This is a genomic window from Streptomyces sp. NPDC102279 (genome assembly GCF_044766365.1).
In the GTDB taxonomy this organism is placed as follows: domain Bacteria; phylum Actinomycetota; class Actinomycetes; order Streptomycetales; family Streptomycetaceae; genus Streptomyces.
In genome coordinates, this window is the sequence record NZ_JBIWLU010000004.1 from 113,215 (window position 1) to 168,780 (window position 55,566).

Annotated in this window: 56 protein-coding genes and 1 pseudogene (1 of these 57 only partly in view); 30 read left to right on the forward strand and 27 right to left on the reverse strand. The window is 71.6% G+C overall.

The window, feature by feature from the left end; genetic code table 11:
• Positions 1-10: 10 nt before the first annotated feature.
• The 3 genes from ACIRQH_RS10305 to ACIRQH_RS10315 all read right to left on the reverse strand — a co-directional run bounded on the left by ACIRQH_RS10305 (position 11) and on the right by ACIRQH_RS10315 (position 2,655).
• Entirely contained in the window at positions 11-1,489 is a 1,479-nt protein-coding gene (locus ACIRQH_RS10305) for a glutamate--cysteine ligase (RefSeq protein WP_388871979.1), read from the reverse strand.
• 236 nt (positions 1,490-1,725) lie between these two features.
• On the reverse strand, positions 1,726-2,043 hold the full coding sequence (locus ACIRQH_RS10310) for a DUF3040 domain-containing protein (RefSeq protein WP_388933133.1): 318 nt from the start codon (positions 2,041-2,043) through the stop codon (positions 1,726-1,728).
• A 135-nt stretch (positions 2,044-2,178) separates the two neighbouring features.
• Positions 2,179-2,655 (reverse strand): Asp23/Gls24 family envelope stress response protein, encoded by a 477-nt coding sequence (locus tag ACIRQH_RS10315; protein WP_404225139.1) that lies wholly within the window; start codon positions 2,653-2,655, stop codon positions 2,179-2,181.
• A gap of 288 nt (positions 2,656-2,943) precedes the next feature.
• Between ACIRQH_RS10315 and ACIRQH_RS10320 the strand changes: the two genes are divergently transcribed.
• Positions 2,944-3,132 (forward strand): hypothetical protein, encoded by a 189-nt coding sequence (locus ACIRQH_RS10320; protein WP_388871971.1) that lies wholly within the window; start codon positions 2,944-2,946, stop codon positions 3,130-3,132.
• Positions 3,133-3,183: 51 nt separating this feature from the next.
• The gene (locus ACIRQH_RS10325; protein ID WP_388871968.1) at positions 3,184-3,513 is read left to right on the forward strand and encodes an antibiotic biosynthesis monooxygenase family protein; all 330 of its coding nucleotides are present in this window, start codon (positions 3,184-3,186) and stop codon (positions 3,511-3,513) included.
• 74 nt (positions 3,514-3,587) lie between these two features.
• On the opposite strand, the gene ACIRQH_RS10330 is transcribed toward ACIRQH_RS10325, so the two are convergent.
• The 6 genes from ACIRQH_RS10330 to ACIRQH_RS10355 form a co-directional block, all read right to left on the reverse strand.
• Positions 3,588-5,033 (reverse strand): hypothetical protein, encoded by a 1,446-nt coding sequence (locus ACIRQH_RS10330; protein WP_404225140.1) that lies wholly within the window; start codon positions 5,031-5,033, stop codon positions 3,588-3,590.
• Complete coding sequence (locus ACIRQH_RS10335; protein WP_388871962.1) at positions 5,030-6,301, reverse strand: glycosyltransferase; 1,272 nt, start codon at positions 6,299-6,301, stop codon at positions 5,030-5,032. Before ACIRQH_RS10335 ends, ACIRQH_RS10330 begins: the two co-directional genes overlap by 4 nt.
• Before the next feature lie 201 nt (positions 6,302-6,502).
• Positions 6,503-7,021 carry a hypothetical protein gene (locus tag ACIRQH_RS10340; RefSeq protein WP_388871960.1) on the reverse strand — a complete coding sequence of 173 codons (519 nt, stop codon included), beginning with the start codon at positions 7,019-7,021 and terminating at the stop codon, positions 6,503-6,505.
• 8 nt (positions 7,022-7,029) lie between these two features.
• Positions 7,030-7,545 carry a SigE family RNA polymerase sigma factor gene (locus ACIRQH_RS10345; protein WP_388871958.1) on the reverse strand — a complete coding sequence of 172 codons (516 nt, stop codon included), beginning with the start codon at positions 7,543-7,545 and terminating at the stop codon, positions 7,030-7,032.
• A gap of 127 nt (positions 7,546-7,672) precedes the next feature.
• Positions 7,673-8,125 carry a hypothetical protein gene (locus tag ACIRQH_RS10350; RefSeq protein ID WP_388871956.1) on the reverse strand — a complete coding sequence of 151 codons (453 nt, stop codon included), beginning with the start codon at positions 8,123-8,125 and terminating at the stop codon, positions 7,673-7,675.
• Between the two features lie 188 nt (positions 8,126-8,313).
• On the reverse strand, positions 8,314-9,744 hold the full coding sequence (locus ACIRQH_RS10355; protein WP_404225144.1) for a cellulose binding domain-containing protein: 1,431 nt from the start codon (positions 9,742-9,744) through the stop codon (positions 8,314-8,316).
• 317 nt (positions 9,745-10,061) lie between these two features.
• Here ACIRQH_RS10355 and ACIRQH_RS10360 point away from each other — a divergent pair, with 317 nt between their 5' ends.
• A complete protein-coding gene (locus ACIRQH_RS10360; protein ID WP_388871950.1) occupies positions 10,062-10,949 on the forward strand; it encodes a GntR family transcriptional regulator in 888 nt (295 codons plus the stop codon).
• Between the two features lie 99 nt (positions 10,950-11,048).
• On the opposite strand, the gene ACIRQH_RS10365 is transcribed toward ACIRQH_RS10360, so the two are convergent.
• Positions 11,049-11,657, reverse strand: coding sequence for an ankyrin repeat domain-containing protein (locus ACIRQH_RS10365; RefSeq protein ID WP_388933145.1), 609 nt, complete (start codon positions 11,655-11,657; stop codon positions 11,049-11,051).
• Positions 11,658-11,841: 184 nt separating this feature from the next.
• On the reverse strand, positions 11,842-12,396 hold the full coding sequence (locus ACIRQH_RS10370; RefSeq protein WP_404225148.1) for a heme-binding protein: 555 nt from the start codon (positions 12,394-12,396) through the stop codon (positions 11,842-11,844).
• A 352-nt stretch (positions 12,397-12,748) separates the two neighbouring features.
• On the opposite strand from ACIRQH_RS10370, the gene ACIRQH_RS10375 reads away from it, so the two are divergent.
• Complete coding sequence (locus ACIRQH_RS10375) at positions 12,749-13,945, forward strand: sensor histidine kinase (protein ID WP_404225709.1); 1,197 nt, start codon at positions 12,749-12,751, stop codon at positions 13,943-13,945.
• Positions 13,942-14,604 (forward strand): response regulator, encoded by a 663-nt coding sequence (locus ACIRQH_RS10380; RefSeq protein WP_388871943.1) that lies wholly within the window; start codon positions 13,942-13,944, stop codon positions 14,602-14,604. The genes ACIRQH_RS10375 and ACIRQH_RS10380 overlap by 4 nt, the downstream gene beginning before the upstream one ends.
• Positions 14,605-14,654: 50 nt before the next feature.
• Here ACIRQH_RS10380 and ACIRQH_RS10385 read toward each other — a convergent pair whose 3' ends face one another.
• Both ACIRQH_RS10385 and ACIRQH_RS10390 read right to left on the reverse strand, forming a co-directional pair.
• Positions 14,655-15,071 (reverse strand): carboxymuconolactone decarboxylase family protein, encoded by a 417-nt coding sequence (locus ACIRQH_RS10385; RefSeq protein ID WP_388871940.1) that lies wholly within the window; start codon positions 15,069-15,071, stop codon positions 14,655-14,657.
• 28 nt (positions 15,072-15,099) lie between these two features.
• Positions 15,100-15,618: a DUF1348 family protein gene (locus tag ACIRQH_RS10390; RefSeq protein ID WP_404225152.1), complete on the reverse strand. Its 519-nt coding sequence runs from the start codon at positions 15,616-15,618 to the stop codon at positions 15,100-15,102.
• Between the two features lie 32 nt (positions 15,619-15,650).
• Between ACIRQH_RS10390 and ACIRQH_RS10395 the strand changes: the two genes are divergently transcribed.
• The 15 genes from ACIRQH_RS10395 (at position 15,651) to ACIRQH_RS10465 (ending at position 32,104) form a co-directional block, all read left to right on the forward strand.
• Entirely contained in the window at positions 15,651-16,535 is an 885-nt protein-coding gene (locus ACIRQH_RS10395; protein ID WP_404225154.1) for an alpha/beta fold hydrolase, read from the forward strand.
• Positions 16,532-17,014 (forward strand): hypothetical protein, encoded by a 483-nt coding sequence (locus tag ACIRQH_RS10400; RefSeq protein WP_404225157.1) that lies wholly within the window; start codon positions 16,532-16,534, stop codon positions 17,012-17,014. The genes ACIRQH_RS10395 and ACIRQH_RS10400 overlap by 4 nt, the downstream gene beginning before the upstream one ends.
• Before the next feature lie 351 nt (positions 17,015-17,365).
• A complete protein-coding gene (locus ACIRQH_RS10405; RefSeq protein WP_388871929.1) occupies positions 17,366-18,193 on the forward strand; it encodes an alpha/beta fold hydrolase in 828 nt (275 codons plus the stop codon).
• Between the two features lie 237 nt (positions 18,194-18,430).
• Positions 18,431-20,593, forward strand: coding sequence for a glycoside hydrolase family 27 protein (locus ACIRQH_RS10410; RefSeq protein WP_404225160.1), 2,163 nt, complete (start codon positions 18,431-18,433; stop codon positions 20,591-20,593).
• A gap of 115 nt (positions 20,594-20,708) precedes the next feature.
• Positions 20,709-21,995: an ABC transporter substrate-binding protein gene (locus ACIRQH_RS10415; protein ID WP_404225163.1), complete on the forward strand. Its 1,287-nt coding sequence runs from the start codon at positions 20,709-20,711 to the stop codon at positions 21,993-21,995.
• A gap of 1 nt (position 21,996) precedes the next feature.
• The gene (locus tag ACIRQH_RS10420; RefSeq protein WP_388933156.1) at positions 21,997-22,932 is read left to right on the forward strand and encodes a carbohydrate ABC transporter permease; all 936 of its coding nucleotides are present in this window, start codon (positions 21,997-21,999) and stop codon (positions 22,930-22,932) included.
• Entirely contained in the window at positions 22,932-23,795 is an 864-nt protein-coding gene (locus ACIRQH_RS10425; RefSeq protein ID WP_388871918.1) for a carbohydrate ABC transporter permease, read from the forward strand. Before ACIRQH_RS10420 ends, ACIRQH_RS10425 begins: the two co-directional genes overlap by 1 nt.
• Entirely contained in the window at positions 23,792-25,876 is a 2,085-nt protein-coding gene (locus ACIRQH_RS10430; RefSeq protein WP_404225168.1) for an alpha-galactosidase, read from the forward strand. Before ACIRQH_RS10425 ends, ACIRQH_RS10430 begins: the two co-directional genes overlap by 4 nt.
• 71 nt (positions 25,877-25,947) lie before the next feature.
• The gene (locus ACIRQH_RS10435) at positions 25,948-26,721 is read left to right on the forward strand and encodes an SDR family NAD(P)-dependent oxidoreductase (RefSeq protein ID WP_404225171.1); all 774 of its coding nucleotides are present in this window, start codon (positions 25,948-25,950) and stop codon (positions 26,719-26,721) included.
• Positions 26,722-26,764: 43 nt separating this feature from the next.
• Positions 26,765-27,502: an FCD domain-containing protein gene (locus ACIRQH_RS10440; protein WP_358818773.1), complete on the forward strand. Its 738-nt coding sequence runs from the start codon at positions 26,765-26,767 to the stop codon at positions 27,500-27,502.
• Complete coding sequence (dgoD, locus tag ACIRQH_RS10445) at positions 27,499-28,644, forward strand: galactonate dehydratase (RefSeq protein ID WP_404225173.1); 1,146 nt, start codon at positions 27,499-27,501, stop codon at positions 28,642-28,644. The genes ACIRQH_RS10440 and dgoD overlap by 4 nt, the downstream gene beginning before the upstream one ends.
• Positions 28,645-28,646: 2 nt before the next feature.
• Entirely contained in the window at positions 28,647-29,459 is an 813-nt protein-coding gene (locus tag ACIRQH_RS10450; protein WP_388933163.1) for a hypothetical protein, read from the forward strand.
• 85 nt (positions 29,460-29,544) lie between these two features.
• Positions 29,545-30,177 (forward strand): bifunctional 4-hydroxy-2-oxoglutarate aldolase/2-dehydro-3-deoxy-phosphogluconate aldolase, encoded by a 633-nt coding sequence (locus ACIRQH_RS10455; RefSeq protein WP_404225176.1) that lies wholly within the window; start codon positions 29,545-29,547, stop codon positions 30,175-30,177.
• Positions 30,174-31,085, forward strand: a complete 912-nt coding sequence (locus ACIRQH_RS10460) for an SMP-30/gluconolactonase/LRE family protein (RefSeq protein ID WP_404225178.1) — start codon at positions 30,174-30,176, stop codon at positions 31,083-31,085. The genes ACIRQH_RS10455 and ACIRQH_RS10460 overlap by 4 nt, the downstream gene beginning before the upstream one ends.
• Before the next feature lie 11 nt (positions 31,086-31,096).
• A complete protein-coding gene (locus ACIRQH_RS10465; protein ID WP_404225711.1) occupies positions 31,097-32,104 on the forward strand; it encodes a sugar kinase in 1,008 nt (335 codons plus the stop codon).
• Between the two features lie 63 nt (positions 32,105-32,167).
• Here the strand turns inward: ACIRQH_RS10465 and ACIRQH_RS10470 are convergent, their stop codons facing one another.
• Positions 32,168-32,698, reverse strand: a complete 531-nt coding sequence (locus ACIRQH_RS10470; protein WP_388933170.1) for a winged helix-turn-helix transcriptional regulator — start codon at positions 32,696-32,698, stop codon at positions 32,168-32,170.
• Between the two features lie 108 nt (positions 32,699-32,806).
• On the opposite strand from ACIRQH_RS10470, the pseudogene ACIRQH_RS10475 reads away from it, so the two are divergent.
• Positions 32,807-33,596: pseudogene (locus tag ACIRQH_RS10475) on the forward strand (SDR family oxidoreductase).
• A 28-nt stretch (positions 33,597-33,624) separates the two neighbouring features.
• Positions 33,625-33,984 (forward strand): nuclear transport factor 2 family protein, encoded by a 360-nt coding sequence (locus tag ACIRQH_RS10480; protein ID WP_404225182.1) that lies wholly within the window; start codon positions 33,625-33,627, stop codon positions 33,982-33,984.
• A gap of 41 nt (positions 33,985-34,025) precedes the next feature.
• Here ACIRQH_RS10480 and ACIRQH_RS10485 read toward each other — a convergent pair whose 3' ends face one another.
• A complete protein-coding gene (locus ACIRQH_RS10485; RefSeq protein ID WP_404225184.1) occupies positions 34,026-34,931 on the reverse strand; it encodes a S41 family peptidase in 906 nt (301 codons plus the stop codon).
• Between the two features lie 58 nt (positions 34,932-34,989).
• On the opposite strand from ACIRQH_RS10485, the gene ACIRQH_RS10490 reads away from it, so the two are divergent.
• Entirely contained in the window at positions 34,990-35,547 is a 558-nt protein-coding gene (locus ACIRQH_RS10490) for an ArsR/SmtB family transcription factor (protein WP_388871893.1), read from the forward strand.
• A 30-nt stretch (positions 35,548-35,577) separates the two neighbouring features.
• Here ACIRQH_RS10490 and ACIRQH_RS10495 read toward each other — a convergent pair whose 3' ends face one another.
• Positions 35,578-38,424 carry a SpoIIE family protein phosphatase gene (locus ACIRQH_RS10495; RefSeq protein ID WP_388871890.1) on the reverse strand — a complete coding sequence of 949 codons (2,847 nt, stop codon included), beginning with the start codon at positions 38,422-38,424 and terminating at the stop codon, positions 35,578-35,580.
• Between the two features lie 225 nt (positions 38,425-38,649).
• Here ACIRQH_RS10495 and ACIRQH_RS10500 point away from each other — a divergent pair, with 225 nt between their 5' ends.
• Entirely contained in the window at positions 38,650-38,889 is a 240-nt protein-coding gene (locus ACIRQH_RS10500; protein WP_404225186.1) for a hypothetical protein, read from the forward strand.
• A gap of 621 nt (positions 38,890-39,510) precedes the next feature.
• On the forward strand, positions 39,511-40,578 hold the full coding sequence (locus ACIRQH_RS10505; RefSeq protein WP_388871884.1) for an AI-2E family transporter: 1,068 nt from the start codon (positions 39,511-39,513) through the stop codon (positions 40,576-40,578).
• A gap of 44 nt (positions 40,579-40,622) precedes the next feature.
• Here ACIRQH_RS10505 and ACIRQH_RS10510 read toward each other — a convergent pair whose 3' ends face one another.
• From ACIRQH_RS10510 to ACIRQH_RS10525, 4 genes are all read right to left on the reverse strand, one after another.
• Entirely contained in the window at positions 40,623-41,576 is a 954-nt protein-coding gene (locus ACIRQH_RS10510; RefSeq protein WP_404225188.1) for an NUDIX domain-containing protein, read from the reverse strand.
• A 73-nt stretch (positions 41,577-41,649) separates the two neighbouring features.
• Positions 41,650-43,539, reverse strand: a complete 1,890-nt coding sequence (locus tag ACIRQH_RS10515; protein WP_404225190.1) for an ATP-binding cassette domain-containing protein — start codon at positions 43,537-43,539, stop codon at positions 41,650-41,652.
• 760 nt (positions 43,540-44,299) lie between these two features.
• Positions 44,300-44,746: an SRPBCC family protein gene (locus tag ACIRQH_RS10520; protein WP_388871874.1), complete on the reverse strand. Its 447-nt coding sequence runs from the start codon at positions 44,744-44,746 to the stop codon at positions 44,300-44,302.
• Between the two features lie 157 nt (positions 44,747-44,903).
• Entirely contained in the window at positions 44,904-45,473 is a 570-nt protein-coding gene (locus ACIRQH_RS10525) for a hypothetical protein (protein ID WP_404225194.1), read from the reverse strand.
• Positions 45,474-45,617: 144 nt separating this feature from the next.
• Here ACIRQH_RS10525 and ACIRQH_RS10530 point away from each other — a divergent pair, with 144 nt between their 5' ends.
• Entirely contained in the window at positions 45,618-46,127 is a 510-nt protein-coding gene (locus ACIRQH_RS10530) for a molybdenum cofactor biosysynthesis protein (RefSeq protein WP_388871868.1), read from the forward strand.
• Between the two features lie 114 nt (positions 46,128-46,241).
• On the opposite strand, the gene ACIRQH_RS10535 is transcribed toward ACIRQH_RS10530, so the two are convergent.
• Positions 46,242-47,396: a DUF3103 family protein gene (locus ACIRQH_RS10535; RefSeq protein WP_404225196.1), complete on the reverse strand. Its 1,155-nt coding sequence runs from the start codon at positions 47,394-47,396 to the stop codon at positions 46,242-46,244.
• A gap of 275 nt (positions 47,397-47,671) precedes the next feature.
• Here ACIRQH_RS10535 and ACIRQH_RS10540 point away from each other — a divergent pair, with 275 nt between their 5' ends.
• The 3 genes from ACIRQH_RS10540 to ACIRQH_RS10550 are packed head-to-tail and all read left to right on the forward strand — an operon-like array spanning position 47,672 to position 49,148.
• On the forward strand, positions 47,672-48,034 hold the full coding sequence (locus ACIRQH_RS10540; RefSeq protein ID WP_388871862.1) for an ArsR/SmtB family transcription factor: 363 nt from the start codon (positions 47,672-47,674) through the stop codon (positions 48,032-48,034).
• A complete protein-coding gene (locus ACIRQH_RS10545) occupies positions 48,031-48,597 on the forward strand; it encodes an SRPBCC family protein (protein WP_388871859.1) in 567 nt (188 codons plus the stop codon). Before ACIRQH_RS10540 ends, ACIRQH_RS10545 begins: the two co-directional genes overlap by 4 nt.
• On the forward strand, positions 48,594-49,148 hold the full coding sequence (locus ACIRQH_RS10550; protein WP_358818794.1) for a TIGR03086 family metal-binding protein: 555 nt from the start codon (positions 48,594-48,596) through the stop codon (positions 49,146-49,148). The genes ACIRQH_RS10545 and ACIRQH_RS10550 overlap by 4 nt, the downstream gene beginning before the upstream one ends.
• Positions 49,149-49,240: 92 nt before the next feature.
• On the opposite strand, the gene snpA is transcribed toward ACIRQH_RS10550, so the two are convergent.
• Positions 49,241-49,936 (reverse strand): snapalysin, encoded by a 696-nt coding sequence (gene snpA / locus ACIRQH_RS10555; protein WP_388871856.1) that lies wholly within the window; start codon positions 49,934-49,936, stop codon positions 49,241-49,243.
• Positions 49,937-50,120: 184 nt separating this feature from the next.
• Here snpA and ACIRQH_RS10560 point away from each other — a divergent pair, with 184 nt between their 5' ends.
• Complete coding sequence (locus tag ACIRQH_RS10560) at positions 50,121-51,146, forward strand: LysR family transcriptional regulator (protein ID WP_358818796.1); 1,026 nt, start codon at positions 50,121-50,123, stop codon at positions 51,144-51,146.
• A gap of 153 nt (positions 51,147-51,299) precedes the next feature.
• Here the strand turns inward: ACIRQH_RS10560 and ACIRQH_RS10565 are convergent, their stop codons facing one another.
• The 5 genes from ACIRQH_RS10565 to ACIRQH_RS10585 form a co-directional block, all read right to left on the reverse strand.
• A complete protein-coding gene (locus ACIRQH_RS10565; RefSeq protein WP_358822573.1) occupies positions 51,300-51,872 on the reverse strand; it encodes a dihydrofolate reductase family protein in 573 nt (190 codons plus the stop codon).
• Between the two features lie 396 nt (positions 51,873-52,268).
• Entirely contained in the window at positions 52,269-52,754 is a 486-nt protein-coding gene (locus tag ACIRQH_RS10570; protein WP_358822572.1) for a DUF6896 domain-containing protein, read from the reverse strand.
• A 106-nt stretch (positions 52,755-52,860) separates the two neighbouring features.
• Complete coding sequence (locus tag ACIRQH_RS10575; RefSeq protein ID WP_388871849.1) at positions 52,861-53,520, reverse strand: CatB-related O-acetyltransferase; 660 nt, start codon at positions 53,518-53,520, stop codon at positions 52,861-52,863.
• 188 nt (positions 53,521-53,708) lie between these two features.
• Positions 53,709-54,137 carry a DUF6892 domain-containing protein gene (locus ACIRQH_RS10580; protein WP_404225203.1) on the reverse strand — a complete coding sequence of 143 codons (429 nt, stop codon included), beginning with the start codon at positions 54,135-54,137 and terminating at the stop codon, positions 53,709-53,711.
• A gap of 125 nt (positions 54,138-54,262) precedes the next feature.
• Positions 54,263-55,566 carry the 3' portion of an FUSC family protein gene (locus ACIRQH_RS10585; RefSeq protein ID WP_404225205.1) on the reverse strand. It continues 880 nt past the right edge of the window, so the window shows 1,304 of its 2,184 coding nt (coding positions 881-2,184); the start codon falls outside the window, past its right edge; it ends in the stop codon at positions 54,263-54,265.

Consider the following 55,566-nt stretch of genomic DNA (forward strand, 5'->3'; position numbering starts at 1 on the left):
GGCGCCTTCGTCAGTCCACCGGCCAGGTGTGGACGGGGGCGTTGAGGTGCATGTAGTCGATGTACTGCCGTGTCATGAGCCGTAGGGCCTCGTGACGGTCGTGGTGGCCCGAGGCTTCGAGGTGGTGCAGCATCTCCTTCTGCCAGACGGCGCCGTTGCGCGCGGTGACGCACCGCTGCTCGATGATGCCGAGCAGCGGTTCACGCCACGCCGCGTCCATGCCCGAGCGCTCCAGGCCCTGGTGGGCCAACGGCAGCAGCCGGCGCAGGACGAGTTCGGGCACCGGGACCTCGCCTGTTCCGGGCCAGTACAGACGGGCGTCGATGCCGTGCCGTGCCGCGGCGTGCAGGTTGTCCTCGGCGGCGGAGAAGGACATGCGTGACCACACCGGCCGGTCCTCGTCGACGAGCGCGCGGGTGAGGCCGTAGTAGAAGGCGCCGTTGGCGAGGGTGTCGGCGACGGTCGGACCCGCGGGCAGGACGCGGTTCTCCACCCGCAGGTGCGGTCTGCCCTGGGCGACCGCGTAGACGGGACGGTTCCATCGGTAGATCGTGCCGTTGTGCAGGGTGAGTTCGGCCAGGTCGGGAATGTCGCCGCGGTGCAGCATCTGCGTGGGGTCCTGGTCCTCGCACAGGGGCAGCAGGGCCGGGAAGTAGCGGAGGTTCTCCTCGAAGAGGTCGAAGACGCTGGTGATCCACCGCTCTCCGAACCAGACCCGGGGCCGTACGCCCTGTGCCTTGATCTCCTGCGGGCGGGTGTCCGTCGCCTGCTCGAAGAGCGGGATGCGTGTCTCGTGCGCCAGTTCCTTGCCGAACAGGAAGGGCGAGTTCGCGGCGAGCGCGACCTGTACTCCGGCGATCGCCTGCGCCGCGTTCCAGTAGTCGGCGAACTCCTCGGGTGACACCTGGAGGTGGAACTGCGTGCTCGTGCAGGCGGCCTCCGGCGTGATGGTCTCCGCGTAGGTCCGCAACCTGTCGACGCCGTCCACCTCGATGAGCAGGTCCTCGCCGCGTGCCGCGAAGACCTGCTCGTTGATCAGCTGGTAGCGGGCGTTCTCCGACAGGGCCTTGGGGCCCACGTCCTTCTCGCGCAGGGTGGGGAGGATGCCGACCATGATCAGGTGGACGCCGACGGTCCTGGCGCGTTCGTCGGCGTGGTTCAGCGCGGCGCGGATCTCCTGTTCCCAGGCGTCGGGGCCGCCCGCGGTCAGCCGCCGGGGCGGAACGTTGATCTCCAGGTTGAACCGGCCCAGCTCGGTGTCCCAGGCGGGATCCGCGATGGCGTCGAGCACGTCGCTGTTCCGCATGGCCGGATCGGCCTCGGCGTCGGTCAGGTTCAGCTCTATCTCCAGGCCCACCTGGGGCCGCTCCGCGTCGAACCGTGACTCGCGCAGCATCTGGGCGAAGGCGTCGAGACATTCCTGCATCTTGATCCGATACTGGCGTCGGTCCTCGCGGGTGAAGACCAGCGCCGGAACATCTCGTCCCATCGGGCCCTCCCGGGTCACTCACCCCACGGATACCTCTCCCCTCCAGCGTCGCACCGCCGGGCGGGTCTGACCATGCGAGAGGGGTCGTGGTCGCCGTCGGCCGGCCGGCGGGGCGGATGACCGGAGATCGGTGTCGGCCGGCCCGGCCCCGTCACGGCGCCCTGTCGCCCCCGGTCGGTCCGACCGCACCGGGCGAGGAGGCGTGCTCCTCGAATTCGGCCCGGCTGTGGGGTCGTTCAGAACCAGGAGGTGACGCGGCCGCCGGCCTTCATCCAGCGCCGTACCAGCCGGAACGCCTGGATGACGGTGAGTGGCCACAGGATGGCGAAGCACCAGAGGATGGCGGGTTCGGACGTGCGGTACCCGATGACCGCGACGAACACCGAGCAGATCAGCATCAGCACGACCGAGAGCGGGAGCCAGGGTCGTCGGGCCGTGGTGGGGGGCGGGCCCGGTTCGACGTGATCGTGCCGCAGCCCTTCCTCGATCTCCGCGAGCGCGGCGCGTTCGAGCGGAGACAGCCGGACATCGTCCCGGTGGTCCTTCTCGTCCACGGCGACACACCTCCTGAGGATTCTTCGTTCGAAGCGGGCTCTCGGGGTGCCCGGCGAGGGCTGGGCCGGTCTCGGTGAGCGCGAGGCGGGTTCCTCAGCCGCGCCCGTCGTGGCGACCGGCCGAGGGTTGGCGGGTCATGCCACGCGGCTCTCCGACGGCGGTGTCTCGTCCTCCTCGTCGGGCAGGTGGACGTCGTCGACGGCGAGGTTGACCTCCACGACCTCCAGGCCGGTCATCCGCTCCACGGCCGAGATCACGTCGGTGCGTACGCCCGTGGCCACATCCGCGATGGGGTATCCGTAGTCGACGACGAGGTCGAGGTCCACCGCCGCCTGACGCTCTCCCACCTCGACGCTCACTCCACGGCTGCCTCCGGGACGTCCGACGGGCACCCGGTCGCGCACGGATCCGAGCTTTCGTGCCATGCCGCTTCCGAGGCTGTGAACGCCGATGGAATCCCGCGCGGCTGCCGCGGCGATCTTCTCCACCACGCTGTCGGCAATGGTGGTCCGCCCCCTGCCGGCCGGATCACCCCTGCCCTGGCTGCCGGACCCCTTGGACTTGTCCGTCTCGTTCTTGCTGGTCGTGGGGCTGCTGGTCAGGTCCGTCATCGAGACCTCCTCCATGCGGAGATGTGCGAAGTGCCCAACGGGACGGCGGGCACGCCCTAGTCGCTATCGTCACACAAACGGAGTAATTCGTGCGATGGGAGGGAAAAGGTGCGAAATCCCCGTCGGTCTGTAAGGCGTGCCGACAGCCCGGCCCTTCCGTGGCTTGCCCTACCTGAAGTAACAAGATCAAAATGCCGGTGGGCGCCCCGGGCAACTATGCGGCGCGCCCTTCCACCTCCCTCGTGCGCCGCGTGAGATCGGCGTATCCCCCCGCGTCAGGAGCCCAGGATGCAGACCCCCGACGACGCCCTCGAACAGGCGCGCATGTCGTACGAAGGGCACCTGAACACCTGCCGTCAGTGCGCCGCGGATCGGGCGCCCTGCGCCGTCGCCAAGCACCTCCGGCGCGTCTACAACAGCCTCGACCTGGCCGCCCGGCGTGGCGTCGCGGGAGGTCCCGCCACACGGATGCGATGAGCGGGGCAGCCCTTTCGCGGCGGCCCCGTCGCCGTGCGGCAGGATGGGGGCATGAGCGTAGTCAAGATCAACGTACTGACCGTCCCCGACGAGCAGCGGGAGACGCTGGAGAAGCGCTTCGCCTCGCGGGCCCACGCGGTGGAGGGCTCCGACGGGTTCGAGTGGTTCGAACTGCTGCGGCCCCTCGAAGGCACCGACAGCTACCTCGTCTACACCCGCTGGCGTGACGAGGAGTCCTTCCAGGCCTGGATGGAGGGCCCGATGAAGGCCGCCCACCAGGGCGGGGCCGCGCCGAGCGGTGAGCGTCCCAAGCCCGCGGCGAGCGGGTCCACACTGTGGTCCTTCGAGGTCGTGCAGCAGGCCGCTCCGGCCAAGCCGTAACCGCGTCGGCGTCGCCGGGGTGATGCTCCCCGCGTGAAGGTCAACTGCTGCGCGTGTGGAAGCGGTTGGCCTTCCTACGGCACTCCCAGTTCGAACAGGGCGTATCCGGCGTAGGAACCGGAGGCGAGTGCGGCGATGCCGAGGACCGTGCACAGCACCGGTGTGCCGAGGCGGCGCATCGCGGTGGCGCAGGGGATCAACAGCGGGAAGGCGGGGAGCAGATAGCGGGAGATGTTGCCGAAGATCTGCTGGCTCCCCAGCACGAGGGCCATGGTCAGCACGGTGTGGACGATCAGGACCGGCGGCGGGCGCAACCGCACCAGCAGGGGCAGGGCCAGCAGCCCCAGCAGGACCGTGGCCGCGCCGATGACGTCTTCGTAGGGGTACGCGAAGAGGTAGTCGAAGTGCCCCACCGGGAGTGACGTGAAGACGTCGAAGGTCTGCCGGCCGTAGTCGAACGTGTGGGCCCAGGCGCCCTTCTGGAGTGCGAAGTATCCGCCGTAGTCGCCCATCCGGTGTCCCACCCAGCCGAGATGGCCGGCCAGGCCGAGCGGAGCGATCGCGACGGCCGCCAGCGGCCGCAGGACCGGGCCACGGCGTCGCCTCCCGTCCGGGGCCGGAAGGCTGCCCCGGCGGCGTACTTCGCGGTGGTGGAGGCGCAGTTCGAGCAGTACGGCGAGTGCCAGCGCCGCGATGAGCGCGGTGGCGGTCGGTCGCGTCAGGCCGGCCAGACAGGTCAGGAAGCCCGCGATGAGCCAGTTGCGGCGCATGACGGCGTGGCAGGCCCAGGCGGCGAGGGCGATGTAGAGGGACTCCGAATAGCCGGACCATTCCATGCCGGATCCGGGCCACACGGCGAAGAGTCCGGCGGCGGCCAGTCCGGCGCGCCTGCCGCTGACGCGCGAGGTCACGGCGTGGATGCCCAGCGCCGCGACGAACGAGGCGGCGATCGAGACCGTCAGCCCCGCGCCGAACAGGCCGAGCCCGGTGCCCGAGCAGACCACGCGCATGAGCGCGGGATACAGGGGGAAGAACGCGGCGGAGTTGCCCTCCAGGGTGATCAGGCCCGTGGCGCCGGGTACCGGGACGAGCGCCGGATGGTAGCCGTGCGCGGCGATCTGCTGGTACCACCAGCCGTCCCAGGTGGCGAGTACGTCCCAGGCGTGGGCGCCGCCCCCGAAGCGGGGGTGCTTCCGTCGGAAGTCCCCGGTGGAGTCCAGCAGGAACATGAAGACGCAGAAGCCGGTCAGCTTCAGCGCGCCGTACAGGGCGAGGACCGGGACGTGTGGCCGCACGGACCGGCACAGCCTCTCCCACGCCTCCTGGGCGCCGAACCGGAGCGGGGCGACGCCCTCGCGCGGTCCGCCGGCGGTCGGTGCTCCACGGGGGCGCACGGCCGTGCCGTCCAGCGGAGTCGTCCCGTCCGGTCGGAGGCCGGCGAGGGGCCGATGTCTCCTGTCGAGGGGGGACATGCCGTCCTCGTGCGGTGAAGTCACCGGGTGCGTCGGGTGGTTGCTCATCGCGGACCACCCTCCGCGCCGACGCCGTGGGCGGTCGCGGGGAACACCCACGTACGCAGGAGGGCGAACCGCAGCAGCGTCGCCACCAGGTTGGCGCCGACGAGAACCGCGATCTCGGCGGCCCGTCCGGGAGCCTGTGCCCAGCGGTGCAGAGCCGCCAGTGAGCCACTGGTCAGCGCGAGACCCAGGCCGAGGACGGCCAGTCCCTTCAACTGGTGGCGCACCACGCCGCCGCTGCCGCGCAGGCCGAAGGTGAGCCGGCGGTTCGCGGCGGTGTTGGCGAGGGCGCACACCAGCAACGCCCACGCGTTGGCGGCCTGCGGCCCCGTCACCGGACGCAGCGCCGCGTAGAGGAGCACGTACCCGAGGGTGCTCACCACGCCGACGGCCCCGAACCGCACCAACTGCGCCGTGAGGGAGTCCGGGGACCCGCCGCAGGCCGAACCCCCGAAGCGGACCGTCGGCAGTCTGCCGCGGGCCAGCGCGCGGCTGATCCTGGCGATGCCCCGCAGGTCGGCCATGGCCGTGGAGACCAGATCGACCCGGCTGTCGGGGTCGTCCACCCAGTCGACCGGCACCTCGTGGATACGGAGCCCGGCGCGTTCGGCGATCACCAGCAGTTCGGTGTCGAAGAACCAGGCGGAGTCCTCGACCAGGGGCAGCAGCCGTTCGGCGACATCGCGGCGCACGGCCTTGAAGCCGCACTGCGCGTCGGAGAAGCCGACCGCGAGGGTGGAACGCAGAAGGGCGTTGTAGCAGCGGGAGATGATCTCGCGCCGGGGGCCGCGGACGACGCGCGAACCCGGGGCGAGACGGGTCCCGATGGCGATGTCGGAGTGACCCGAGATCAACGGGGCGACCAGTGGAAGGAGCGCGTTCAGTTCGGTGGACAGATCCACGTCCAGGTACGCGAGCACCGGCGCCCGCGAGGCCGACCACGCGGTGCGCAGGGCCCGGCCGCGCCCCTTCTCCTCGAGGCGTATCCACCGGGCCTCGGGCAGTTCGGCGGCCAGCCGGGCGGCGATCAGCGGTGTGGTGTCGGTACTGGCGTTGTCGGCGACGGTGATGCGGAAGGGGTAGGGGAACGTCTCGCGCAGGTGGGCGTGGAGCCGCCGCACACTGGGCTCCAGATCCGTCTCCTCGTTGAACACGGGGACGACCACGTCGAGGACGGGCTCCGTGTGGTCGGCGGGCAGGGCACGGTGGACGGGGCGGCGGTCCACGGACGGCCGCTCCCCGTACGGTCGCTCGTCGTGAGGTCGGTTCATGGGCGGGCGCTCCTGAGAGGGTCCGTGCGCGATCACCTGCGTGGGGAGGCCCACGGGAACGGGAGCCAGCGCCTTCGTCATGATTCGTCCTGTTCTGTGCGCTGCCGCTGGGCAGGCGGAGGCGGCTCGTGGCCCGACGGCGATCACGACGTCCGGGCCCGAGTGCGGTGGCTACGGGAGATGGGGCGTGGGGTGCGGGAGCTACTCGGTGCCGTCCGTTACAGCGACGTACGACGACGTGACGGTGGAGGTGGTGCTCGACCGTGTCCCGCTGGGTGGCACCGGGGTGGTGGCCGGTGGGCTGGTGGTCACCCCTCCGGCCGGACCGGTGGCGACCGAGGTCGAACTCTCGGGCGCGGTGGGGCTGTCGGGCGTGACGGAGGTTCCCGCGCTGTCCTCGGCCGTGGACGTGGCGGACCCGCTGGGACTCTCGCTGGGAGACAGGGTCGGTGTCGGGGTGACGGTCGGGGACGTGGGGGTGGTGGCGGGGCGCGGGAGGGGTGCCTGCGGCCGCTCCTGGTCCCGGGCGTGCGGCATCAGGAACAGGCCGACGCTGATTCCGGCGACCGCCAGCACGGATCCGGCCGCCTTCTGCGCTGCGCGGATCCGGCGCCGTGCGCGGACGCCGGATCGGAGGCCGTCCTGCTGCGCGGGCCCGAAGGGGGTGTGTTCATGGGTGTCGCGCATCATCCGCGCCAACTCCCGCTCGAAGTGGTCCATGGATTCCTTCACCCCACCGGCTCGATGACGTCCGTCAGGATCTGACGCAGGCGCGCCACTCCGCGTGACGCGTGGGAACGTGCGGTGCCCAGCGGGCACCCGAGGACCTCCGCCACCTGCTTCTCGGGCAGGTCCTGGTAGTAGCGCAGCACGACCGCCGCCCGCTGCCGGGGCGGCAGTTGGGCGAGGGCCGCCTCCAGCCGCGACCGTTCCACGACGGCGGCGGTCTCGTCCCTGGTCTGCGCCAGGTCCGGCAGCTGCTCGACGGGGCGTTCACCCCACCAGCGGCGCCGCGCGGAGCGGGCGGCGGCGCGGGCCAGGATCTTGCGCACGTAAGCCTCGGGCGCCTCGTCCGCGACCTTCGGCCAGACGAACCAGAGTTTGACCAGTGCCTCCTGGAGCAGGTCCTCGGCGCGGTGCCGGTCACCCGCGCAGAGCAGGCGCGCGAGGTGGAACAGCGTCGACCAACGGGCCGCGACGAATCCGTCGAACCCGTCGGTCCCCTCGCTCTTTGCCTGTCGCATCCGCACCGTCCCCGCACTTGCCGCCTTCGTACACCTGGAGAAAGACGCCGGAAGGCGCTTCGCTATGCACTCCGGGCGCGTGATCTGGGTCACGGCGTGCGGGGGGTAGCGGTGCGGTGCTCGCTGGTCAGAGAGTGCCGCGCATGTGCTGGGTGAGGCGGTCGCGTTGTTCGTTGAAGGCGACGCGGGCGCGCTGCAGCTCCTCCGCGTCGAAGGGGAGCCCCTGCGCCACGGTGTCGCGGTAGGTGCGCAGCAGGGCGACCGTGTGGGTGGCCTGCCGGACGACCTGGTCGTCGGCCACCAGGGACAGCTCCAGTCGGCGCGGCAGGACGTTGCTGTCGCGCAGGACGGTCGCGGCGCGGGCGAGCGCCGTCTCGTCGCGGTCGTGGCCCCGGGCGATGTTGACCAGGATCTCGCTGGCCTCCGCGGTGGCGTTCAGGAAGGCGACGTAGGAGGCGCGGCGGTCGTCCCGGGTGCGCTGCTCACTCTCCCGCAGCCAGCGGCGCCGTTCCGCGAGCGCGGACGCGGAAAGGGCGATGAGCGCACCCATGGTGGTGCTGAGAAGGCTGGTCCATTCCACACCCCTACTGTGCTCAGCCAGTGACCCGCCCAACCCGCGTGCGGCGTTGTCTCCTCCCCAACTCGGCGTACGTGAAGTCTCGTTGGGGCAAGTCCAGCGGCATGTGAACGGGCCCGTCCCGGTGTCCAGGACGGGCCCGTTCACCGCCGGAAGCCTCGGGCTCGCGGCGTGTGCGGGGGAGGGGCGGGTCAGGAGGCCGGGACCTCGTCCACGAACGCGGTTCCGGCCGTGCGGTACGCGGCCACCTTCGCGGACACCTGGGCCGGGGAGAGGACCTGGTCCTTGACGTGCAGGACGTAGTCGACCTGCTCGTTGTAGGCGCGCGACGTCGTCGACGTCTGTCCGGCGAGGTCGATCAGCCACTGGTTGAAGTTGATCGACATGGGCCGTTCGGGCAGGTACTGGGCGTCATGGGTGCCGAAGAGCTGCCCGTCGATGTAGTACTTGATGCTGCTGTTGTCGATCGTGAGCACCAGGTCGTGCCAGCCCGCGTAGCTCTGCCGCGACTCCGTGTGCTGGTTGACCGCCTGCCAGGGATCCGGGTTGTACGTCTCCCAGGACGTCGTGTACAAGATGTTGCCCGACTCGCCCCAGCCGCCGTTGGGCAGGTACTCGAAGTCGTACTCGGCGTAGTCGTCGGCCATCGGCGCCTTGAGGTCGTTGATGGTGAAGAACGTCTGCACCAGGTGGTCCCCGTCGGGGCCCGACTGCGGGGCGTCGGCGAACTTCACCCGTGCCGCGTAGGTGCCGTTCTTGAACTTCGTGCTCTTGGAGACGACCTCGGTCTGCTTGGTCGACTCCGCGGTGCCCGCGGTCGACGTCTCCAGGTTCATCACCTTGTTCCCGGACACCGTGGGGAAGGTGACCTTCGAAGGGTCCCAGTTGGCGCCGGGGACCCCGGGACCACCGGAGTTGGAGCGGACGTTCCAGCCGTGGGCGGAGATCGCCGGGTCGCTGTACGACGCGTAGCTGAAGTCGTCGAACAGGGACTGGCCGCCGCCGGGCGGGTCGGTGGGATCCGTCGGGTCGGTCGGATCCGTCGGGTCGTTGCCGGCCGGAGCGGTGCCCCAGACGGTGGCACCCGCGAGCTGCGCGGTGACCTTGCTCCAGTCCGCGTACGAGGTCTGCGCGCCGCTGAAGGAGTAGTCGTCCGCCTGGTTCAGGGTCTGCCAGTTGGCCTGGTAGAAACGCAGCTGCATGTCACCGGTGTCCGCGCCGGACGCCAGCGTGCCCGCGGAAGAGGTGAAGCCGATCTCCAGATAGCGGTCCGCGGTCGCGGTGGGGTTGGCCAGCGTGCCGAACGTGCCCGTGATGTTCGCGCACCCCTTGACCGCCCACGAGCACGCGAAGCGGTAGGTGGTGCTCGCCGAGTCGGCCTTGAAGTAGTAGCGGATCTTCACCTGGCTCAACTGGACCGATGCCGAGCCGGTGTTGCGCACCTTGAGCCACGGTTCGCTCTGATCGGCGGTGGCTCCGCTCGCGCTGGTGCGGTACTGGACGGCCACGCCACCGTCGGCGGCACCGGCGGTCGTCGGGAGGGCGATCAGGGCACTGCCGCCGAGGAGGGCGGACAGGGCGAGTGCCAGGCGGCGGCGGCCGGTCGGCGGACGGTTTCTCATGTGAGTTCCTTTCGAGGGCTCCCGTTCGGCGCGGGAGGGTGGGGGGGCGCAGGAACACGGTGGGGAGAACGGCACTGCACGCTTGACCAGTTGGCCCATCGGCTTTACCAGTTGACGTCGCATGAAGGTGGCATAGACCATTGCAGGCGTCAACCCCCCAGGAACTAAGGGGGACTTGGTGGAATGGGGGGTGGCCGCGGTCGAGCGGAGGGGCATGTTTGGGCGGCACGATCTCAAGTGCCGCCCTTGACCACTGGACCAGTTATGGTCAGGGGCCATACCAGTTGGCCGGTACCGACGACGAACGAGAGCACCGCATGGAGATCGATCCCGCCGCCTCCCGCGCGGTACTCAAACGCGAGAGAGTCCGCGACACGATCCTCGAACTCATCGAGGAGCGCCGTCCCGGAGACGCCATCCCCTCCGAGCGCGTGCTCTGCGCCGAACTCGGCGTGTCCCGACCGACGCTGCGGGCCGCGGTCGACCAACTCGTCGTCGCCGGACTGCTCGTGCGCGAGCACGGCCGGGGCATGTTCGTGGCCGCCGAGAAGATCACCCAGGAACTGGTCTCGGGCCGGGAGACCTTCAGCCTGCCGCAGGCCGCGGGTACGTGGACCAGCAGACTCCTGGAGTTCAGCACGCTTCCCGCGGGCGCCCGGGTCGGCCGCAGACTGCGCATCTCGCCCGCGGCCAGAATCCGCTATGTGGCGCGCCTCCGCCTGGTCGACGACTCGCCGATGGCCATCGAGTACCTGCACGTCCCCGCCGACCTGGTGCCCGACCTGACCAGTGACGAGCTGGAGAACGGCGACCTGTACGAGCACCTCGGCGAACGGCACGGAATCCAGGTCAGCGAGGCGGTCCAGTCGATCGAACCGACCGTGGTGAGCCGCGACGAGGCAGGCCTGCTCGACGTGCCGGAACTCTCTCCGGCCCTCCTCTTCGAGCGCCTCACCTCGGACGCCGACGGCCGGCCCGTGGAGTACGTCCACTCGATCTACCGGGGCGACCGCTACCGCATCGTCTCCCGGCTGGCACTCGGTCCGCGCTCCGGGCGGACGTCACCGGGGGACGGGCACCACCCCGGCATCCCGCCCGGGGACTTCCTGCCGGGCGAACCCGTCACGTTCTCCACACGCGGCGTGGTGGCCGACGACCTCTTCGGACGCGCCGACGCCCGGGGCGCCCGCCGGCCCGCCAGGTGACGGAGGACGGCCCGGCGGGCGACACGATCTCGTCGCCCACCGGCCCGTCCTCGCCGCCCGACGTCATCTCCCGTCGGGCGGGGCCGCGGTCCCGGAAGGTCAGGACGGTTCCCCCTCGGCAGCCCCCAACAGGCCGGCGATCACCGTGAATCCACGGCGCTCGGCATGCTCCAGGGCGGTCACGCCCTCGGCGTCCGGGAGTCCGGGCGTGGCGCCCGCCGCGAGGAGCAGTTCCACGATCTCCTGGTGCGCCCGCCCGCCGTCACCCAGGATCACGGCCTCCAACAGGGCGGTCCAGCCGAGGCGGTTGACATGGTCGACGTCGATGTCCGTCTCGTCGAGCAGCGCGCGAACATAGTCGACGTGCCCCCGTTCCGAGGCGGGGATGAGCGCGATGCCGCCGAAGCGGTTGCGCACCTTCAGGTCAGGCCGTGCGGGGAGCAGCGTCCGCATCATGGCGACGCTGCCCGTGACACCCGTGGCCAGCCAGGCGCTGTCCTCGCGGTCGTCCTGCGCGTCCGGGTCCGCGCCCGCGGCGACGAGCACCTCCGCCGCAGGCACGTGGTCGCCGAGGGAGGCGAGGAGCAGCGGGGTGCGGCGGTGCGCGTCGCGTGCCCCGGGATCGGCGCCCGCGGCGAGCGCGGAACGTACGGAGTCCGCGTCGCCCTGACGGGCGGCGTCGAGCAGGGCGAGGTCGTGCGGGTTCATGTGACTGTGCTCCTTCGTCGTACACCTGCCGGTGGGCCGCGCGCGGGTCGCGGACCCCTGCCGCGGGAAACCGGCGAGGTGGCGGGCCGCAGGGATCATCATGCGTTCACGGGTGCGCGCGTGGCCCGGTCGGGTCGGCGCCGGCCCCGCCCCCGAGAGCGTCCCGACGGGCCCGGGTCCCGGGTCAGTGGCCCAGCGCCGCCACGCCCGCCGCGGCGAACTTCTCGTCCAGGTCACCGGAGGGTGCCCCGGCGACACCGATCGCCGCGACCGGCGCACCCTTGACGTCCACGGGCGTGCCACCCGCGAGGAACAGCGTGCCGGGGATGTCCTTCAGGTTCGGCGTCTGCGCCAGACGCTTGGCCAGCTCCGACGTGGGCGCGTTCCAGGAGACGGCCGTGTACGCCTTGCGCTCCGCGGACTCGTACGACTGCGGGCCCGCGCCGTCGCCCCGCAGGGTGACGAGCGTGTTGCCGTTGCGGTCGACGACGGCGACGGTGACCTTCTGGTTCTCCTTCTCGGCGGCGTCGAGCGCGGCCTGCGCGCCCTTCGTGGCGGCGTCGATCGAGAGGTGGGTGGACGTGACGGTGCTGCCGCCCTTCACGCTCGCCACGGGAGCGGCTGCGGCGGAGGCTGACGACGAGGCGTTCGCGGACACCGTGCCGAACGTGCCGGCGGCGACGGCGGCGAGCACGGCACCGCCGGTGGCGATACGGGCACGGCGGGAGAGCTTATTCATGAGGTCGACTCCAGGTCGGGGAGGGCGGTTCGCTTCTTCCGCTCTCCAGCCTGGTGCCGTGGCAAGCCCGTCACCGTCGGCGTTCCGGCTCGCCGCGCGCTGCCGACCGGCCCACACCGGGGTCAACCGATCGGATGACCCCGGGCCCGCCCGGACGGGTCACCATGGAAGGGTTCGGGCAGGCCGGAGGCGGTCAAGGAGGTGGAACGGCATGAACGCGGAAACGGACCGGACGGGCGACCGGGACCTCGGCGCGGATTACGCGGACGCAGCGGGTGAGGTCCCGAGCGGCGGCGCCGACGAGCGAACGGACCCCCGGTACGCGGCGGACACCCGCCTGCTCGGCGTCGTGATGCACGTGGCGTTCTTCCTGCTGCTGGGCGGCGCCCTCGCGCGCTTCCTGCTCCGCCACCCCGGAGAGTCCCGCACGCCCTGGATCATCGCGCTCTCCGTCGTCCTGGCCGTCCTCTACACCGTCCCCTCCGCGGGAGCCGTACGCGGTCACGCCGGACGCTCCGGCCGGGAGACCGCCCAGGACCGGACCGACCGGCGGCTGCCCGCCGTCCCCGGGCTCGGCCGGCCGGCCGCCGTGGTCGCGGTGTGGGTGGTTCTCGTGCTGCTCGCACCCAGCTTCGCCTGGTGCGCCGTGCCGCTCTTCTACACGGGCCTGCGCGTACTGCCCACCCGGGCGGCGCTCGCGCTGGTCGTGGTGCTGACGGCGTTCGTCGTCGCCGCCCAGCTCCGCCTCGCCGGCGGCTTCGACCCGAACCTACTGCTCGCCCCGCCCGCCGTCGCCGCGATCGCCACCGCCGTCTTCCTCCGGATGGAACGGCAGGCCACCCGCCAGAGCGCCCTCATCGACGACCTGATCCGCACCCGCCGCGAGCTGGCCGCCGCCGAGCGCCGCGCAGGCACCCTCGCCGAACGGCAGCGGCTGTCCATGGAGATCCACGACACGCTCGCCCAGGGACTGTCGAGCCAGCGGATGCTGCTCCAGGCCGCCGACCGCGTCTGGGAGTCCGACCCCGGCAAGGCGCGTGGCCATGTCCGCACCGCCGAGGCCGTCACCGAGCACAACCTCGACGAGGCCCGCCGCTTCGTGCACGACCTCGGTCCCGCCGACCTGGCCCGCGGCGCACGCCTCGACCAGGCGCTGCGCGCACTCGCCCGGCGTGAGTCCGGTGAGCACCTCACGGTCCGCGTCCACGTCGACGACGCCGGGCGCGTCCCGCACGTGCCGGAGCGGGTCCGTTCCGCCCTGCTGCGGATCGCCCAGGGCGCCCTGGCCAACGTACGGGAGCACTCCGGGGCACGGACGGCCACGCTCACGCTCACCCTGCTGGACGACCAGGTCGTCCTCGACGTCGCCGACGACGGCCACGGCTTCGCCCCCGGGGAGCTGCCCGCCCTGGCGTCCGGGGTGCGCGGCCACGGAGTGCCCGCGATGCGCGCCCGGGTGAGCCGGCTCGGTGGCACCCTCACCGTCGAGTCCGCGCCCGGAGAGGGCGCGGTCCTGTCCGCAGCGATCCCACTGGAGTCCCCCCGATGACAGCCGCGCCCGGTGCGCCCGACGCGTCCCGCCGCCCCGTCCGCATCCTGCTGTGCGACGACCACGCCGTCGTCCGCGCCGGACTGCTCGCCCTGCTCGACAGCGCGCCGGACATCGAGGTCGTCGGAGAGGCCGGTACGGGCGAGGAGGCACTGGCACTCAGCGCCAGGCTCGTCCCCGACGTGGTCCTCATGGACCTCCAGCTCGGCGAGGGCATCGACGGCGTCGAGACCACCCGCCGGCTCACCGCGGCTCCCGGCGGCGGACCGCACGTCCTGGTGCTGACGACGTACGACACCGACGCCGACATCACGCGAGCCATCGAGGCCGGGGCGACCGGCTACCTGCTGAAGGCCGAGCGCCCGGAGGAACTGTTCGCCGCGATCCAGGCCGCCGCCCAGGGGCGTACGACCCTGTCGGCCCCGGTCGCGAGCCGGGTGATGGCCAACATGCGCAGCCCGCGGCCGACCCTCACCGACCGCGAACGCGACATCCTCGCCCAGCTCGCCCAGGGCCTCGGCAACCGCGAGATCGCCAAGGCCCTGTTCATCAGCGAGGCGACGGTCAAGACCCACCTCGGCCGCATCTACGACAAGCTCGGCGTCGACACCCGGGCGGGCGCGGTGTCGGTGGCGAAGGAACAGCGCCTGCTGCCGTGACGCCCGAGGCCCCCGGGTGTACGGGGGCGCCCGCACGGACCCCGGGCGGCCTACCCGGCCTGCCGCGCGCGGTCGGCCTCCGCGAACACCTGCAGGGCGATCTGGTAGCTGTCGAAGGCGCGGGCGGCGCCGGCGTACGCCTCGACGTGGATGAACACCTCGACGATCTCCTCCGGCGTCACACCGCTGTTGAGAGCGATACGAAGCTGTCCTCGCAGCGGTTCGAGCGTGCCCAGGGTCGCGGCGATCGTCACGGACACCAGGGCGCGGGTCCGCGTGTCCAGGACCTCGGTGCGGGGCCACGCGTCGCCGAAGGTGTGCACGGTCGCAAGGCGCTTGAAGTCCGCGCCGTTGGCGGGCTCACCGGGGCCGGGTTCGAGGAACCCCGCCAGCGGAATGCCGAGCAGCCGCCCGGCGGTGCCGAGGGCCGCGGCGTAACGCCCTTCGTCGTCTGCGTCGGCTGTCATGCGTGCCCACCTCCGTGGGGATCCGTGCTCAGAACCCGAGTTCGGTGAGCCCGGGGTGGTCGTCCGGCCGACGGCCCAGCGGCCAGTGGTACTTGCGGCCGGATTCCGTGATGGGCACGTCGTTGATGGAGGCGTGCCGCACCGCCATCAGACCGTCCGGATCGAACTCCCAGTTCTCGTTCCCGTAGGACCGGAACCAGTTGCCGTCGACGTCATGGGACTCGTACGCGAAACGCACGGCGATGCGGTTCCCGTCGAATGCCCAGAGTTCCTTGATGAGGCGATAGTCCAGCTCTCTCGACCATTTGCGGGTCAGGAACTCGACGATCTCGTCCCGTCCGTCGACCCATTCGTCGCGGTTTCTCCAGCGCGAGTTCTCGGCGTAGACGAGTGACACCTTGTGCGGATCTCGGCTGTTCCAGCCGTCCTCGGCCATACGGACTTTCGCCATGGCGGATTCACGGGTGAACGGCGGGAGGGGAGGGCGTTCCGTCACAGCGGCTCCTGAGATGGGGGATTCGACTGCGTCGCGTCGGCCGGTCCTCATGTGGCCGGTGACACCGGACCATTTTAGAGTGGATGAATGGCTTGCTCATCCGGGGTCCGGAAGGCATGTTCGCCGTGAACGCGCCGACGTCGGTCCGCCCGGAATTCACCACCGTCGACGGTCTCTCCGTGCGCTTCGCGCGGAGTGCGCGTGTTGACGGGGCGCGGCAGGACGCCCTGTTGCTGAGCCCATGGCCCGAGAGCGTGTACGCGTTCGAGCAGGTGTGGCCAGGGCTTTCCCGGAGCGCGCGTCTGACTGCCGTGGATCCCCCGGGGTTCGGCGGATCGGCATCCCGTGACGCGCTGCGGTCACCGCGGGCGATGGGGGAGTTCGTCGTCAGGCTGGCGGACGCCTTCGGGCTGGAGCAGCCGCATCTCGTCGGCCCCGACATCGGCACGGCGTCGACGCTCTTCGCCGCCGCCGCGCATCCGGACAGGTTCCGCAGCGTCGTCGTGGGCAGTGGGGCAGCCGTGGTGCCGCTTCAGCTCACCGGGCCGCTGAAGGAGTGGGTGGAGGCCCCGGACCTCGAACCGTACCGGCGGATCGACCCGCGACGGATCGTCGACGCCGCGCTGTCCACCATCGACGGCTTCACCCCGTCCGACGAGATCCGCGACGATTACCACGCGTCCTACGCGGGCGACCGCTTCGTCGAATCGATGCGCTACGCCCGGGCATACCCGGCGGAACTCCCGGTCCTCGCAGACCTGTTGCCCGACATCCGGACACCGGTGCGGATCATCGCCGGTGTCCGGGACGCGGTCGTGCCGCCGGCCAACGCCGAGTTTCTGCACGACCGACTGCCGCACAGCCGACTGGACTTCGTCGACGCGGGCCACTTCTGCTGGGAGGAGCGGCCGGAGTTGTACGCGGAACTGGTCGTCGACTGGTGGGACGAGGAGAAGGGACGGCCATGACCTGTCTGACACGCCCGCTGCTCTACGGAGCCGCGGCAGGCGCCGCCGGCACCACCGCGCTCAACATCGTCAGTTACGCCGACATGGCATGGCGGGCGAGGCCCGCGAGTTCGACGCCCGAGGTCACCCTCAGCAAGCTCGCGGAGAAGCTGCATGTGCGGATTCCGGGCGAGGGCGAGACCCTGAAGAACCGGATCGCGGGCCTCGCCCCCATGACCGGGTTCGCCGCCGGCCTCGGCATGGGCGCCGTGCTGTCCCTGGCCCGCGCCGCCGGCTGGCGCCCGTCGTTGACGACGGAGTACACGGTCGCGACCCTGGGCGCGCTGATCGGCACCAACGCCCCGATGACCGTCCTCGGCGTCACGGACCCCCGCACCTGGTCGGCCACGGACTGGATCTCCGACGTCGTCCCGCACCTGGCGTACGCGGTGGTGACGGTGGGCGTCCTGGAGCGTATGTACGGGGTGGCCGGCATGTAGCGGCATCCGGTTCGATATCCGGTTCCTGGAACCTGATATCGAGGCACGGACGAGTGCCGACGCAAGGGTAATGGGAGGCGCGCGATGCCGCGCGGTGAACGCGTCGAGGAGTGCCCGGATTCCGTCGGTGACCGGTGTTTTCCGGGCTGTTCCTCCGACGCGCTGAAGGGCGGCCCCTCGGCTAGAGTGAGGTCGACGACGTGCTCATTCCGGTCGCCCTTCACCGCCGACCTTTCCGTCGAATCCCTGTACGTCCGCAGCGGTTTTTCGTGGCGTCGCCAGAAAAGCCGGCTCGGGCACCGAACTCGCGTGACGCGTGGAGTTCCGGACCAGTTCGAGAGGAAAACTCACATGCCCTTCGCCACCGCCAAGGACGGCACGCAGATCTTCTACAAGGACTGGGGTTCGGGCCAGCCGGTCGTGTTCTCCCACGGCTGGCCGCTGATCGCGGACGCGTGGGATCCCCAGATGAAGGTGATGGCGGACAACGGCTTCCGCGCCATCGCCCACGACCGGCGCGGTGGCGGACGTTCCGGGCAGCCGTGGGAGGGCAACGACCTCGACACGTACGCCGACGACCTGGCGGCGGTCATCGAGGCCGAGGACCTCCAGGACGTGATTCTGGTGGGCCACTCCACCGGCGGCGGCGAGGTCACCCGCTACATCGGCCGGCACGGCACCGGACGGGTCGCCAAGCTGGTCCTGCTGGGCGCGATCCCGCCGCTGATGCTCAAGACGGACGCGAACCCCGAGGGCCTGCCCATCGAGGTCTTCGACGGGATCCGCAAGGGCGTGGAGACGGACCGTTCGCAGTTCTACGAGGACCTCAGCGCCGCGTTCTACGGAGCGAACCGCGACGACTCGACGGTCACGCAGGGAACCCGCGACGAGTTCTGGCTCTGGAGCATGACGGTCGGCATCAAGGGCGCCTACGACTGCGTCAAGGCGTTCTCCGAGACGGACACCACCGAGGACCTCAAGAAGGTCGACGTGCCCACGCTGATCGTGCACGGCGACGACGACCAGATCGTCCCCAAGGTGGCGGCGGGCGACAAGTCCTCCAAGCTCGTCAAGGACTCCGTCTACAAGGTCTACCCGGGCGCACCGCACGGACTGGCGATGGTCCCCAAGTTCGCGGAGATCTTCAACAAGGACCTCCTCGACTTCGCGCGCAGTTGAGCCGAGCAGGACCCGACGAGCGGCCCGGTGCCGGAAGGCCGGGCCGCTCGGTCATGCCAGGACGCGGCGGTGGCTGTCAAGGCATCGGGCAGGTTTCCCTCGCGCTTCTATTAAATTAGTAATAATTATTGACAGGGTTTTCGGTCCCGCGTCACAGTCGTCGCCGTGACGCCGAGGGCCCGGTCTCCCCGCGGCCCGCGTCACGTCTTCCTGCTTCCCAACGCCTGGGAGAGGCACGTGACTTCACACCCGACCGCGCACGGACCCCGACATCACCGGCTCACCCGTCCCGCCGTGGCGGCGGCGATCGCCGTGACCCTTGCCGCGACCGCGACCCCCTCCGCCACCGCGACCCCCGCCGGCCGAGAGGCTGTGGACCAGGGGGCGCCGGCCTTCTACGACAGCGGCCTCGCCCCCACCCCGTACATGGGCTGGAACACCTACTACGGGCTCGGCGCGCCCACCGAGAAGGAGGTTCGAGCCGTCGCCGACACGCTCGTCCGCACCGGACTGCGGGACAGCGGCTACGACATCGTCTGGCTCGACGGAGGCTGGCAGGCCGACAACCCCCGTGACGGTCAAGGCCGGTTGGCCGTCAACCGTGAGCGCTTCCCGTCCGGCATCCCGGCCCTCGTCTCCTACCTGCACCAGCGTGGCCTGCGGGCCGGCATCTACACCGACGCCGGCACCTACGACGGAGGCAAGAGTTGCGGGCTGGGCAGCCGCGGCCACTACACCGCGGACGCACGGCAGTTCGCGGGATGGAAGGTCGACGCCATCAAGGTCGACTTCCTGTGCGGCATCGGCGAGAAGCTCGATCCGGGGCCCGCCTTCAAGGAGTTCAGCGACGCCGTCGCCACGTCCGGGCGCCGCATGCTGCTCAACCTCTGCAACCCGCTCACCGACGACTGGGGCCTGCCCCACACCCCCGAGCAGGACGCGCACAACACCTTCGCGTACGCGCCCACCATCGCCGACTCCTGGCGCACCGGCACGGACATCGCCTGGGGCTCGCCGAGCCCCGGGCAGTGGCCCAACGTGCTGCGGAACATGGACGCCAACGCCTGGCACCCCGAGGCGCAGGGGCCCGGCCACTACAACGACCCCGACTACCTGATCCCGATGCGCCCCATGGCCGACGGGAACCTGGAACTGACCCAGGAGGAGTCGACGACCCAGCTGGTGATGTGGGCGGAGATGGGCTCACCCCTCGTCATCGGATCCGACCCGCGCACGCTCACGCCCTCGATGATCGACACCCTGCGCAACCCGGAGATCATCGCCGTCGACCAGGACCCGCTCGCCGTCCAGGGCGTGCGGATCGCCGGCGACAGCACCGGCGACGTCTACAGCAAGGTCCTTGCCGGACACGGCCGGCGCGCGGTCGTGCTGCTCAACCGGTCCGACCAGCCCGCCGACCGAACCGTCCGGTTCGCCGACGCGGCGCTCGGCGGTCCGGTGAAGGTCCGTGACCTGCGGGCCCGGGCCGACCGTGGCACGCACACCGGTTCGTTCACCGTGCGGATCCCGGCGCACGGCACCGCGTTCCTCGGACTCACCGGCGAGGACGCCCTGCCCGGCGCCCGGCTGGGGGTGCGCGCATCGGCGAGCCCGGCCGTGGCCCGTACCGGCGACACACTCGACACGTTCCTGCGCGGCCCGGACGGCACGCTGATCCAGCACACGTCCGCCGCGAACGGCACCGGTGTCGCCCGCACGCGCGATCTCGGCGCGCCCACCCGAGGCGGCGTCCTCGGACAGCCCGCCGCCTACGCCTCCGCCGGCGGTCGGATCGACGTCTTCGTCCGCGGAGCCGACTCCGCTGTCCACCGCCGGGTCTACGCGCACGGCCGGTGGGAGAGCTGGGAGAGCCTGGGCGGCCGGGTGTCCGACGCGCCGAGTGTCGCGTTCGGTGACCCCGGGCACTGGACGCTCTTCGCGCGCGGCGCGGACGGGCGGGTGGTCCAGCGGGGTCCGTCATCGGGCTGGTCCTCGCTGGACGCGCCTGAAGGCCGTGTGGTCCACGGGAGGCCCGCGGCCGTGACCGACTCGGCGGGGCGCACGCACATCGCGGTGCGCACCGGCTCGGACGACGTGTGGACCCGCTCGCGGGACGCGTCGGGGGAGTGGTCGCCGTGGACGTCGATCGGCGGAACGGTCAGCGGCAGTCCGACACTTGTCGCCGTCGGTGACACGGTCGTGCTCTACGCGCGGGCCGCGGACTACACCCTGTGGCAGCAGCGGTACACGGCCGGCGCCTGGGAAGGGTGGAGCAAGCGCCAGGAGTTTCCCGGCGCCGCGTTCGAGGGCTCGCTCGGGGCCGTCGCGGACCCGGACGGCACGGTCGACGCGGTGTACCGCGGAGTCGACGGGTACGTCCATCGGACTCAGTTCAAATAAATTAGTAATTAATCTTGACGTGGCGTGAGTGCCACGCGAACCTGGATCCGCCGCGAGCGGGGCAGCCCGGCTCCGGCCGGACGTCCCGCCCCGGCGGATCCACAGGGAGCCCTCCATGACGAACCTTCAGCCCAGCCGACGGCGTGTCCTCGCCGGACTCGGCTCCGCCGGAACAGCCGCGCTGCTCAGCGGCTGTGTCACCTCCACCTCAACCGCCAAGTCCTCCTCCAAGGGCGCGGTCACCCTCCAGTCCAACCTGTCCGCACCGCAGGCCAAGGCCGCCATGGAGGACCTCGCCGCCGCCTACGGCAAGAAGGGGTCCGGGCGTCTCAGCCTCAACACCGTGGCCGCGGAGACCTTCCGCACCCAGCTGCCGACCTACCTGACCTCGGCCAACCCGCCGGACGTCTACACGTGGTACCCCGGCTCGGTGGCGGACGCCTACGCGAAGAAGGACCTCCTCCTCGACCTCGACGACGTGTGGGACTCACCCGACCTCAAGCGCTACTCGAAGGCCCTGCACTCCCTGTGCACCGGGAGCGGGGGCAAGAAGGTCTTCGTCCCCACCACCTACTACTGGTGGGGCATGTTCTACCGGAAGTCCAACTTCGCCAAGTGGGGCGTCCAGGAACCCACGACCTGGGACGAGTTCCTCGACCTGTGCGACAAACTCAAGTCCAAGGGCGTCGACCCGATCGGGCTGGGCGCGGGCGGCAACACCGCCTGGGTGGCCTCCGCCTGGTTCGACTACCTGAACATCCGGATCAACGGAGCGCAGTACCACCGTCAACTGCTCGCCGGACAGCACCGGTTCGACGACCCCGAGGTCCACAAGGTCTTCGACCGCTGGCGCGAGGTCCTGCCCTACTTCGACCCGGACGGCACCGCGGTCGCCTTCCAGGACGCCACCACCTCCCTGCTCAACGGCCGCAGCGGCATGATGCTCATCGGCACCTTCTTCGCCGACGCCGCCCCCAAGGACGCCCTCGACGACATCGACTTCTTCCGCTTCCCGGTCATCGACCCCAAGGTCCCCCTCGCCGAGGAGGCCCCCACCGACGGCTACTTCGCCAGCGCCAGGACCGGCCGCCACGACCAGGTCGCCGACCTCATGCGCTACCTCGCCGGCGTCGAGGCGCAGGAGATCTACATCAAGGGCTCCTCCGGCACGGTGCTGCCGTGCCATCCGGGCGCCAAGGACGCCGGAACACCCCTCGTCCGCAAGGGGCGCAAGCACATCGAGGCGGCGACGGAGATCACCCAGTTCTTCAACCGCGACTCCAGCGACGCCCTCCAGCCCACCGCCGACACGGCACTCACCAAGTTCCTGGCCAAACCGAAGTCCGTCGACGGGATCCTGACCGACTGGCAGCGCGAGGCCGAGAAGATCTGGAGGGCGTGAGGTGGCCGTGCTGACCGCCCCCGACCGCGCGGCCCCCACCTCCGCGCCACCCCGCCGTACCCGCGGGCAGGGACCACGCCGGACCCCGCCACTGGTGCTCGCGTTCGTCCTGGTCCCGCTGCTCGCCGAGGCGGTCTGGGTGTTCTGGCCGGCGCTCCAGGGCTTCTACCTCGCCCTCACCGACTGGGACGGAGTCTCACCGCCCCGCTTCGTCGGTCTCGGCAACTTCCGCGAGATGGCCCACGACAGCGTCTTCCGCACCGCCGCCCTCGACACCGTGCTCTGGCTGCTGCTCTTCGGCGGCCTGTCCGCCCTGCTCGGCCTCGGCGCCGCCCTGCTGCTCCAACAGGAACGCCGCGGCGTCGGGTTCTACCGCGCGGCCCTCTTCCTCCCCGTCGTCTTCTCCCTCGTGGCGACCGCCCTGGTCTGGCAGGCGATCTACCAACCCGACGGCGTCCTCAACCAGCTGCTCGACGGCCTCGGACTCGGCAGCCTCCGGCACGCCTGGCTCGCCGACCAGGACACCGCCCTGTACGCGGTCATCGTGCCCGCCCTCTGGCGGCAGATCGGCTACGTGATGGTGCTGTACCTCGCCGGACTCAAGGGCATCGACCCCGCCCTGTACGAGGCCGCCAAGGTCGACGGCGCCGGCCGCCTGCAACGCTTCCGCCATGTGACCCTGCCGCAGCTCCGCAGCGTCAACGCCGTCGTCCTGTCCGTCATCGTCATCGACTCCCTCAGGTCCTTCGACGTGGTCTGGTCGCTCACCCGCGGCGGCCCCTACCACTCCTCCGAACTGCTGAGCACCTACATGTACTCCACCGCCTTCCAGTCCCTGCGCCTCGGATACGGCTCCGCCCTGGCCGTCGTCATCTTCCTGCTGGCCTTCGGCGTCATCGCGTCCTACCTCGTGCGCGCCTTCCGGGAGGCCGACTGATGGCGACCTCACACCCCCGCGCCTCGCTCGCCGCACGCCGCCGCCGACGCGCCGCCACCGCCGGATTCCACCTCGGCGCCGGAGCACTCGCCCTGCTGTGGCTGCTGCCCATCGCCCTCGTCGTGGTCACCAGCCTGCGCTCCTTCGACGACATCGCCGCCCACGGACTCGGGAGCGTCCCCCACTCCTTCACCCTCGGCAACTTCCGGCAGGCCTGGGTCGACGGCGGCCAGCAGCGCGCCCTCGTCAACAGCCTGCTCGTCACCGTTCCCTGCGTCCTGGTGACCCTGGCACTGGCCGCCATGGCGGCCTTCGGCCTGAGCCGCTTCGAGATGCCCTTCCGCCGCTCGGTCCTGCTGCTGATGCTGGGCGGCAACCTGCTGCCCCCGCAGATCCTGCTCATCCCCGTCTCCAAACTCAGCGAACTGATGGGCATCTACGACACGTTGCCCGCGCTCGTCGGCGTGCAGATCGGTTTCGGGGTCGGCTTCTACGTCTTCGTCCTGCACGGCTTCATGCGCGCGATCCCCGTCGAGATCCAGCAGGCGGCCGTCGTCGACGGAGCCGGCCCGTGGCAGATCTTCTGGCGCATCGTCCTGCCCCTCACCCGCCCCGCGCTGGCGGCCCTCAGCGCCCTGTCCTTCACCTGGATCTTCAACGACCTGCTCTGGGCCATCACCGTGCTGCGCAGCGACACCAAGATGCCGATCACCGCCGCGCTCATCGGACTTCAGGGACAGTACGTCTCGATGTGGAACGTGATCGCCGCCGGCTCCGTCATCGCGGCCGTGCCCACCGTGGCCGTGTTCCTCAGGTTCCAGCGGCACTTCGTGGCGGGCCTCAACGTGGGAGCGGTCAAGTGACGACGCACCGGCGCTGGACCCTGCGCACCGACAACACCAGCTACACCGTCCGCCTGTCCCCGGCCGGGCCATGGGCAGAGCTCGACGCCTGGGGCCCGACCGGCGTGGAGCACGGCCCGTCCGCCCTGGACTGGTCGCGGCGCACCCACTTCATCACCCCCGCCGACGCCGCGCCCGCCGAGTATCTGCCCTACGGGCTGCGGCCGTTCACCGGCTCCGAGCTGGTGGCCTCCCGCCCCGGTGCGGAACGCGGCATGTGGTGGGACTTCGAGTCGGCCCAGCAGGAGGACGGCACCCTGCGGCTCGTGTTCATGGACGACGTGCTCGGACTGCGCACCACCCTGTGCTACGCGACCGTACCCGCGACGGACGTCATCCTCCGCTGGACCGAGCTGACCTCCACCGCAGACGAGGAACTGCGCCTGGAACGCCTCGACTCGGCAGCCGTGACCGTCCCCGTCACCACCACGGCCCGACTCACCTACCTCGCCGGCCAGTGGTCGCAGGAGTTCCAGCGCACCCGACTCGACCTGGCCCGGGGCACGTTCACCATGGGCAGCCTCCAGGGCACACCCGGACACGCCTACGCCCCCTGGCTCGCCGTCCAGGACGGCGACGCGGACGCGACGTACGGCATCGCCCTGGAGTGGCCCGGCAACTGGCACATCACCGCCGAGGCCGAGCCGGGCGGCAGCGTGCGCGTCCGCGCCGGGCGGGTCCCGCACGAGGGCGTCGTCGTCCTCGCCCCGGGAGAGACCCTCACGACTCCCCGTCTGGCCTGCGCGTTCAGCCCGGACGGACTCGACGGACTCTCCCGGGTCTGGCACCGCTACGAACGCCACCTCACCGGCGAGCGGATACACCGCCCCCGCAAGGTGCTCTACAACTCCTGGGAGGCCACCGGCTTCGACGTCGACGCCGCGGGACAACGGGAACTGGCCGAGGCGGCCGCCGAGATGGGCGCCGAACTGTTCGTCGTGGACGACGGCTGGTTCACCGGCCGCGCCGACGACACCGGCGGACTGGGCGACTGGTATCCGGACCCCGAGGCGTTCCCGGGCGGCTTCGGACGGTTCGTCGACGACGTCCGGGCCCTCGGCATGGACTTCGGCCTGTGGGTCGAGCCCGAAGCGGTCAGCCCGACGAGCGACCTCCACGCCCGACACCCCGACTGGGTCTACCGCGTCGACGGCCGCCCCGCCCGCCTGGTCCGCAACCAACTGCTCCTCGACCTCGGACGCGCCGACGTCCAGGACTTCGTGACCGGCACCCTCGACCGGCTGCTCACCGACCACGCGGTGAGCTACCTCAAGTGGGACATGAACCGCCCGCCCACCGAACGCGGCCGGCCCGGTGCGGGACGCGCAGACCGCCTCGACCTGGACGCCGGGCACGTCAACGGATACCTGCGTGTCCTGGACCATCTGCGCTCCGCCCACCCCGACGTCACGATCGAGGGATGCGCGGGCGGCGGCGGCCGGATCGACCACGCGACGATCGCCCGCACCGACGTCGTCTGGCCCAGTGACAACACCGCCCCCCTGGACCGGCTGTCCGTCCAGTACGGCTTCCTGCACGCCCATGCCCCGCACGTCATGAGTTCCTGGGTCACCGACGCACCCGGCATCTTCGACCCACGGCCCCGCAGCCTGGCCTTCCGGTTCGTCACCGCGATGTGCGGTGTCCTCGGCATCGGCGCCGACCTGCGCGCCTGGACGGCCGAGCAGCGCGCCGAGGCCGCCCGGTGGATCGCCCGCTACAAGGACGTACGGGAGATCATCCACCGCGCGGACGTCCGGCTCCTCGGCAGCCCGGCGGACCCGACCTGCGGGGTGCAGTACGACGATCCGCGGACCGGGGTCACCGTCGTCGCGGCACTGAGCACCGGCCGCCTCGACGGGGCTTCCCTCGTGCCCGGCCGCCCCTCCCGGCTGCGGTTGCGTGGCCTCGCGCCGGACGGGCACTATCGCGACGCCGCGTCGGCCGTCCCGTACAGCGGTGCACACCTGCTCCACTACGGTCTGCCCTTCCGGTGGAGCGCCGACCACGACGCCGAACTGGTGGTGCTCGAACGGCAGTGAACCGGACCGGCGGCAACCCACCAGGACGGCCGGCCGGCCGTACCCCGCGGACGAAGGAGACGAACACCACGATGGACCAGCCCGTACGACGGCACGACGCCCGCTTCACCGGCCGCACAGCGGTGGTCACCGGAGCGGCCTCGGGCATCGGAGCCGCCACCGCCGCGCGGCTCGCCGAGGAGGGGGCCGCCGTCGTGGTGGCCGACATCGCCGAGGAGCCGGGCGAGGCCGTCGCCGCATGCATCACCGCGGCGGGCGGCCGCGCCCGGTTCGTACGGGCCGACGTCGCCGCCGAGGACGACTGGACGCGGATCGTGGCCGCCGCCCACGACTTCGGACCCGTCGACGTCCTCGTCAGCAACGCCTACACCGTCGAGGTGACCCCCGCCCACAGCCTCTCCCTCGACTCGTGGCGGCGGCAGATCGACGTCAACCTCACCGGCGGCTTCCTCGGATTCCGCACCCTGCTGCCGGACCTGCGCGAGCGGCGCGGCGCGGTCGTCCTGACCTCCTCCGTCCACGCCCACAAGGGAATCCCCGGCCACCCCGCCTACGCGGCGTCCAAGGGTGCCCTGCTGTCACTGTGCGGGCAGCTCGCCGTCGAGTACGGGCCCGACATACGCGTGAACGCCGTCGTGCCGGGACCGATCCTGACCGCCGCCTGGGACCGGGTCACGCCCGAGGACCGGGAGCGCAGCGTCGCCGAGACGGCCGCGCGCCGCTTCGGCACCCCGGAGGAGGTGGCCGCCGCCATCGCGTTCCTCAGCGCCGACGAAGCCGCCTACATCACCGGCACCAGCCTCGTCGTCGACGGCGGCTGGAGCGTCGTCAAGGCATCCGCATGACCACGCCCCCGTCGACGTCCCCCCATCAGAAAGGCTGCTCGACATGACGCCCTATGCCCGCCGCGGCGTGCACGGCCAGACCGTGGAAGCCCTCGCCCGCCGCATCCTGGGCGGCGACATCCCCGAGGGGGCCACACTGGACCTGGTGGCGCTGCAGAGCGAGCTGGACGTGAGCCTCACCGCCCTGCGCGAGTCCCTCAAGGTGCTCGCGGCCAAGGGGATGGTCGACGCCCGCCAGAAACGCGGCACCTTCGTCCGCTCGCGCGCCGACTGGAACCTCCTCGACGCCGACGTGCTGCGCTGGCAGTTCGAGGGGGGCCGCCCGGGCGGGGCGGACCAGGCGCTGCTGCGCGACCTCGGCGAGGTCCGCGCCATCATCGAACCGGCCGCCGTGCGCCTCGCCGCCTCACGCCGCACCGAAGACGACCTCGCCGCCCTGGACGGCGCCCTGGCGGCGATGGGCGAGGAGAAGGCCGGTGCCGCGCACGCCGTCGAGGCCGACCTCGCCTTCCACCGCGCCCTGCTCGCCGCCACGCACAACGAACTCCTCGAACGCATGGAGATGGTGATCGAGTCCGGCCTGGCCCACCGCGACCGCATCGTGCACAACTCCCCGCACGGCGAGGACCCCGTCCCGGCCCACCGCGCCGTCCTGGACGCCGTGCGCGACCGGGACCCGCTGGCCGCCGAGGCCGCCATGCGTGCACTGCTCGACCAGGCCGGCCGCGATCTGGACCGCGTCGGCGAATCCGACCCGACGGAAGGCGCCCGCTCTCAGTGAAGATCACCCGCATCGAGACGTTCCTGGTCCCGCCCCGCTGGCTGTTCTGTCGTGTCGAGACCGACGAGGGCGTGGTCGGCTGGGGCGAACCCGTCGTCGAGGGGCGCGCCGAGGCCGTCCGTGCCGCCGTCGACGTGCTGGCCGAATACCTCCTCGGACGGGACCCGCTGTGCATCCAGGACCACTGGCAGGTGCTCACCAAGGGCGGCTTCTACCGCGGCGGCCCCGTCCTCTCCAGCGCCGTCGCGGGCCTCGACCAGGCCCTGTGGGACATCGCCGGCAAGACGTACGGGGCACCGGTGCACGCCCTGCTGGGCGGCCCGGTCCGTGACCGCGTCCGGGTGTACGCCTGGGTGGGCGGCGACGAACCCGCCGAGCTGACCGAGCAGATATCCGCCCAGGTCGAGGCCGGTTTCACCGCGGTGAAGATGAACGCGGCGGGAGCGACCTCGCCGATCACCACGCCCGCCGAGACCGCGGCGGTCGTCGCCCGGGTCGCCGCCGCCCGCGACAGCCTCGGCCCCGACCGCGACGTGGCCGTCGACTTCCACGGCCGCTTCACCGCCGCGAGCGCACGCCGAGTCCTCGCCGAACTCGCGCCGCTGCACCCGCTGTTCGTGGAGGAGCCCGTCGTCCCCGAGCAGGGGCATCTGCTGGGCGGGCTCGCCGCGTCCACCCCGATCCCGCTCGCCACCGGCGAACGCCTCTACGGACGGGCCGAGTTCCTGCCCGTCCTCACCGCGGGTGTCGCCGTCGTCCAACCGGACCTGTCCCACGCCGGCGGCATCTCGGAGGTGCACCGCATCGCTTCCCTCGCGGAGACCTACGGCGCCCAGCTCGCCCCGCACTGTCCCCTCGGCCCGATCGCGCTGGCGGCCAGCCTGCAAGTCGCCTTCGCCACACCGAACTTCCTCATCCAGGAACAGAGCCGGGGCATCCACTACAACAAGGACGCCGACCTGCTGTCCTACCTGGTCGACCCCGAGCCGTTCCGTTTCGTCGCGGGCCACGCCGCGCGCGGCGACCTCCCCGGTCTCGGCATCACCGTCGACGAGGCCGCCGTCCGCGCCGCCGACCGGACCGGTCACGCCTGGCGCAACCCGGTCTGGCGGCACCCCGACGGCTCCTTCGCGGAGTGGTGAGCATGACGCTGGACATCGCCACCGACCCTGCCCACGGCGGCCGTTGGACCTCACTGCGGGCGTCGGGGCGTGAGTGGCTGTGGCGGCGCGAGGCTCCCGAGCGGGACGGCGCCCTTCCTGGTGCGCCCTTCGTCGACGCGGGCGGACTGGAGGAGTGCGTCCCCACCGTGCGCGGCACACCGGATCACGGGGACGTCTGGTCGAGGCCGTGGTCGCGGGTCGGGGACCAGCAGGTCGTTTACGGTGACGGCTTCAGCCTGGCCCGCACGATCCGGGGGACGGACGGCGGCGCCGACGTGGACTACGAGCTGACGGCCGACCCGGGCTTCCGATTCGTGTGGGCCGCACACGCCCTGCTCGACCTCTCCGACCGAGCGAGCCTGCGATTGCCCGAGGGGGCGCCCACGCGTCTCTTCCCGGAGGCGGCACCGCTGCTGGAGAAGCCGTGGCCGCCCGACGCCCCCTGGGTGGACGGGAGTTGGCCCGCTCCCCGGGGTCTGCGGCTGGACCGGTTCGGCCCGGACGACGGCACCGCGGTCGGAGCGGTGGTGGACGCGCCGCGCGCTTGCGTCCATGACGGCCCGGACCGTCTGTCGTTCGCCCTCGAAGCCGACGGGCAGCCCGTGTCCGTCGCCCTGTGGCGCAACCTCGGGGGCTACCCCGCCGGACGCCCCTACCGCAGCACCGGAGTCGAGCCGATGCTCGGCCGCGTATTCGACCTCGCCGGCGCGGGTCCGGGCGACGCCGCCCGGGTACCCGCGTCCGGAGCGGTGCGCTGGCGACTGACCGTGGCCCCGCACTGCCGTTGCATCTGAACCACCTGAAACAACCTGAACCGACCTGAACCGACCCGAACAACGCACGACGCACGACGCACGCCGTACGACAAGGAGCCTTTCCATGGATCTTCGAGCCGCCCTGATCACTCACCGGCTGGTCGCGATCGTGCGCGGCGGCGACCCCGAGGCCGCCCTGCGCACGGTGCTGACGCTCGCCGACGAGGGGATCGAGCTGATCGAGGTGTCCCTGAGCGGCAAGGACGCCCTGTCCGTCATCGAACGGGCCCGGGAGAAACTCGGCCCCGACCGTCCCCTCGGCGCCGGTACGGTCCTCACCGCCGACGACGCCCGCGCCGCGTACCGGGCCGGAGCGGACTTCGCCGTCACCCCAGCACTCGGCGACGGGGTCGGCGCCGCCCACGACCTGGGCCTGCCCGTGCTCGCCGGGGTGATGACCCCCACCGAGATCCACGCCGCGCACACCTTGGGAGCCTGCGCGCTGAAGCTCTTTCCCGCCGCCCAGGCCGGCGGCCCCCCCTATCTCAAGGCCCTGCGCGGCCCGTTCCCGGACGCGGCGTTCGTCCCGGTGGGCGGTGTCGACGAGGAGGCCGCGCGCGCCTATCTGGCCGCCGGGGCCACCGCGGTCGGCGTCGGCTCGCCCCTGGTGGGTGACGCCGCGGACGGCGGAAGCCTGGACGCACTGCGCGAACGGGCCCGCGCCTACCTCGCCCTGACGCGCGGAGCCACCTCGTGACCACGGCCGGCGACACCACGGACGGGACACACGTGCGGTGCCTGCGTCCGGACCGACTCGAACTCGGTGAGGGCATCCGCTGGACCGACCGGGGCGTGGTCCTGGTGGACATCCTCGCGGGCCGGCTCCTCGCCGCGGACGGCGACCCGGGCGACCCGCTGCGCGAACTGGCCCGACTCCCTTGTCCGCTGGGCGCGGTGGCACCGGTGGCCGGAACAGCCGACACCTGGGTCGCGGCTGCCGGAACCGGGTTCTGCCTCCTCGCCCCCGGAGAGGCGCCACGCCCGCTGGCCCGCCCCGAGGCCGACGCCGCCCGGCCCATGCGCATGAACGACGCGACGGCCGACCCGTTCGGCCGGTTCTGGGCGGGCAGCATGTCCTACGACGCCGACCCGGACGCCGGATCCCTCTACCGGCTCGACCACGACGGCACGGCGGTCCGCGTGCTGGACGGCATCACCGTGCCCAACGGTCCCGCGTTCACCGCGGACGGCGACGTCATGTACCTGGCCGACAGCGCCCGGGGAGTCGTCCGACGCCACCCCGTCGATCCGGTCACGGCCGCCGTCGGGACCTCCGAGGTGTTCGTCACCGTCGACGAGGGCAGCCCCGACGGCATGGTGGTCGACGTCGAGGGCGCCGTGTGGATCGCCGTCTGGGGCACCGGAACCGTACGCCGGTATCTGCCGGACGGACGCCTCGACCGAACCGTCCGGCTGCCCGCACGACAACCCGCGGGCGTCTGTCTCCAGGGGGACCTGCTGCACGTCACGACGGCACGCGTGGGACTCGCCGACCCGTGTGCCGACGACGGCGCGTTGTTCACCGTCCGCGTCGACGTGCCCGGCCGGATCGCCTCGGGCTACGTCTTCCAGGAACCCGTCCCGCCGTCCCAGGAGGTGTCGTGAACCAGGTCCGGATGCCCGCGGTGGGCCCTGTGGTGTGCGTCGGGGAGACCATGGCCGCCCTGGCGCCCGCTCCGGCCGAGTCCCTGGAGATGGCTGAAGGCCTGCGTCTCTCGGTGGCCGGAGCGGAGTCGAACGTCGCCATGTACCTCGCCGACCTCGGCGTCCCCGTCTCCTGGCAGTCGGCCGTGGGCGACGACGCGCTGGGGCGGCGCGTGATCGCCGCGGTCGGTGCCGCCGGCGTCGACGTGAGCGGTGTACGCCGGGACCCGGACCGGCCGACCGGTCTGATGGTCAAGGAACCGGCCGGCGCCGGCACCCGCGTCCACTACTACCGCGGCGGCTCGGCCGCCTCGGCCATGGGCCCGGAAGTCCTCGCCGACGCCGCCGTGAGGTCGGCCGCCCTCGTCCATCTCTCGGGCGTGACGGCGGCCTTGTCCCCGTCGTGCCGGAACCTGGTGACCAGGGCACTCACCCCGCCTCCGGGCGAGCGACGCCAGAGCGTCAGCTTCGACGTCAACCACCGCGCCGCCCTCTGGCAGCCCGGGACCGCGGCGGACGTGCTGCGCGACCTCGCGGACCGCGCGGACATCACGTTCGTCGGCCTCGACGAGGCACAGGACCTGTGGGGCGCGGATCTCACGACGGACGACGTCCGCAAACTCCTCCCGCATCCGCCCCTTCTCGTCGTCAAGGACGGCGGGCGGGGAGCCACCGCCTTCGCCGAGGACGGCACCTGGACGGTGCCCGCGCCGCGCACCGAGGTGGTGGAACCCGTCGGCGCCGGCGACGCCTTCGCCGCGGGTTTCCTGGCCGGCCTGCTCCGCGACGGGGACATCCCGCGCGCACTGCGGCTCGGCCACATCACGGCAGGCTCGGCCCTCAAGGTGACCGCGGACCGGGGCCCGTTGCCGGACGACTCCACGATCCGCCGGCTTCTCGCCATGACACCGGGGGAGTGGGAGATCCTGGCGGCGGACGGTCTCCCGCCGAGCGGGGCCGCAGAGGACGGAACGGCCTGACGGCCACCCGCCGTCCGGCCGTATCCGGCCGAACGGCGACACCGCCCCGATCCGCCGCGGACGTCAGTCCTTGCCCGCGCCCTCCGAGGCGGCCACGGAGAGCGCGGGCGCGGTGTCGGCGTAGCGGGCCCGCATGGCGTCACTCGCGGCCGGCCCCGCGGTGAACACGTACGCCTCACTGTCGTCGAGACGACGGCCGGACCCGGCGTCGACGACCACCGGCTGCACCTCTTCGCCGCTCGCGGCGTCGACCAGGATCATGCTGCGCCGCTCCGGCGCCAGGCGGGAGTTGCCCCAGGCCGCAAGCGCGACGATCACCGGGCGCAGCGAGCGGCCCCGTTCGGTCAGTACGTACTCGTGGCGCACGGGCTGTGACTGGTAGGGCCGGCGTTCCAGCAGGCCGTCGGCGACGAGTGTCTTGAGCCGTGCGGTGAGCATGCTGGAGGAGATCCCGAGGCTCTCCTGGAACTGGTCGAAGCGGGTGTACCCGTCGAAGGCGTCGTGAAGGATCAGCAGCGTCCACCACTCGCCCACGTGCTGCACCGTGGTGGACAGCGGGCACTCCCGGTCCTCCAGCCTGATCCGGCCTGCCATGACTGCTCCCCAGAGGCACTGCTAAAGTGAAAGTTACTAGCTTCTATTTTAGCAGCAACTAGGGCCGGTGCGCTCCGCACGCCCGCGCCCCGAGGAACGGAGCCTGCCATGACAAGCCCTGTCAGCGACTCGCTCACGGGCCGGCGCGCACTGGTCACCGGTGGCACCCGAGGGGTGGGCGCCGCCGTCGCCCGGCGTCTCGCGCAGGCCGACGCCACCGTGCTGGTGACCTCCCCCGGCAGGCCCGACGGTCTCAGCCCCGACACGTTCATCGCGGCGGACCTGTCCACCCCCCAAGGCGCGGCGACCGTGGTCTCCGAGGCGCTCGACCGCCTGGGCGGCGTCGACATCCTGGTCAGCAACGTCGGCGGCTCCGAGGCGCCCTCGGGCGGGTACGCGGCGCTGAGCGACGACGACTGGGCGCGTGAGCTGAACACCAACCTGCTGGCAGCGGTCCGGCTCGACCGCGGTCTGCTGCCCGGCATGATCGAGGCGGGCAGGCAGGGGCGCGATCGTGCACGTCACCTCGATCCAGCGCCGCATGCCGCTCTGGAACGGCACGCTCGCCTACGCCGCGGCCAAGGCCGCGCCGGCGACCTGCAGCAAGGGACTGGCCAACGAGGTCGCCCCGCACGGCGTCCGCGTCAACACGGTCTCGTCCGGCTTCGTCCGGACCACCGCGGCGGACGACCTGGTCGCCCGGATCGCGGAGAACGCCGGCACCGGCCGGGAGGCCGCGCTGGACCGACTCATGGACTCGCTCGGCGGTATCCCGCTGGGTCGCCCCAACCATCCCGAGGAAGTGGCCGAGTTGGTCGCCTTCCTCGTCTCCGACCGTGCTGCGTCGATCGTCGGCGCCGAGCACGTCATCGACGGCGGCACCACCCCCACCGTCTGATCCGCCCTCTCCTCACCCGGGACCCCTCATGCCTCATGACCAGCACCGGACCATCGACCCCGCCGAATTCCCCCCGGCCGTCGCCCGCTACCTGGCCGCCCACCGCGACCGCGACACCGCCACGGCGCTCACCACCCTCACCGAAGACGCCTCCGTCACGGACGACGGCACGACCTACGAGGGAACGCCGGCCATCGCGGACTGGCTCGGCAAGGCCGCCAGTGAGTACAGCTACACCACCGAACTCACAGCGGCCCACCGCACCGACGCGACCCACTACACCGCCACCCACCACCTCGAAGGCGACTTCCCCGGCGGGCAGGTGGACCTGCGGTTCCGGTTCACCCTCCGGGACGACCTCATCGAGCGGCTGGTGATCGCACCCTGAACCACGAGCCGGCCGTGGGACGCCCCAACTGCCGATCGTCGTCAGCCCGAAAGCCGCGCCGACGCCAGCGCGTGCGCGCGGTCCAGGGCGTCGGCGGCCGGGCAGGCGACGTCCGGTACGACGCCGGTGCCCTCCCAGTTGGTGCCGGAGACCGGGTTCACCGAGCGGCCGACCGGGATCGTCGCCTCCAGGTGCGGGTGCACCGTCCAGCCCTCCCGGGGGTGCGCTCCGCCGTGGGTGCGCTCGCCCACGATCACGGCGCGGCCGAGCTGCTGCAGGTCGTAGGCGAGTTCCTCGGCAGCGGAGAACGTGCGTTCACTGGTCAGGACGTACACCGGCCCGGTGCCGCCGAAGCGCCTGCCCGGGACGTGCGCCAGACTCCAGGACTGTTCGAAGCGCTCGCCCTCGCGCCAGAACATGGTGTTCAGGTGGGTGCGCTCGTCCAGCAGGTGGCTGCAGACGAAGGCGACCGTGTCCGGGTCGCCGCCGAGGTTGGAGCGCAGGTCCAGGACGAGGGCGCGGGCGCCCGCGGCGAGGCTGAGCGCGGCGGTCAGCGGCTCCGCCGCCCACTCCAGCGGAAACAGCGCCGGGGCCAGCTCCACCACGGCCACCCCTTCGTCGAGCAACTCGACCCGTGGCGCACCCCCCAGCGAGTTGTCGAAGTCGCGGCGCATGGCGGCCAGAGCCGCGGCCCCCCGTTCTTCGGGTACCGAGTCCGCGTGGTACTTCAGGCTCAGATGGCGGTCGCCGTTGACGGACCGCAGGTCCGCGGTGACGAGCCGGCCTAACTCCTCGGCGCTGTCGACGTCGTAGGAGCCCTCGGCGAACCGCCGTCGCAGCAGGACCGTCAATTCCGCGGCGACCTCGGGGAAGACGTAGTGCGCGGTCAGGAGCCGGACGGTCTCGTCGATGACAGGGGCGGGGCTGAGGTGCGTCAAGGTCGTCATGGCGGCGAGTACAGCACCGGGCTTGCGAAAGCGTCAAGAGAGTTAGACACTTTTCGGCATGCATGACGAGCCCTCGCACACGCGGCCTCCGGAGGAGGTCCAGGAGATCAGCGCGCCCGAGCAGTTCGCCGCGCTCGCCCACCCCTTGCGTCAGCGGCTGCTTTTCGCCCTCGGGCACAGGCCCGCGACCACCAGCCAGTTGGCCGTGCAGCTCGATGCGAGGAAGGGCAACGTGAGCCATCACCTCAAGGTGCTTCGCGAAGCCGGGCTGGTCCACGTCGCCGAGACCCGCCGGGTACGTGGCGGAACCGAGCAGTACTACCAGCGCACCGCGCGCCGGATGCTGGTCACGGAACCGCAGCCGGCCGGTACCGCGGCCATGTTCGCCGGCGTCGCCCAGGAACTCGAACGCTCGCCCGCCGAGGTCGGACTGACGTTGCGCCATCTTCGTCTCAGTCCGACGAAGGCGCGGCACCTGGCGGAGACCCTCGCCCGACTGGTCGACGAGGCCGAGGAGGACGCGGACGACCAGCCGGTGCACGGGGTGCTGGTGACGCTGTATCAGCACGCCGATGGGGCAGGCGGGACCGGGCAGTCGGGCGGGGAGGTCTCGTGACCCCGCGGGGGGTCGGTGCCGCTTCCCGTGTCACGACGTAGGGGCGGCACCTCCGCCGGACGCGTCCCCGGCCTCGGGCCCCTCTCCGTCGGGAAGAGGCTGCTCCGTCCAGATGGCCTTGCCCTCCGTGGTGTAGCGGCTGCCCCAGCGTTCGCAGAGGGCGTTGATGAGCTGGAGGCCCCGGCCACCCTCGTCGGTCTCGGAGGCGCGGCGGATGCGGGGCATGGTCAGGCTCGCGTCGGACACCTCGCAGACAAGGGTTCCGCTGCACAGCAGGCGGAGTCCGATGGGCCCCCTGGCGTGCCGGATGACGTTGCCGACGAGTTCGCTGGCCAGCAGTTCCGTAGTCATGACCAGGTCGTCCAGGTCCCACTGCGCGAGCTGCTCCCGGACATGGCGGCGGGCCTCACCCGCGGCCTCCGGACCTTCGGGCAGCGCCCAGGAGGCCATCTGACGGTCGGCGACGCCGTGCACCCGTGCGATCAGCAGCGCGGCGTCGTCCGCGGTGGGCTGACCGCCCGGCAGCAGCCCCATGGTGACGGCGTCGCACACGTCCTCCAGCTCGGTGCGCAGGGCGGCCCGGGGGAGCAACTCGGCCAGCTGGGCCATGCCTTGGTCGATCTCACGGTGCCGTGACTCCACGAGCCCGTCGGTGTAGAGCACCAGAAGACTGTCCGCCGACAGTTTGAGTTCCGTCGTCTCGAACGGCGGGAACGCCGCGCCCAGCGGGGGGTTGGAGGCCACGTCGGGGTAGTGGGCGCTCCCGTCGGGCAGGACGACGAGCGGTGGTGGATGGCCCGCCCGCACCACGGTGCACGAGCCGTCGGTGGAGTCGTACAGCGCGTACAGGCAGGTGGCGTAGGAGTGTTCGCCGAGGCCGCCGACGATGTCGTTGAGGTGGCCCATGATCTCGTCGGGCGGCAGTTCCAGGGCCGCCAGGGTGTGCAGCGCGGTCCGTACGCGGCCCATCGTCGCCGCCTCGGGCAGCCCGTGTCCCATCACGTCGCCGATGACGAGGGCCACCTGCCCCGCCGACAGCGGGATGAGGTCGTACCAGTCGCCGCCCACATCGGCGGTCTGTCCGGCCGGCAGATAGCGGGCCGCCGCCGTCACCTCCGGCAGGACGGGCAACCTCGTTGGCAGCAGGGCCCGTTGGAGTTCCTGCGAGCGGGTGAGTTCGGCGTCGTACAGGCGTGCCCGCTCCAGGGCGTGCGCCACGAGGGCGCTGATGGTGAGGAGCAGCGTGCGCTCCTCGGAGCTGAGACGCCGCGGGGTATCGAAGGCGATCACGCACACGCCGAAGGTGTGGCCGGACGCCGTCAACGGGAGGAAGGCCCACGCCTCCTTGGTGGTCGGAGGCCGGCTGCCGCCCTCGGGAAACGCGGACGCCCATTCGTCGCGGGACGAGTAGAAGAGGGGCTCGCCCGTCAGGACCGCCTGCCCGACCGGATTGGCGTCGGACAGTTCCATGCCGTTCGGCCCGTGCATCTTCTGGAGGAACGTGTCCGGGTAGGCGACGGACCCGATGTGGACCAGCTTGTCGCCCTCACGGACCAGCACCAGCAGGCCCTGGGCGTCGAAAGGCGGCAGGACTCCCTGCGCGATCGCGCTCACCACGTCGTGCGAGGTGGTGGCCGCGGCGAGCTGACTGGTCAGTTCCACCGTCCGGCTCGCCCGCTCCGCCGCGCTCCGGATGGCCTCCACCTGTTCGGTCTCGCGGCGCCGCGCGTCGGTGACGTCGGTGAGGTACAGGGTGACACCGCCCGGCACCGGGACGAGCCGCAGGTGGTAGCAGAGACCGGTGTCGGCCATCGTGATGTCGAAGCCGAGAGCGACGGACTCCTCGGCCCCCCGCCTGCACCGCTCCGCCACGTCCGGCATGGAGCGCAGCGCGGGCAAACCCCACAGGTCACGTCCGAAGAGCTGCTCGTCGGTGACACCGAGGACGCGTTCGGCCTCCAGGTTGGCGAACGTGATGCGCCAGTCGTCGTCCACGGACAGGAACGCGTCGCTCATGTACTGCAGGGCGCGGCTCAGGGCATCGCGGGTGGAGCGCGACGCGTCGCTCGCCCAGCCCTTGCCGACGATGCGGTCCACCCGGCCCTGGTCGTCGAGGACGACGTGACCGGACGCGCGTGTCCACGTGTAGCTCCCGTCGCCGCCGCGGACCCGGTACTCCGCCTCGAACGGGGTGTGCGTCCGGATGGTGCGGTCGGCCGCCGCGAGCGTGCTCGGGAGGTCGTCGGGGTGCACCGCCTTCATCCAGCTCTCCACGCGGGGCACGAAGTCCGCCGGATCCGTGTGGTAGACGCTCATGGCCGCCGCGTCCCACAGCAGCTCGCCGGTGCGCACGTCCCACTCCCACGAGCCGACGGGAGTGAAGTCGAGGTCGGTCCCCAGCCGAACCGGGGCCGGCATCGCCTTCAGACGCCCCATGGTCCAGTCCGCCACCGCGGTGAGGAACGTCCACTGCTCGGGCGTCGGCTCCCGGTCGTCGCCACTGAGACATGTGATCGCACCGATGGCGCGAACCCCGTCGACCAGCGGTACGGAGAACCAGCCGGACCGCGACAACAGAGGGGCCGCGGGCTCCACGAGGTCTGCGGGGACCGCGGCCCGCCATACGCGTTCGCCGGACCGCACGGCACACGCGGTGGCGGTGGGTCCGTTCTGGTCGACGATCTCCCAGGCCCGCGTCAGCGACGCCGGCAGCCCGGCGGAGGAGACGAGACGCAGGGCCGACATCGGGCCGCGCAGATAGACGGCCCCGCCGACACACCCCAGCTCCGCCATGGAGTGCTGGAGGGCGAGCCGGAAGACATCGCTTTCCGTGATGCCGTCGTCAGCGGTGTCGAGTACGTCCAGCCGCCTGATCACAGACCCAATATAGGGTGCAATGCCGTTAATGACATCGTCTGTCAGTCGGACTGCTTCCAGAGAGGCCGGAGCCACACCGCGAGGGAGGCACGGGCAGCTGATCGCCGGAACCCGGGCGAGGACCGCTCGGCGGCGCGCCAAGGGACGGCGCAATCCGTGCGTGTCGCCATGATGATCGCTTTTGGTGGTGCAACGCAGAATCACCGACTTCGAAGGAACACACCCATGCGTATCCGCACGGCTCTCGCCCTCCCCGTCGTCGCCGTCGTCGCCGTGGTCGGCCTGGCCGGAACCGCCGCCGCCGACGGTGACGCCGGAAACGGCAACGGCGACGGCACCACCGCCACCCAGACCATCACGGACAACATGCTCAGCGGCCTGGGCATCCCCGGACACGTCTTCAGCGTCGGCAACACCGGCCTGGAGCAGAACCCGGTCACCATCACGTTCGCGAACATCGGCTAGTCCGTTCGGTCGACGGCAACGCCCGCCGCGGCCGACAGCCGCTTCCAGCGGCGCCCGGCTCCCGAGCCGCCACGTCCGGCGCACCGGACGGAAAGGCCGGCGTCCCGGTGATCACCTTCCCGGGACGCCGGACCCTTGGGGCCCGCCCGTCACCGGCTCCCAGCCCGCGCTCGGAGCCTGTCCGGCGGCACAGCGCCACCGGCATCGGCCGTGATCCCCGGACGACCCCCAACGGACTCCCCACCGGACCGCCCCGCAGCGGCCGCGCATGGCCCCGTCACCGCACGACTCCCGGGTTGCGGGCCCTCGTACCCGCCCCCACGCTGACCCTGACGCCCAGGTGATCACCGATCCCGGCCCGGTCGCGGCATCTCCGCGCACACCGGGCCGCCCGGCGATCCCCGTACGCGAGCACGGGGGCGTCGGTCCCGACGACGCGAGGGCGGTGGCACACAGGTGAACGCCGGACCGCGCCGTCCGCACCGGCGGCAGGACGCGCCCGGCACGCGGCGCGGTGGACGCCGGACGCGCTCCGTCGTGCTGGGGAACCGCTCCGCGCGCGGGTCCCGATCCGTGGCGCGGGCCCGCACGGCCGGCGCGACCGCGGGCGGAGGCGCGGCGGTGGGCCACGGACTCCGGGTGGCCGCCGCGTACGCCTGGCGGTTGCTGGTCGTCGGCGTCGTCGCCTACGCGGTCTTCTCCCTCCTGGGTCGGCTGCAACTCGTCGCCGTGGCGCTCTTCCTCGCGCTGGTCATCACGGCCGTGCTGCGCCCCCTCGCCGACCTCCTGGCCCGTCACATGCCCCGGACCCCGGCCGTGGTGCTCAGCATCGGCGGCAGCGTGCTGTTCGTCCTCGGGCTGTTGTCCCTGGTCGGCGGGCTCGTGGCGGGGGAGTCGGGGCGCCTGGGGAACGAGTTCGCCGGGGGACTGGGGCGTATCGAGCGGTGGCTGGAGGGCTCTCCCTTCCACGTGAGCCACGCGGTGCTGTCGAACCTGCAGGACAAGATCGCCCATCTCGTCTCCGAGAACCGGTCGGTACTGATCAGCAGCGCCCTCAGCGGCGTCGGGCGTGCGGTGGAGGTCGTCACCGGGCTGGTGCTCGCCCTGTTCTGCTCGCTGTTCTTCATCCGCTCCGGGGACAGGTTCTGGCGCTGGTTCAAGGACCTGATCCCGCAGAGCGCCCGCGACCCGTGGGACCGGGCGGGGCGCGCGGCCTGGCGGACCTTCGCCGGGTACACGCGCGGCATCATCATCGTGGCCGCGACCAACGCCGTGCTCGTCGGGATCGCCCTGTACGCGCTGGGGGTCCCCCTCGCACTGCCGCTCACCCTGCTGGAGTTCTTCGCGGCGTTCATCCCGCTGGTGGGCTCGCCCGTCGCGCTCGGCGTGGCCACGGTCGTCGCCCTGGCCACCAGGGGGCCGGTCGTCGCGATCGTGGTCCTCTGCCTGATCGTCGTCATCGGCCAGTTGGAGGGGCACGTACTGCATCCGCTCGTCCTGAGCTGGGCGGTCCGCCTGCACCCCGTGGTCGTCGCGGTCTCGGTCATCGGCGGAAGCATCCTCGCCGGAGTGATCGGCGCCGTCGTGGCCGTTCCGATGGTGTCGGTCGCGTGGTCGGTGATCAGCGAACTGCGCACACCGCCCGAGCCGGCGGGCCGCTCACCGGACAGCCCGCCCGCGCCACCCTGACCCCCGCTCCGTCGCGGGGGCCATCTGAGGCATGTCCCGCCGCCTCATTCCGGCCAGCCGAGCGACGAGTAGACGCTCCCGGCGGCGATGGCGGCGAGTGCCGTACGGGTGTACGCGACCAGCTCGTCGGGGAGCGCGTCCAGGGGCCACCACCGCCATTCGGTGCACCGGTCGGGTTCCAGGACCCGGGGTTCACCGCTCCAGCGGGCGGCGGCGAAGAACAACTGCACCCGGGGGAACGGGCTTCCGGGGTTGCACACGTCCACGGTGTGGACGAGGTAGAGCGCGTCGGCCTCGACGGCGATCCCGGTCTCCTCCGCCGTTTCCCGCACCATGCAGGCGAGCGCGGACTCGCCGGGCTCGCGATGCCCGGCCGGCACATGCCACGTCGAGGGGGCGAACGCGCTGTCCGGGTGCCGTTTGCCGAGCAGCACCGCACCGTCCCGTACGAGAACGAGGTGGGCGCCGACGATGCTGCGGGCGCGGACCTCGCCGCCCTCCCGGACGCGCACGGTCGGCGGCACTCCGTTGCCGTCGAGGCGGGGGCGCGGGTGCTTCTGGTGCTCGCGGAGAACGGCCGTCGTGCCGGGATCCATGGTCATGTGCGCCGTCTCGGCGATGCTCGTCCAGCGCAGTTGGATGCCTTCGTGGAGGGGGATCTCGTGGGCGGGCCTGTTCAGGGTGGCCACGTGGACGAGGCAACGGTCTGTCAGGGTGCCATCCACGTCGAAGGTGTCGACGACGAGGAACGGCGCGAGATCCGGGACGGTGAGGCCGGTCTCTTCGAGGAGCTCGCGGGCGATCCCCTCGGCGGGCGACTCGCCGGGCTCCGTGCCCCCGCCCAGCAGACCCCATTGACCGGGCCGCCAGATGGGCTTGTTCGCGTCACGCAGGTGCAGCAGGTACCGCCCGGCGTCGTCGACGAGAAGAGCCGAGGTGCCGAGCAGTTCGGCCGGGTTCCCGGAGGGCGGGGACGGCATGGCGTCCAGGCTTGTCATACGGGTGTCCTTTCGGCGGAGGCGAGGAGGAAGGATCCAGGGGGCTGGTGGCGGGCCGGGGTTGTGGGGGAGATCAGCGTTCCTGGGAGAGGCGCAGCAGATCCGCGAAGGTGCCGCCGGCGTGGACGAGATCGTCGTAGGTGCCCTGCTCGGTGAGGCGCCCCCGTTCCATGACGACGATGTGGTCGGCGATCCGGGTGTTCTCCAGACGGTGCGTGACGACGATGGTGATGCGGTCGGCCGCGATGGTCTTGATCTTCTCGAAGATGCCGTGCTCGCCCCGCGGATCCATCTGGGAGGTGGGTTCGTCGAGGATGAGCAGCGGTGGCCGTCGGTACAGGGCCCGGGAGCAGGCGAGCCGTTGCCACTGGCCGCCGGAGAGTTCGGCGCCGCCGAAGATCTCGCGTGCGAGGAGCGTGTCGAGTCCCGCGGGAAGCTCCTCGATCGCCTCGCGTATGCCGACCGCCTCGACCGCCTCCCAGACGTGCTCGTCGTCGGACGACCGGGGCCGGCCCAGCGTCACGTTCTCGCGGGCCCGCAGCGGCCACTGGGCGAAGATCTGCGGGACGAGCCCGGTGTGGTCCCAGACGGAGGCGGGGTCGGCGTGTGCCAGGTCGACGCCGTTCCAGGAGACGCGCCCCTTGTCCGCCAGGTAGACGCCGGTGATCAGCCGGGTCAGGGTGCTCTTGCCCGAGCCGTTGACGCCGACGACGGCGAGGATGTCACCGCGCCGGAGCGTCAGGGAGACCCCGTCGACGGCCGGTTCGGACTTCCCCGGGTATCTGTAGCTGACCTCCTCCAGCCGGATCTCCTCGACCGGCGTCCCGACGGCCGCCCGGCCGCGCCGGGGCGCGCGGGCCGCGGCGTCGTCGAAGAAGGCCTGCATGTCGCCGAGGTAGAGGCTGGTGTGGAACACGGCGGCGCCGTTGACGACCACCTGGGACAGCGCGGCCAGCGTGGTCTGGACGGCGACGACGGCTGTCGCGGCGATGGCGGGTGCGATCCGCCCGGTCACCGCCAGCCAGGCGAGCACACTCCAGGCAGCGGCGACGAACGCACCACCCGCGAGAGAGGACAGCAGGGAGATCCGCAGGGTGCGCGGCGCCGCGGCGAGTGTGCGCCTGTCGACCCGCTCGGAGAGCGCCCGGTACCAGTTGACGAGGTAGTCGGTCATGCCGTTCGCCCGGACCTCGTCACCGTACTTCGGTGTGGTGGCCCACCAGCGCGTCATCCCGCGTACGTTGCGGTCGGCGACGTTCGCGTAGTGCGTCTCGTAGTCGACCCGGGCCGTGAGGACCGCGCCGATGCCGGCCGGGGCCACGGCCAGCAGGAGCAGAGGCAGCATGAGGGGATCGAGCACGGACAGCACACCGCCCGCGGTGACCATCCTGATCAGGGCGGACAGGAAGCGCTGGGCGTCCATCACCATGACGGTGGTGCGGATCACCCCCATCTCCGCGGCCTCCTGACGGTCGGAGAAGCCGTCCACCGCGTACGCCGCGGCTTCGACCCGGCAGACCGCCTCGACGAGCGCGGTGTCGGTGGCCGTCGTCAGGCGTGGCGTGACGCGCCGTTCCGCGTACGCGGCGATGGCCACGGCCAGCCGGGCCACCGCACTCGCGCCGGCGACGACCGCGAGCGCCGGGAGCGCCGTCCCGAGACGGTCGGCGACCGCCCCCGCGCCGAGGAGGGGAACCATGGCCTTCGCCGTCGCCGCCAGCAGTACGGCGGCGCTGACACCGGTGGCCAACTGGCAGGCGAGGATGAGGAGTACGGCGTGACGGTCGATCCCCCAGGCCATGGCGGTGATACGCCTCAGGACGCGCGGGAGCTGGGAGCAGAGGGCGCGAAATCCCACCTCACCGAGCGGATTGACGGAGTAGTGCCCCGAGTACGTGATCTCGGCGGGCTGCGGTGGTGGCGAGGCTGATGAGGTCGAACCGGAAGCGGAGGTCAACTGCACGTCTCCTCAGGCGATTTGATGCGGCGACGGCTGCTTTCACGGGACTCAACGACAGGTGGCCCGATATCGAACACACGTGTTTCGGCCGCATCGGATTCCGTGGGGGACGGGGGGCCCGGACAGGACGCGCCGGGATATCGGGGCCGGTCTGCACACGTTGATGTCCGAATCGCCGTGGCTGATGCGGGAGTGACGGGTGGGACGTCCACGCGGTCGAGCCGAGGGGCCGCGTCATGACAGCACCCACCGAGGGCCCACCGGGCGATGTGGCAGTACCTACCGACGGCAACCATCGGCGGACATGACGGCACCTCGCCGACGTGGGCATGGCCGCGATCCGGCAGCCCACTGGAGAGGGGCGCCCGGCGGACCCTCGTGCCACCGGACGGCGCTGCTGACCGCGAGCACCGGGGGGCGGCATCGCAGTCACCGCACGGTGGACACCGACCGTGCGTCCGGCACGCCAAGGATCGGAGCACGTCCGATCGCGCCGTCGCGCGGGCGTGCGCCCGGCCGCCCGGGGTCAGGGCCTACCGGCCGATGCGCTCCGTCACCGGGCGGGCAGGCCTGCCGAGACGTGTTCGGCCGCCCGGCGCGTCGCTCTCCCGGCCGCTCTGCGGCCGGCGGGGCGCACGGGAACTTCGCGGTCGAGGAGGACGCGCCGACTCATCGCCGCGAGAGCCGTGTGCTGCGTCGTGGTCGAACCGTCAGCGGCCCGTCCTCAGCCGGTGCCGATCGACATCGGCTGAGGAGGCCGGCTTCAGGAGGCCTCCGCCGCCGCCTTGATGCGCTGGCCGAACGCCGGTGCGTCCTTGCGGGCCGCGCCGAGTGCGAAGCCGACCAGAAGCTTGCCGATGCCGTGGCCGTTGAGCACGTTGAAGATCCGGACGCGGGTCGTGCCGTCGCCGGTGGATTCGAGGTCGTAGCCGCCCTCGTCCGCCGTCACGGAGTTCTTCGAGATCTCCGTCCAGCGGATCAGGTGGGGCGGCTCGAACTCGGTGATCCGGAACCTGCGGGCCGACTTCATGCCGGCGTCCTTCACCGTGCTGGTGAAGATCGTGCCTACGGCCGTCGGGCCCTCGGGCGTCTTCGTGATCTCCTGCACCCTGGGGCTGAACTTGGGGTCGTTCGTGCCGGCGGCGAGAAAGGCGAACACCTCCTCGACGGGACGGTTGACCTCGGTTGTCGCCTCGAACTGACCGGACACGATTCCTCCTGTGCTGCGATCACGAACGCCGCTGAACGCGGACCGGCCGCGCACTTCCAGACTATGGGCCATGCGCGCCCCCGTCGCGTCGCAAGGATCCATTCGCAACACGACCGTCACGTGGGCCACTCCCCGGGCGGTCGCGCTCACCTGCCCGTCAGCGGTCCAGCGACTCGGTCAGGCGCACGGTGTAGCCGTCCTCCTCCATCAGGACGACGGTGACACCGAACGGATTGGGGTGGTCCATGTCCATCGGAGTGAAGGCGTAGTCCACGGCGGCCCGGACGGGAGCCACCAGCTCGCCGCCCTCCTGGGGTGCCGGCGTCGCATGCCACTCGATTTCCAGCACCGGCGCCTCGCCCTCCCGGCCGGACCCCACCTCGTCGTAGGGGAACTGGTGCAGCACATGACCCTCAGGGGTGGCGTGGACCATGTTGAGGCAGGGGGCAGGGCCGGTGGCGGGCAGCCGACAGGCGGTGGCGACGTCGTGGGACTCCCATGCGAGGACGACCTCGTCCGCCCCGGCCGCCGCGGCGATGTTCGACAGTGCGGCGATCCCGGTGAGCGCGTCCGCCCCGGGCTCGACCGGGCGGAGCCAGATCAGACCGACCAGCTCGCCGCGGACCAGCGGCATGATGACCGGCCTGGGGACCTCGCCCTCGCCGACCCCTGTGACGTAGGTGCCTTTCATCGAGCTGACCAGCGTGTCCCATGTTCGGCTGTCCACAAAGGCCCCCCTTCTCCTCGCTGCTGTCCTCGATCACCGCCGACCCTGCCACGCCGGGTGTCACCGTGTCAGCGCGGTGTCCGGCTTGTGCCCTCTTGGGGCCGGGTCGATCACCTGTGCGGGCGGTCGCTTAGGCTCGATCAGGTGCAGCATGTGGAAATCCTTCAGTTGCTGGTGTCCGCCGTGCACCGTTTCGAGGGCCGACCCCGCGACGGGGCACCCGCCCTGCCGGACGAGGACCTGGTGACGACGGCGCAGGTACGTGCCGACCTGGGCATCGTCGGCGACCGCTACTTCAATCGCCCCGCCCACCGCAACGCCTCCGTCACGCTCATGGCGGCCGAACGCTTCCCCGAGGGCCTCGACGCGAAGGCGGACCTGCGGCCGACCCGGCGGAACGTCCTGCTGAGGGGCGTCGACATCGAGTCGTACGTCGGTGCCACCGTGTCCCTGGACTGTGGCACCGGGCCCGTCGTCCTGGCCGTACGCGGCGAGGCGCGGCCCTGCGCGTGGATGGACACGATGTTCGGCCCGGGGGCCCAGCGGGCGCTGCGAGGCCGCGCGGGGGTCCGCTGCCGCCCGCTGTCCGACGGAACGCTCACCGTGGGGCCGGCCGTGTTCGCGGTCGTGGAACCCGCGCCGGTCAAGGGCTGAGCGAGGACGACGTACGCGTAGGGGACGACGTACGCGAGCGGGCCGACGGTCGTGACCGTCGGCCCGTCCTGGCGTCGCGCACCGGGCCGCGTGACGCGGCGGCGCGCGGTCGGGTCAGAGTTCCTGCACGAAGTACGGCTCCACGGTCATCCAGCCGTTCCCGCGGGCTCCGTAGCGGGTGCCGTTGTCGCTGCGGGCGAGGGTGTACCAGGAGTCGACGTAGTCGGGGTCGTCCGTCCACCAGTCGTCCGGGATCGCGTCCAGCACGGCGTTCACGAGCGGGACGTAGGCACCCTGGTCCGTGATGGTGAGCAGGGCGGTGGCGATGGCCTTCGCGAGGTCGCGGTAGTTGGTGCTGCCGTCCTCCTCCATCATCACGGCGTCGGCCAGGTCGTACTTGTAGTTCGACCAGTTGACCAGGATCTGGTTCGGCCGGTAGACGGTCCCGTCGTTGTCGAGGTACGGCATGTCCACGGGGTCGACCCGCGCCGCGCCGTCAGGTCCGAAGCCGGTGACGAGCGTGTAGATCTCCGCGTCGCCCTTCGCCCAGGGCTCTTCGTCGTCCGACAGCTCCACCGCCGTGATCCGGCTGGTCCAGAAGCCCCCGCCGGCCGCGCGTGCCCCTGCCGCGGGGCCGACCTGCGGCTGCGCGTCGGGGGCTGCGGAGCGGAGGCCGTACCGGTTGAGCCCGCTGCTGAGGACGTCGAGGCCGGCGGCCAGGGCCGCGGAGCCGTCGATGTCGACGACGTACACCGGGCGGGCGGGGGCGTCCCGGGCGTCGAGCGTGTGCGACCGGCCCTGGCGGTCATAGGCGACGAGCGTTCGCGTGTCGTCGTCGGACGTGGCCGCGGCGACCCAGGGTGCCGTCCCGGAGGTCAGCGCTCCGCGCATGGCGTCGGCGCCCAGGCGCAGCCTGAGCAGCGAACCGGTCTTCGCGTCCAGCCCCTTGGCGGTGGCGATCCGGTGGTCGGCGGCCGCCAGCGTGGTCTTCAGCGGGCCGGCCGCACGGTCCGCGAGGGCGGTGACGGGCACCTCGTCGGACGAGAGCGCGGCGCGCTGCAGGCGGGCGCGCCAGGCGGAGTCGGTGAGGGAGCGGGCGATCGCGCGGGCCGCCTGGTCCTGTGCGGCGCTCACAGTGGCGGCGGTATTCGCTACGGGGGTCGTCGCGGCCGCCCGGGCGGCGACGGCGGTCTGACCGGCGGACAGGGCGAGCAGCGTTCCGGCGAGTGCGGCGAGGGCACCGCGCGTACGGGGTCGACGGGGTCTCACTGGGGCGATCCTCCTGGACGTGGGGGAAGGACGGTCGCGTTGCAGCGGAGCTGGTGTGGCTGACGGCGCGGCGGGAACCTCGGTCTATGCGGGTAGACCGCCACTCCCCAGCATGGCGTGTACATGTCTGCCCCGGCAAGGGTGCGACGCCCCCTGTCGCATGCGCGCCCGGGTGTCCGGCGGGGCGTCCACGCCTACTCAACCAATCGGTTGACAATGGGACACTCGCGGTCGTACGGTTATTCAACCGAAGGGTTGAATATGGGAGGTGGGAAGTGGTCGACGACCGGCTGTCCCGCGTGTTCTCCGCGCTGGCCGACCCGACCCGACGCGACATCGTCGCGAGGCTGGCCGGCGGCGACGCCACGGTGAACGAACTGGCCGAGCCCTACGACGTGACCGTCCAGGCCGTGTCGAAGCACATCAAGGTCCTGGAGGACGCCGGCCTCGTCAGTCGCACCAGGGACGCCCAGCGGCGGCCCTGCCACTTCGAAGGTGAGGTGTTCGACCTGATGACGAAGTGGATCGAGCGGTACCGCCGCGAGGCGGAGGACCGTTTCCGCCGACTCGACGCCGTACTCGAGCAGATGGAGGAACGGCCCGCGCAGGACAGCACGCCCAAGGAGGAAGCATCATGAGCACCACAGAAGCCAACCGCCGGCTCGAGACGCGGATCGACGCCGACCCGGCGCTGCCGACCATCGTCATCACCCGGGAGTTCGACGCCTCGCCGGACCGGGTGTTCAGGGCCTACACCGACCCCGACCTCGTCGTCCGGTGGCTCGGCCCGCGCCGGCTGGAGATGCGGATCGACGAGTACGACGCCCGCAGCGGCGGCGCGTACCGCTACGTGCATCGCGAGGACGACGGCACCGAGTACGGCTTCCGCGGCGTGTTCCACGAGGTGCGCCCCGGTGAACGCATCGTGCAGACCTTCGCCTACGACGGTTTCCCGGACAGCGTCAGCCTGGAGAAGGCTGTCTTCGAGGACCTCGGCGGCCGCACCCGCGTCACCACGACATCGGTCATGGAGTCCGTCGAGGCCCGCGACGCGATCATCAAGAGCGGCATGCAGGACGGCGTCCGCCAGGGCTACGAGCGGCTCGACGAGCTGCTCGCGGGCCCGGGGAGCGACGAGGCCGACGACACCACCGACTCCGGCGAGGAGCTTCGGACCGACGGAAAGGGCCTGAAGCCATGACGAGCGCAGCCGACGAACACCGCACCGTCGCAGGGGACTTCACGGAGCGGGTGCGCGGGGTCAGCCCGGCGGCTTGGGACCGCCCGGCGCCCTGCGAGAACTGGGTCGCCCGGGACGTGGTGCGCCACCTCGTCGAATGGTTCCCGGCCTTCCTGAAGTCCGGCGCCGGCGTCGAACTTCCCCAGGGGCCCTCGGTCGACGACGATCCGGTCGCGGCCTGGACGGTCCACAGCGACGGGGTGCAGGCGCTGCTCGACGATCCGGCCACGGCGGGCAAGGTCCTGTCGAACCCGCACATCGGCGAAGTCCCTCTCGACCAGGCGGTCGACCGCTTCTACACCGCCGACGTCTTCATGCACACCTGGGACCTGGCGCGGGCCACCGGCCAGCAGGAGACCCTCGACCCCGGGAGGTGCACCCGGCTGCTCGACGGGATGCTGCCGCTCGACGACGTGCTCCGCAAGAGCGGTCAGTACGGACCGAGGGTCGAGGTCCCCGAGAGCGCCGACGTGCAGACGCGCCTGCTCGCCTTCATCGGCCGTAACCCGTGAGCGATCCGTTCCTGCGGTGAACGTGCCGTACGGGCCGTGGCGTGATGCCACGGCCCGTACGGTGCCTACGCCGTTGTGCGGCCGGTGGGGGGTCAGGCGGCCTTGTTCACCTTGGCGAGGGCCTTCGCCAGACCGTTGGCCCACAGCTGGTTGACGCGGGAGCGCTCGGTCGTGTTCGGGTAGCGGTTGGTGCAGGACGTGCCGGGGCCGCCGCCCGACATCAACTCGCTGCACGGGCCGCTGTAGTGGTCCGGCAGGCCCAGGACGTGTCCGGTCTCGTGGGCGGTGACACGGATCGAGTCGTACTGCCGGTTCTGCGCGTAGTCCAGGAAGATGTAGCCGCTGCCGTGACCGTTCGTGGAAGCGTACGAACCACGTGAGTCGTTGCCCTCGTAGTAGGTGAAGTCCGCGCCTCCGGTGGTCGACTGGAGCTTGACGTTGGACACGGAGCTGTTCCAGATCGAGGCCGCACTCGATATCTGCGAGCGGAAGCTCGGCGCCTGGGAGGCGTTGTAGTACACGGTGACCGACGCCAGCGACGGGTTGGCCGTCTGCCTCTTGGCGACCGACTTCAGCACGGCGTCGAAGAACGCCTTGTTGCCGGCGGCGCCTTCGGCTCCACCGACGTACCGGGCGTTCGCGGTGGCCGCGGAAGCGGCCGGCGCGACCGGCGCAGGCTGGGCACTCGCCGGGACCGCGGTACCCAGCGCGGCGGACACCAGGCCGGCGCCGAGCGCGAGGGCCAGGAGTCTGCGGGACGTCTTCGAGTTCGGGCGCGAGGAAAGCATGGGGGGTGCTCCTACTCGTTCGTGTGGGGTGTGAACGATGGGTTCAGCAGGAGTGTCGGGCAGGCGAAGGGCCCGGCGGATGATGGCAACAGGGGATAGCACCGAGCTATCGGGGCCAACTCGTGAGCCTTCGTCGCGATTTGAACATCTGGTGCGACGCCCCGTGCCGCCCTACCCTTCCCGCATGGATCTGGAGGTGAGGCACTTACGTGCCCTCTGCGCCATCGCCGACGCGGGCAGCCTGCACAAGGCGGCCCGCGAACTCGGCGTGGCGCAGCCTTCGTTGAGCACCCAGTTGCGCCGCATCGAGCAGACCCTCGGCGGCCAGCTCTTCGTCCGCGCCGGCACGGGCTGCCGCCCCACACCGCTCGGTCACGCCGTACTGAGCCGGGCGCGGCCTCTCGTCGCCGAGTTCACGGCGATGGTCACGGAGACGAGGGCCGCGGTGGCCCGGGCCGCCGACGAACGCCGGCTGCGGATCGGTGCCACGGCCAGTCGGGCCCTGCCCGGCTGGATCCGCAGACTGCGCGCCCGGGTCCCGCGAACCGAACCCACCCTGCGGATGGACGTGTCGGCGAACTCCTTGCTGCGCATGGTCGCGGGGGGCTGGCTCGAACTGGCCTTCGTCCACGAGGTGGAGGGCAGCCCTCTGTGCGTTCCGCCGGAGCTTTGCCTGCGTGTTCTCGTCGAACGCGAGCCGCAGTTCGTCACCCTCGCCCCCGAACACCCTGCGGCCCGGCGACACGAAGTGCCGCTCGCCGAACTCGCCGACGAGCAGTGGATGGTGGACTCGACCGTCGACGGGGAGTGGGACGGCGTCTGCCGCGTGCTGCGCGGGGCGGGACTCGACCCCGACATGCTGCACGGCGACTACATGACCGCCTACTCGCTGGCCGCCACCGGCGAGGTGGTCACGGTCAGTCAGCCCACCGCGCGCCCTCGCTCCGACGTCGCCATCCGCCCGCTCCAGGGCGACCCGATCGGCGTACGGCTCCTGCTGGTGGCGCGTACCGAGGCCGAACTCGACAACGGCTACAAGGAGTTGGAGGAGGCGTACTGGGAGGCGGCTCACCAGGCTCCGGCCTACCGGGACTGGCTGATCCGCCAGGAGGCGCGGGAAACGGCGCGAGCGCTGGGCGAGAGCGTCGGGGGAGCGGGCCCGGAGGGGCCGGAGCGGGTGCTCGTCGTGGAGGCCGGACAGAGCGGGTAGCGGGTAGCGATCACCGCCGGTGACGCGTGAGCGGCGGCACCGGCCGGAAGAGCGGGGGCGGCGGGCTCTGGTCGAACGGCCGTCGGAGGCCTCCGCCGAGCCTCCTCGGGGAGGCCGCCGCTCGCAGGCGCGGCCCCCGGGGGGTGGTTGTCGTCAGCGGACGACGTCAAGGACGTTCATCTGGAGGCCGTTGGAGTACACGGCGTGCTCGACGAGCTTCAGCTTCTGGGTGTCCTTGTCGGTCGCCGGGAACAGCCGCTTGCCCGCGCCGAGCAGCAGCGGGAACACCAGCAGGTGATAGCGGTCGACGAGCCCGGCGTCCGCGAGGCCGTGGTTCAGGGCGGCGCTGCCGTGCACGATGATCGGGCCGCCGTCGGTCTCCTTGAGGGCGGCGACCTCGTCGAGGTCACGCAGGATGGTGGTCTCGCCCCAGTTGGAGACCAGCTTGTCCTCGGTGAGTCCACTGGAGACCACGTATTTCGGCATGTCCTTGTAGCGTGCGAAGTCCGGCATGTCGGGCCACACGGGGCTGAACGCCTCGTAACTGGCCCGGCCCAGCAGGATCGCGGCGGACTCCTCCTGTTCCCGCCCCTTGATCTCGAAGGCCTCGGGAACGAACTCGACCTCCTTGAAGGTCCATCCGGCGTTGCGATAGCCGGCTTCGCCGCCGGGGGCCTCCATGACGCCGTCGAGCGAGACGAACGCGGAGCTGATCAGGGTGCGCATGCTGGTTCCTTAGGTGTCCGGTGTGCGGTCTTCGCTTGCTCGCCGCCGCTTCGACCACGTTCGACTCGACGGCCCCTCGCTGAGGAGTCTTACGGGCCGCACCGGAGATCGACCGGTACGACACCGTCGGCATTCGGACGCCAGAGGTTCCTCGATCACGGCGACGTCCAGCACTCTTCCAGGATCCATCCGACAAAAAAATTTGTCAAGGAGGAAAAAAGTGTCGGTGGGAGGGTCGGTGCGCGACGGCTAGCGTTGTTCATGGTGTCGGGGGAGGGGTACGGCGGGGAGCGTGGCCGAGGTGGCTGTTGCGCCCGGGGCTCGGGTGGCCACACCCTCGTTGGAGGTTGAGAGCGGTGGGGTGCTCAGGTCGGCTGACGAAGCCGGCCCATCCGATCAACGCCGACGTGCGTCCCGCTGTGGGCCCTCGTCCGCGCCGCGGGGCGACTCCGTGGCGATGAACCAGCCCGGTCCGACCTCGGTCAGTAGATCCGTGAGGCCCTCGACCGCCGAACGGAGGTCCTCCTCCGAGAGCTCCACGGGCGTCGGCAGGCTGCGGCCGTAGAGGCGGAGGCGCCAGAAGTCGAAGGTCTCCGCTCCGTCCGCGGTGAAGTCCACATCGACGTCGATCCCGGCCGGCGTCGTCAGCCGGCAGCCCGCCCCGTGCACCACGTACGCGCAGCCGCCGGCCCGACCGCGGCGGTCGATCTCGCCCGAGCGGACGAGCGCGAGCAGATCCGCCAACCGCTCCACCGAGGGGATGGAGGCCCTGACCGCCGAACGGGCGTCGTCGAGAGCGGCGACGAAGCCGAGCAGCAGGCCCCGTGCTGCCTGCGCCTCGCGTCCTGGCCCACCCCCGCCCTCGGTCGGGGAATCGCTCACCGCGGGCTCCGCGGCGACGGTGAGTGGTCCGGCGAAGGGCATCGCCGCGATGTCGGCTCACCTCGTCGTGCGAGGCCGTGAAGCGCCGTCCGATCCGACGGGCGCATCAAGGGGTGGGCCCAGCACCGGATTTCGGGGCAGCGGCCTCCAGGTCGGTGATCGTGCCCGACATGATCGTGCGGACGTGCTCGCTGATGTGGTGCGCCGGCCAGTCCCACCAGGCAACGTCGAGGAGGCGGTCGATCTCCTCCTCGCTGTAGCGGGTGCGGATGAGACGGGCGGGATTGCCGCCGACGATGCCGTAGTCGGGTACGTCCGCGGTGACCACGGCTCCGGAGGCGATGATCGCGCCGTTGCCGATCCGCACGCCGGGCATGATCGTCGTGCCGTGTCCGAACCAGACGTCGTGGCCGACGACGGTGTCCCCGCGGTTCGGCAGCCCGGTGAGCAGGTCGAAGTGCTCGGCCCAGGAACCGCCCATGGTGGGGAAGGGGAAGGTCGAGGGGCCGTCCATGCGGTGGTTGGCGCCGTTCATGATGAACCGCACCCCCGTGCCCAGCGCGCAGAACTTGCCGATGATCAGCTTCTCCGGCCCGTAGTGGTAGAGCACGTTGCGCGTCTCGAACGCGGTCGCGTCGTCCGGGTCGTCGTAGTACGAGTACTCCCCGACCTCGATCAGCGGGGACTGCACCAGTGGTCTGAGCAGCACCACCCGCGGCTGGTCGGGCATCGGATGGAGAATCGTCGGGTCGGCGGGCACGGGCATGGCGAGTGATTCCTTCCGGGCGCGAGTCGGTATCTGCTCCATGATCACGGTACTGCGCCGGTGACGACAGGCGGGTGCGCGTGCGGCAACAGGCTTCCGCCGACTGTCACTTGCCGGCAGGTGTCCGCAGCGGGCGTTGTCCGGTCGGAGGCGAGCAGGGAGGGCCTGGATGCGGCTGTCGTGGGCAGTCAGGCGATGGCCACTCCCCGTCTCGCCAGTGCGTCCCGCAGTTCCTCCGCGAGCGGAACCGTGCTGACCACGCGTCCGAGCCGGGGGAGCAGATCCAGGTCGGCGGGCGACACAACGTCGAAGAGATCGTCCTCGCCGTCCCAGACGGGTGCGCACTCCTGGTACACCTGAAGGCCGCCGTCGACGATCAACTCGTCGACCGTGGCCAGGAGTTCGTCGTCGATCTCCAAGGCCTCGGAATGAGCGCGGGCTTCGGGGATCACCTGGCAGGACAGGCCCTGGGCGTAGGCGTACGACCAGGGGTCGCCGCCGAGCCCGCGCGCACGCACGAGGTCGGCGAGGCGGAACCGAGGCGTCAGCGTCTCGTCCGCGTACATCAGCTTCTCGATGACGAGCAGCTTGAAGTTGAACTCCTGGAAGTCAGCCATGCGATCACCGTAAGTCACGGTACTGACAACGCGGCAGGTGCGGCAGGTGGCCTAGCCGTGCCGGGCACGCTGCGGTGGCGCACGGGCCATCCGCGCCTGGGACGCACGGCGGAGTTCGCGCGCCCTCAGCCGGCCGGGGCGGTCGAGTCGGTCGGCGCCCGAACGCCCTTGTCCGTTCCGCCGTCCCGCACAGGCGACGGCTCGGCGGCCTCATCCCCGCCGATGATTGCCAGCTCTGCCGCGAGAGTCCGCAGCCAGCCGTCGATGTCGACCAGCGTGGGACGTACGGGCGGCGGGGCCGAGGAGATCACCTCGGCCGGCAGCGCCGTCGGTCGCACGCGTACGCCGCCCGGCGGGAAGGTGGCGGCCCGGTCCATGGCGGTGGTCAGTCGCGCGACCGACTCCCGGGCCCAGAGAACGGCGTCGGGCGGCGCGGGACCGTGGTCCTGCCGGGGCAGCCAGTGCGCCCCGGCCATCGCGTGGGAGCCGCAGTTGAGCGCCGCGAGCCAGTCGGGGCCGCCACCGCCGGGATCTCTGCCGCCCTCCGTCCGGTACTGCGCGTAGGCGCCCTCGGCGATACGGAGGCGGTGCCGGGCCAGGCGCAGCGCCTCCTCGGTCGCGTCGTCACGAGCGCGCGCCTCGTCGGGTGCGTCGACCAGGTTCGCGGTGGTGAGGGCCACCAGGCGCGCCACGGCCTGCAGCAGTTCGGCGGCACCGCGCCGGACCTCCGCACGGGCTCCGGCGGGCCAGGCGAGCACGCCGCAGAGCAGCCCGATCGTGCATCCCGTCAGGACGTCGAGGAGTCGTACCTCCGCGAGCCGCCAGGTGGCCGGGGTGAGCTGGCTGAAGGCGGCGGACACGACCAGGGTGAACAGGCCCTGCGCCCAGGCGGGTCCGGCGACCGGTCCCACGGCGAAGGCCACGAACATGGCCGGGACGAGCACGACGGCGTACACGACGGTCGCGTCCCCCGCCCCGAACAGCAGCACTCCGGCGGCCAGCGCTCCCAGCAGCGTGCCGACCGCCGCCGACCGGACCGTGGACCAGGTCGCTCCCGCGGTCGTCCGGCCCAGGGTCAGGACGGCGAGCAGCACCCAGAAGCCGTGCGAGAGGTCCAGGGTGCCCGCCACGAGCCGGGCCGCCCCGAGCCCCAGGGCCGTACGGACGGCGTTCTGGAACAGCACCGAGCGCAGGGTGAGGTTGCCGGTCAGCCGCGCGGTCAGGAGCCGTGGCGTGGAGGGCTCCGCGTACCAGAACTGTTCGTGCGGCATCCCGGGTGAGCTGCGGCGACCGCCGATCGCGACGGTGACGGCGGTCTGCACGGTCAGTGCGGACGCGGCCGTGGCCAGCACGGCGGACCTGTGGCGCAGAAGCGGCGGCGAGGCCTCGGCCCCGTCCTCGGAGGGATGTCCGCGTACGGCGACGAAGT

Bases quoted from the DNA above. Each gene is read 5' to 3' on its own strand.
- ACIRQH_RS10305 (WP_388871979.1), bottom strand. From the start codon at position 1,489: ATGGGACGAGATGTTCCGGCGCTGGTCTTCACCCGCGAGGACCGACGC.
- ACIRQH_RS10315 (WP_404225139.1), bottom strand. From the start codon at position 2,655: ATGACGGACCTGACCAGCAGCCCCACGACCAGCAAGAACGAGACGGAC.
- ACIRQH_RS10320 (WP_388871971.1), top strand. From the start codon at position 2,944: ATGCAGACCCCCGACGACGCCCTCGAACAGGCGCGCATGTCGTACGAA.
- ACIRQH_RS10325 (WP_388871968.1), top strand. From the start codon at position 3,184: ATGAGCGTAGTCAAGATCAACGTACTGACCGTCCCCGACGAGCAGCGG.
- ACIRQH_RS10330 (WP_404225140.1), bottom strand. From the start codon at position 5,033: ATGAGCAACCACCCGACGCACCCGGTGACTTCACCGCACGAGGACGGC.
- ACIRQH_RS10335 (WP_388871962.1), bottom strand. From the start codon at position 6,301: ATGAACCGACCTCACGACGAGCGACCGTACGGGGAGCGGCCGTCCGTG.
- ACIRQH_RS10340 (WP_388871960.1), bottom strand. From the start codon at position 7,021: ATGGACCACTTCGAGCGGGAGTTGGCGCGGATGATGCGCGACACCCAT.
- ACIRQH_RS10345 (WP_388871958.1), bottom strand. From the start codon at position 7,545: ATGCGACAGGCAAAGAGCGAGGGGACCGACGGGTTCGACGGATTCGTC.
- ACIRQH_RS10355 (WP_404225144.1), bottom strand. From the start codon at position 9,744: ATGAGAAACCGTCCGCCGACCGGCCGCCGCCGCCTGGCACTCGCCCTG.
- ACIRQH_RS10360 (WP_388871950.1), top strand. From the start codon at position 10,062: ATGGAGATCGATCCCGCCGCCTCCCGCGCGGTACTCAAACGCGAGAGA.
- ACIRQH_RS10365 (WP_388933145.1), bottom strand. From the start codon at position 11,657: ATGAACCCGCACGACCTCGCCCTGCTCGACGCCGCCCGTCAGGGCGAC.
- ACIRQH_RS10370 (WP_404225148.1), bottom strand. From the start codon at position 12,396: ATGAATAAGCTCTCCCGCCGTGCCCGTATCGCCACCGGCGGTGCCGTG.
- ACIRQH_RS10375 (WP_404225709.1), top strand. From the start codon at position 12,749: ATGCACGTGGCGTTCTTCCTGCTGCTGGGCGGCGCCCTCGCGCGCTTC.
- ACIRQH_RS10380 (WP_388871943.1), top strand. From the start codon at position 13,942: ATGACAGCCGCGCCCGGTGCGCCCGACGCGTCCCGCCGCCCCGTCCGC.
- ACIRQH_RS10385 (WP_388871940.1), bottom strand. From the start codon at position 15,071: ATGACAGCCGACGCAGACGACGAAGGGCGTTACGCCGCGGCCCTCGGC.
- ACIRQH_RS10390 (WP_404225152.1), bottom strand. From the start codon at position 15,618: ATGAGGACCGGCCGACGCGACGCAGTCGAATCCCCCATCTCAGGAGCC.
- ACIRQH_RS10395 (WP_404225154.1), top strand. From the start codon at position 15,651: ATGAATGGCTTGCTCATCCGGGGTCCGGAAGGCATGTTCGCCGTGAAC.
- ACIRQH_RS10400 (WP_404225157.1), top strand. From the start codon at position 16,532: ATGACCTGTCTGACACGCCCGCTGCTCTACGGAGCCGCGGCAGGCGCC.
- ACIRQH_RS10405 (WP_388871929.1), top strand. From the start codon at position 17,366: ATGCCCTTCGCCACCGCCAAGGACGGCACGCAGATCTTCTACAAGGAC.
- ACIRQH_RS10415 (WP_404225163.1), top strand. From the start codon at position 20,709: ATGACGAACCTTCAGCCCAGCCGACGGCGTGTCCTCGCCGGACTCGGC.
- ACIRQH_RS10425 (WP_388871918.1), top strand. From the start codon at position 22,932: ATGGCGACCTCACACCCCCGCGCCTCGCTCGCCGCACGCCGCCGCCGA.
- ACIRQH_RS10435 (WP_404225171.1), top strand. From the start codon at position 25,948: ATGGACCAGCCCGTACGACGGCACGACGCCCGCTTCACCGGCCGCACA.
- ACIRQH_RS10440 (WP_358818773.1), top strand. From the start codon at position 26,765: ATGACGCCCTATGCCCGCCGCGGCGTGCACGGCCAGACCGTGGAAGCC.
- ACIRQH_RS10450 (WP_388933163.1), top strand. From the start codon at position 28,647: ATGACGCTGGACATCGCCACCGACCCTGCCCACGGCGGCCGTTGGACC.
- ACIRQH_RS10455 (WP_404225176.1), top strand. From the start codon at position 29,545: ATGGATCTTCGAGCCGCCCTGATCACTCACCGGCTGGTCGCGATCGTG.
- ACIRQH_RS10465 (WP_404225711.1), top strand. From the start codon at position 31,097: ATGCCCGCGGTGGGCCCTGTGGTGTGCGTCGGGGAGACCATGGCCGCC.
- ACIRQH_RS10470 (WP_388933170.1), bottom strand. From the start codon at position 32,698: ATGGCAGGCCGGATCAGGCTGGAGGACCGGGAGTGCCCGCTGTCCACC.
- ACIRQH_RS10480 (WP_404225182.1), top strand. From the start codon at position 33,625: ATGCCTCATGACCAGCACCGGACCATCGACCCCGCCGAATTCCCCCCG.
- ACIRQH_RS10485 (WP_404225184.1), bottom strand. From the start codon at position 34,931: ATGACGACCTTGACGCACCTCAGCCCCGCCCCTGTCATCGACGAGACC.
- ACIRQH_RS10490 (WP_388871893.1), top strand. From the start codon at position 34,990: ATGCATGACGAGCCCTCGCACACGCGGCCTCCGGAGGAGGTCCAGGAG.
- ACIRQH_RS10500 (WP_404225186.1), top strand. From the start codon at position 38,650: ATGCGTATCCGCACGGCTCTCGCCCTCCCCGTCGTCGCCGTCGTCGCC.
- ACIRQH_RS10510 (WP_404225188.1), bottom strand. From the start codon at position 41,576: ATGACAAGCCTGGACGCCATGCCGTCCCCGCCCTCCGGGAACCCGGCC.
- ACIRQH_RS10545 (WP_388871859.1), top strand. From the start codon at position 48,031: ATGAGCACCACAGAAGCCAACCGCCGGCTCGAGACGCGGATCGACGCC.
- ACIRQH_RS10550 (WP_358818794.1), top strand. From the start codon at position 48,594: ATGACGAGCGCAGCCGACGAACACCGCACCGTCGCAGGGGACTTCACG.
- snpA (WP_388871856.1), bottom strand. From the start codon at position 49,936: ATGCTTTCCTCGCGCCCGAACTCGAAGACGTCCCGCAGACTCCTGGCC.
- ACIRQH_RS10560 (WP_358818796.1), top strand. From the start codon at position 50,121: ATGGATCTGGAGGTGAGGCACTTACGTGCCCTCTGCGCCATCGCCGAC.
- ACIRQH_RS10565 (WP_358822573.1), bottom strand. From the start codon at position 51,872: ATGCGCACCCTGATCAGCTCCGCGTTCGTCTCGCTCGACGGCGTCATG.
- ACIRQH_RS10575 (WP_388871849.1), bottom strand. From the start codon at position 53,520: ATGCCCGTGCCCGCCGACCCGACGATTCTCCATCCGATGCCCGACCAG.
- ACIRQH_RS10580 (WP_404225203.1), bottom strand. From the start codon at position 54,137: ATGGCTGACTTCCAGGAGTTCAACTTCAAGCTGCTCGTCATCGAGAAG.